The organism is Nonomuraea sp. NPDC050310, from assembly GCF_040655795.1.
Taxonomy (GTDB): Bacteria; Actinomycetota; Actinomycetes; order Streptosporangiales; family Streptosporangiaceae; genus Nonomuraea.
In genome coordinates this window covers 113,250-167,817 of the sequence record NZ_JBFAKP010000015.1, presented here as the reverse complement: position 1 = coordinate 167,817, position 54,568 = coordinate 113,250, and the positions used below count along the sequence as shown (strand labels likewise).

Below are 54,568 nucleotides of genomic sequence, written 5' to 3'. Positions count from 1 at the left end.
CGAACTCGGCCACGTGGACACCGAGGAGGGCCCGGGTGACTAGACGGACGGTGGTCACCGGTGTCGGGGTGCTCGCGCCCGGCGGCGTCGGCAGCAAGGCCTTCTTCGGCCTGCTCGCCGAAGGCCGGACCGCCACCAGGGCCATCACCCTGTTCGACGCCACCGGCTTCCGCTCCAGGATCGCCGCCGAGTGCGACTTCGACCCCGCCTCCAACGGGCTCGACCCGCAGGAGGCGGCGCGCATGGACCGCTACGTCCAGTTCGCGGCGGTCTCGGCCCGCGAGGCGCTGGCGCACGCCGGCCTGGACGGCGACTGGGCCGACCCGTGGCGGGTGGGCGTCTCGCTCGGCACCGCCGTGGGCGGGACGACGCTGCTGGAGAACGACTACATCGTGGCCTCCAACCGGGGCCGGGCCTGGCTGGTCGACCACCGCTACACCTCGCCCTTCCTGCACTCGGCCTTCTCGCCCGGCCCGCTCGCCGGGGAGATCGCCGAGCTGACCGGCGCCCAGGGGATCGTGCAGACCGTCTCCACCGGCTGCACCTCCGGCCTCGACGCGGTCGGCTACGCCCACCAGGCGATCAAGGAGGGCCGGGCGGACGTGATGATCGCCGGGGCGGCCGACTCGCCCATCTCGCCGATCACGGTGGCCTGCTTCGACGCCATCCGCGCCACCTCCGCGCGCAACGACGAGCCGCACCGCGCCTCCCGGCCCTTCGACCTCGACCGCGACGGCTTCGTGCTCGGCGAGGGCGCCGCCGTCCTGGTGCTGGAGGAGCGCGAGCACGCCATGCGCCGGGGAGCGGAGATCCTCTGCGAGGTGGGCGGCTACGCCACGCACGGCAACGCCCACCACATGACCGGCCTGACCCGCGAGGGCGTGGAGATGGCCGAGTCGATCACCTGCGCGCTGGCGGAGGCCCGGCTCGACCCGGAGGAGGTCGACTACGTCAACGCGCACGGCTCGGGCACCAAGCAGAACGACCGGCACGAGACCGCCGCCTTCAAGCGGGCGCTCGGCGAGCACGCCCGGCGGGTGCCGGTGAGCTCGATCAAGTCGATGGTGGGGCACTCGCTCGGCGCGATCGGCTCCATCGAGCTGGCCGCCTGCGTGCTGGCGATGGGGGAGGGCGTGGTGCCGCCCACCGCCAACCTGGAGACGCCCGACCCGGAGTGCGACCTGGACTACGTGCCGATCACCGCCCGCGAGCGGCGGCTCGACGCCGTGCTGTCGGTGGGCAGCGGGTTCGGCGGCTTCCAGTCGGCCGTGGTCCTCGACCGCGGAGGCAGCCGATGACCGGGACCACGACGACGACCGGGACCGCCATGACCGGGACCGCCATGACCGGGACCGCCACGACCGGGATCACGGCGGCCAGGACGGCGGTGATCACCGGTTTGGGCGTGCTGGCCCCGACCGGCCTCGGCGCCGAGGCCTACTGGGCGGCCACCAGCGCCGGACAGTGCGCGATCGGGCCGATCACCCACTACGACGCCGGCGCCTACCCGCTCACCGTGGGCGGGCAGTTGCCGGGCTTCGACGTCGGCGCGCACGTCGAGCGGCGCTGGGTGGTGCAGACCGACCGGTTCACCCACATCGCGCTCGCCGCCGCCCAGCTCGCCCTCGACGACGCCGCCCTCGACCCCGCGCGGCTCCCGCCGTACGGGATGGGGGTGGTCACGGCGAGCTGCGCAGGCGGCGTCGACTTCGGCCAGCGCGAGATCCAGGGCCTGTGGACCGAAGGGCCCGGCGCGGTCGGCCCCTACCAGTCCATCGCCTGGTTCTACGCCGCGAGCACCGGCCAGATCTCCATCCGGCACGGACTCAAGGGCCCGTGCGGCGTGCTGGTCACCGACGAGGCGGGCGGGCTCGACGCGCTCGCCCACGCCGCGCGCGAGATCGGCCGCGGGCGCGCCGCGATGCTCGCCGGCGGCGCCGAGGCGCCGTACGCGCCGTTCTCCCTCGCCTGCCAGTACGGCCACGGCCTGCTCAGCGGGCAGCGGGACCCCAGCCGCGCCTACCTGCCGTTCAGTGCCTCGGCCGGCGGCTTCGTCCCGGCCGAGGGCGGGGCGATGCTGGTGGTGGAGGAGGCGTCGGGGGCGCGCGAGCGAGGCGCCACGCCCCGCGCCGTGATCGCCGGGCACGCCTCGACGTTCACCGGCGCCTTCCGGCCCGGACCCTCGGCCGAGGGCCTGGCCCGCGCCGCGGCGCTCGCGCTGGCCGAGGCGGGCCGGTCCGCGGCCGACGTGGACGTGGTCTTCGCCGACGCGCTCGGCACGCCGGAGGCCGACCGCGCCGAGGCCGAGGCGCTGCGCATCCTGTTCGGGCACCGGGCGGCCGCCGTGCCGGTGGCCGCGCCCAAGGCCGGCACCGGCCGCGCCTATGCCGGATCGGCCGCGCTCGACACCGCCTGCGCCGTGCTCAGCATGGAGCAGGGCCTGATCCCGCCCGTGCCCAACCTGACCGACCCCGCCCACGACCTCGATCTCGTGCGCGGCACCGCGCGGCGGGCCGACCTGGAGACCGTGCTGATCCTGGCCCGCGGCCTGTACGGCGGGAACTCCGCCCTGGTCCTGACCCGCCCGTGAACCCCGTCCCTTGAACCCGCCCCCATGAACCCCGCCCCCATGAACCCCGCCCCCATGAACCCGCCACTGAACCCGCATCGCAGGAGGAGCCCATGACCGAGCTCACGCTGACCTACGAGGAACTCGCCGAGATCATGAGCAAGAGCGCGGGCGTCACGGTGCCGGCCGAGACCCTCGAATCGCCCACGGTGCGCTTCGAGGACCTGGAGGTCGACTCGCTCGGCCTGCTGAGCATCGTGGCCGAGCTCGAACGGCGCTACCGGCTCACCCTCGGCGCCGAGGCAGAGTCGAGCCAGACGCCCGGCGAGCTGCTGGCCGCGGTGAACGACCGCACGGCGAAGGCGGTCTGACCATGCCCGCGCACACCGAGAACGAGATCGTGATCGCCGCGCCGCTCGGCTTCACCTGGGACGTCACCAACGACGTGGCCGGCTGGCCGGACCTGTTCAGCGAGTACGCCGCGGCCGACATCCTCGAACGCGACGGCGACCGGGTGCTCTTCCGGCTCACCAAGCACCCCGACGAGCAGGGCCGGGTGTGGTCGTGGGTGTCGGAGCGCGTCGCCGACCCGGCCACCCGTACGGTCACCGCCCGCCGGGTCGAGCCGGGCAACTTCGCCTACATGAACATCCGCTGGACCTACGAGGAGGTCGCCGGCGGCACCCGCATGGTGTGGATCCAGGACTTCGCGATGAAGCCCGACGCGCCCGTCGACGACGCCTGGATGGAGAGCAGCATCAACGACAACAGCAAGATCCAGATGGCTCTGATCAAGGAACGCGTCGAGGCGCGCCACCGCGAGGCGGCCGGCCGCGGGGTGTGACCGGCACCGAGACAGAAGGGGGCGGACGTTGTCCGACCAGAAACTGAAGGCGGTCGTCCGGCGGACGATCGCGAAGCAGACGTTCTGCACCATCGCCACCTCCTCCGCGGCCAACCGGCCGCACGTCGCGGGCATGCTGTACGCGCACGCGGGCGGCAAGCTGTACATGGCGACGCTGGAGTCCACCGTCAAGGCGCGCAACATCCGGGAGAACGGCCACGTCGCGATCTGCGTGCCGAGCCGGCGCATCCCGTTCGGCCCGCCGTACACCCTGCAGTTCCAGGGCACGGCCGAGCTGCTCCCGGCCAAGGACCCGCACATCCAGGACCTGCTGGCGGCCGGCTCGCTGAAGGCGATCACCTCGCTCGGCGAGGCCGACATGCCGGGCATCTGCTTCATCGTCGTCACGCCCGGCCGCCGCGTGGCCACCTACGGGCTGGGCGTCTCGCTCATGACCTGGATCCGCTCGCCGCTCGAGGCCGCCAGCTCCGTCGAGCTGACCTGAACCGGCGCGGTCGGCCCGCCCCCGCGACCCTCACGGGAAGGGATGCGGGTGCGGGTTGACGCGCGCGGGCGACACCGCCCGGTACAGCCGGGGCAGGCCCGCCGTCCGCCGCCGGTCGTGCCCGAAGGTCATCGGCAGCAGGCCGGGGATCAGGACCTTCACGCAGGCGAAGCCGCCCGCCCGGTGCTCGGCCGAGGTCTGGTCCACCACCAGCACGTCCAGGCCGCTGTCCAGGTAGCGCGCCAGCAGCCCGGCCAGGTCGTCGCGCAGGTCGGCGTGCCGGAAGGCGGCCGGCACGCCGGACAGCTCCCGCGAACGCCGCGTCGCGGTCAGGAAGCGCAGCCGCTCGAAGGCCGCCGGGTGGGCGTACAGCAGCGAGTGGTCGGGCATCCCCGTGACGAGTCCGGGGTCGGCTACCATCGCCGCCGCCCGCCCGCGCTGCTCCGGATAGCGGCGGAGCAGATCGCTGAGCGCCGGGCCCAGCTCCCGCAACGCGTTCTCGGCCGCGCGCTCCAGGCTGAGCTGCGAGCCGGCCGCGCACACCGCCTTGGGCCGCCGGTCGCGCCCGTCCGGGTTGACCGCCAGCGCCCACACCGACGGCACGCCGTGCTCGGCCGTGATGTCGAACGCCGACACCCGGTAGCCGGTCTCCGCCTCCAGCGCCTCGGCCAGCAGCGGCACGCTCCCGTCCGCCGCCGAGGCGAGCCTGATCCGGGGCGGGCGCAGCCTGGCGTACCACGTCATCAGGAAGGCGTCGCGTTCGGCGACCTCCAGGACGCCGTGCAGGATCGCCTCCTCCAGGCAGCCGCCGAGCGCGCAGCCGTTGGAGATCTCGTAGGCGAACGGCGGCCGGTCCGGGTCGGCGTGCCGCAGCCCGTAGTAGGCGAACGCCTCCGGGACGAGCACCGGCCCGCCCCGCGCGAAGGAGTGCGCCCACACCCAGCGGCAGCCCGCCCGCTCGTCGAAGCGCCGGAAGGGGAAGCCCGGCCCGTAGGACTCCTCCGGATGCAGGCCGAACCGGCGCGGATCCACCGCGTGCTCGCGCAGCTCGGCGAAGGAGCCGGTCACCACCGTGCGCTTGCCGCCCGGCTCCGTCCCGCCGTAGCGCTCCAGCGCTTCGAGGACCGCGGTGACGCCGCTGCTGTGGTAGTCGCGGGTGCGGCCGAAGCCCGACTCCACCCGCGCCCCGCGCAGGCCCATCGTCGCCGCCGACACCGCCAGCCCGTGATCGTCGCCGCGGTGCAGCCGCCGTACCACGCCGCACTCCTCGTCGAGGTAGACGCGTTTCAGGTCGGCCAGCCGTACCTGCCTGACCCGGTGGGCGGCGGGCGCCGGCTTGGGCCTGGCGAGCAGGTCGAGGCGGGCCCGCCGGGCGCTGTCGGCCGGCAGCCGCCCGCACTCCTCGCACGAGGGCACCGGCAGGAACGGCCGGCGGACCACCTCCAGCCCGGCCAGGTCGACCACGAGCAGCGCGCCCGCGGTCCTGGGCGAGCGGCCCGACCGGGTCCGGTGCACCTCGTCGGCCACCAGCGCGGCGATCACCCCCGCGGCCAGCGGGGTCAGCCACTCCGACGGCCGCTCGGCCAGGGCGAGGCCGTGGCGCTCCATGACCGCCCGGTGCCCGGCGGCCTCCTCCCTGGCCCGCAGCCGCCGTTCCTCGGCGCAGCTCACGCAGCCGGGCACGCCGGGGCGGGTCAGCGGCCCGACCACGACCCGTCCGAGCTCGGCCCGGACCGGCAGCCAGGGCACCTCCCGGGCCGTGCACGTCTTGTTCACCCGCGCGTACGGCCTGCCGTCCCAGCCGTCGGCACAGACGATCACCAGCGGGACGTCCTCCGGCGCCGACGCCAGGCCGTCCGGCCCCGCCCGCAGCGCTCGCACGGCCCGCGCGACCGCGTCGGCCAGCATCCCCCGGCCGACCAGCACCGGCTCATCCATCGGCGAGCACCACCCGCACGAGGTACGGCATGAGCGAGAAGACCTCCGGATCGTGGTCGAGCGGCACCGCGACCACCCGCCGCCCGCCCCGTTCGAGCGCGGCGCACGCCTGGGCGAGCGTGATCGCCACCGGTTCGGCCGGCCGGGCACACCGGCCAGCGGGCACATCGGGCACGGGCGGCGGGGCGTAATCGGCCTGCCCGTTCTGCCGCGCCTGGTAGTGCAGCAGCGCCTGCTCCAGCGCCGCGGTCACCGCCTCGCCCGACGACAGCGCCGACGCGCACCCCACCGGCTCGCCCTCCAGACGGCACAACACGGCAGGCACGCCCAGCGACCCGGTGACGTCGTAGAGCTCGACGCGCGCCCGGATCGCGGCCAGCATCGCCAGGTACCGCCCTCCGGCCGGGTCGAGCGGCTGCCCCGCGCACGGCACCCTGGGGAAGGGGTCCTCGGCGGCGGCGAGCTCCTCGACGGTGAGCCGGTGACACAGCGCGATCACGCCCGCCGTCACCGCCTCCGCCCAGGAGTAGGCCGCCGCCGCGCCCGGCCGCGGCTCGCCGGGGAAGGCGTCGGCCGCGGGAACCCGGCAGGCCTCGCCGCTGCCCACCCGGACGCCCCACGCCCAGGCCCGCACGTCTCCCCGCCGCAGCGCGCCCAGCACCGCGGTGAGATCGTCGCCCGGCCCGGCGAGCGCCCGGCCGTCCTCGGCGACGAGGCGTCGCGGATCGGCCATGAGCGAGGCGTAGGCCGCCAGCGCTCTGAGCACCGCCCGGTAGCGGGCGAGCGCGAAGCCGAGCCCGGCCCCGGTCACGGTGATCGCTTCGGCCGTGCCCACCGGGTCGAAGACCCGCACCCGCGAGACGTGCAGCGGGACCTGCGCGAAGTCGTGCTCGTCCGGCTCGCTCACCACCCCGGCCGGGTCGCGGGCGCACGAGGCGGCCCGGGTGGAGAACTCCTCCTCGCTCAGCGGCGCTCCCCGCTCCAGCTCGGCGACGGTACGCAGCAGCCCCGCGGCCGTCGGGGGAGCGGCCGGGAGGGTGAACGGGTGCGGCAGGAACGGGCACCGGCGGCCGGCCAGGGTGGTCAGGTCGATCTCCACCATCGTGCTCTCGCCCGCCTCGACGAGCCCGGTCGCGGTGCGGAAGAGGCTCTGCGCCAGCCGTCCCGCCACCACCGCGGCCTCCGCTCCCCGCACGCGCACCGGCAGCCGGTCGGCCGGCCGTACCTCTGGGCGGGCGCTCAGCCGGAGCCAGCCCGACGACCAGGTCCGGCCCCGCTCGGGGACGGCGCCGACCGGCCCCAGCCACGCGCTGCGGCCCACCACCACGACCTGCGTCAGCGGTATCCCGCGCTCCGCGCACAGCCGGTCGACCAGCTCCGCCCGTTCCACGTCGGGCTCGTCGGCCACGTGCACGACCGGCCCGTCCGGCCCGCTGAGCAGGGCGTCGGCGCCGACGAGCTCGATGTCCCGCAGCCCGGTGAGCCGCGTGGCCCGGACGCAGGCGCCGAGCAGGCCGCCCGGCTCCGGCCCGCGCCCCGGTGCCAGGAAGCGGAGCCGGGTGGCCCGGTACCGCTGGAAGGCCTCGGCCGGGTCGGGGCGGAAGTGGCTGAGGAAGGTGACCTGGCCGCCCGCGTCCGGCGGCGCCTCGAGGGGCAGCTCCCGCACCAGGCCTTGCTCGACCAGCAGCGCGATGAGCTTGCGGACGAGCTCACGGCGGCGGGCGGGCAGGTGCTCGGTGAGGTCGGCCAGGGTGTGCGTGCCGTCCAGGTAGGGCGCGAGCAGGTCGAGCAGTCGGGCGACCGTAGGGCCCTTGAGCGACACCGACCCCGAGTGGGTGAGCACGTAGACCCCGTCCGGGCAGGCGGCGTAGTAGGTGTCCCGGCGCAGCGACAGGCCCATCAGCGGCCGGCCCCAGGCAGGCTGCCCAGCACGAGCTCGCCCACGCTGCCCTCCACGGTGGGGTCGAGGCCCGTTGCCGCCGCGAAGGCCGCGCCCTCGCCCGCGCCGAGGACGCAGCTCCCGAGCCCCATGGCGGTCGCGGCCAGGTGCAGGGTCTGCAGCAGCACGCCGGCGTGCTTCAGGATCAGCGAGTACGGGATGTCCTGGTAGCGGGCCATCAACCGGTCGAACCGGGCGGCCAGGACGAGCAGCACCTGAGGCGGGCCCGCCGAGCCGGTGGCGCGGGCGGCCTGATGCAGCAGCCGGACGAACTCAGGCCCCGGACCGCCGACCTGGTCGAGGCGGTGGTCGTGCGGGTCGTAGCGATAGAGGCCGGGCTCCAGCCCGGCGGCGAGCCGGATCACCGGGTAGACCTCCAGCTCGTAGACGGCCCCGCCGGAGGGGTAGGGACGGCTGGTGTGCCGGGCGCCGCCCGGCCCGGTGGCCTGCCGTACCCGGGCGCATCGGTGCAGCAATTCGCCCAGTTGCCCGGCGGTGACCGGGGCGGAGTCGTCATGGGCCCTGATCGAGCGCCTGGCCTCCATCACCTGGGCCAGCGGCGGGTCGTGCCGCCGCAGCCGGTCGAGGTCGGGCCGGGCCAGCCGCACAGCCGCCCGCCGGGGCGGGGCGGCCTCCTGAGGCGTGGGGGTGGTGAGGTCGCGGCGGTAGCCGAGGTCGGGGACCGTCGACCGGGTCCGATGGTGGAACCAGAGCTCGTGCGGCTGCCACAGGCGCGCCCGAGGCTCCGGGTCGCCCGCCGGTACGGCGAGGCCGGTCCGGCGCAGGTCGTGCAGGACACGGCGGCTCACCTCCCCGTGCGGGCCGGCGCTCGCGGCGTGGGAGAGCGCGCCGCAGAAGGAGGCGACTTCAGCGTCGTGCACCTCGACCCGCGCCCAGGCCATGGGCGACTCGATCACCAGGCCCTCGGCCCGCCGCATGAGCGCGAAGCGCGAGAGCACGAGTTCCGCGCCGTCGAAGCCAGGCGGCGCCGGCGGGGGAGCGAGCTCGGGCCGGACGGTGTACAACGCCCGGCCCTCGGACCAGGTGGTGACCGTCAGCCACCCCCGATCGCCGAGCAGCCCGACGAACCCCGCCACGTCGTGCTGCGGAGCCTCCGCCGCCAGATCGGCCGGCTCGGCCGGCCCGGCGGCCAGCCGGCGCAGCACGGCGAGCTTCCACACCGCCCCCTCCGTGAACGACTCGCTGCGCCGCCAGGTGACCAGGTGCAGCACCCCGTCCGCCGAGATCGCGCCGTACGCGCCCGGCCGCAGCCCGACCCGGTCGACGCAGCCGGTGCTCTCCCTTGTCGCACGCATGTGCTCACCTCTCCTGGAGCGGGGCGAAGCTGTCCTCGACGGTCCCGGCGGCCAGATGGCACAGCAGGAACCGCTCCGCGGGCGCGATCCCGAGCCGGGTGAGGTGCAGGTAGGTGGTGTTCAGGGCCAGCCTGCTCAGCGCGAAGCCGGGCGAGGCGCGCCGGGCCGCCCAGTCCGGATCGGCGAACAGGGCCCGGTGGAACGGGCTCGCCCGGCCCAGCCGCTCCTCGGCGGCGGCCTCGCCGTACGGCATGACGAAGGTGCCCGCGGCGAGCAGCGCGCGGGCGCGCGCCCGGTGGCGGCCCAGGGCCGCCACCCAATCCGGGACGTACGGCACGCGGCCCGGCTCGGTGACCACCGCGTGCAGCCGGGCGGCGAGGGCGTCGGCGTGGCGGCGGCGGTGCGCCTCCCAGGCCGCCCGGCGCTCCGGGCCGCGCGGGTCGAGGCTGAGGAAGCCCTCGGCGTGCGAGCGCAGCGAGACGAAGCCGCGGCCGATGCCGTCCTCGGTGAGCGTGTGCGCGGTCGCGACCACCAGGTCGAAGGCGGCGGCCAGCAGGCTACCCGCGCCGGCGCAGCCCTCGGTCAGGTCGAAGGCGAGGTCGGTGGTGTCGGCGTAGAAGCCGGCCAGCAGCCCGGCCATCTCGGGCGTGCCCAGGACGTGCACCCGGTCGTCGTAGGGGGCGACATGGAAGGAGTTGTCCGGGCACCACGGCTCCAGCGGCCCGCGCTCGTCCTCCAGCGCGGCCAGCCGCCGATGCTCGGGCAGGACGGCCGCCGGGTCGAGGCGGCGGGTCGAGGGGCGGGCGCGCAGGTAGCCGCCGATCAGCTCGTCCACGGCGGGCAGGACCACCTCGGCGAAGCGGTCCGGGGTGGTCCGCAGGTTGAGCCGTAGCTGCGGACCCTGCCGCCAGTGCCGCAGATGATGCGCGCCGGTCACCAGGCCGGCCAGCCGGCGGAACAGGGGCCGGACGGCGTCGAGCACCAGGCCCCGGTCGTCGCCGTGGTAGTGCACGTGGACGCTGTGCCAGCCGGCGCCGGTCATATCCGCTCCAGCGAGGTCAGCGCGGTCATGCCTGCTCCAGCCGGGCCAGCGCGCCGGCCGTCAGCCGCCTCAGCCGCGACTCCAGCGGGGGAGCCAGGCCCAGCCGGTTGCACACCAGGTGGGCGCAGAGGTCGAGCACGTCACCGGGCCGGGGCCGCCCGGCCCCGCCGCCGTCGAGCGCGCGGGCCAGGGCGGAGACCGACCGGGCCCAGGCGACCAGCGGCCAGCGCGCGGGCAGGTCGGCCGCACGCCCGGCCAGCAGCCGCATCTGCCCGGCCAGCTCCACCACCCTGGCGGGCACCTCCTCGCCCTCGGGCGCGACCGCCGGGGGACGGCCGCCGCAGAACCGGGTGAGCAGGAGCATGGCCAGCCCCGCTCCCGCCAGCCGGTCCGCCGACAGCCCGCGGGTCAGCAGGGCCAGGGCGAGCCGGCTGGACTCGTCGAAGTGCCGCTCGACCGCCTCGATGTCGGCCCCGTACCCGTACCGGCCGTGCTCGCGGCGGTAGGCCATGAACCGGACCGTGTTCACCGGAAACGGCCGCGGCTCGTAGTCGCGCACGCCCTCGCGAGCGGCTAGAGCCCGCGCCTGCGCCGCGTACTCCTCAGGGGACGGGCCGCCGGCCGCGGGATGGCGCGCGAAGTGGTCCGCGAACCGCTCCTCCACCAGCCGCCGTACGGCAGGCCGGTCGGCCGGGTCGTCCGGCAGGATCCGCAACCGCAGGTGGTTGCCGCCGTCCCAGTACCGCAGGAAGAAGCAGCGCCTCAGCAGGCCCTTGCCGGTCAGCTCGCCGACCAGCGGTGAGACCACCCGTACGAGCAGCTCGTCGAGGTCGGCGGGATGGAACGCGTGGGCGCTCACCCAGGCCGATTCATGCACGTCCGCCCTCCCCGATCTCCAGCAGGAACTCGGTGACGGCGCCTTCTGCCGTCGCCGGATCGGGCAGCGCCTCCTCGAACACCACCACCGCCCCCGCCTCCCGCACCGCCTGGTCGAGCACCAGCACCAGCAGCCAGTTGGTGAAGTCGACGTACAGCGGCTTGCGAGACTTGTCGGAGATCGCCCCGAGCCGCCCCCGCCCGGTCACCGGCGCACGGACGAAACACCGCTCCGGCAACCCGATCTCCCTGACCCAGCCGAGCACCCGCAGGTAGTAGCCCGCATCCTGCTCACCCTTGCGCTGGACGGGCACCAGCCCTGTCGGCACCGCCCACCGCGCCCGCTGCACCACCACCCGCCCCACCTCCACCCGAGGCGAGACCTCGACCCCCGCCCTTGGAGCGGGCGCCGGGAAAAGCGGCAGACTCGGATAAAGGAAGTAGCTCCCCCCGAACCCCAACGTCAGCAACCGCGCCGCCGGAGGGAGCAGAATGTCGGCCATCATCCCCAGATGCATCGGCCGCACCCGCTGATTCAGCCGCCGCGACCACAGTTGGGCGAGCCCCGTGCCCGGCTCAGGCACCACCTCAAGCTCCCCCAGCGGAATCCGCTGCTCCTCAGCCCGCCCACTCGCGGCGAAGGGATAGTCGATCTCGTAACCCGCGCTGGGCACCCGCCGATTCAACGCCGACCCGAACCCACCCCCCACCTCGGCCACCGGCAGCGGCACAGGCCAGCCCGGATCCCTGGAGACCGCCCCACCCGCCCGCTCCACCAGCTGAACCACCCTGCTACGCCCCCTGCCGTACCCGGCATGCGCCGCATTCACCACCAACCGGACGGGCCCGGGCCCGGGAATCGGCTGCACGTAGCACGCCAGCGACCCGGGCCCAGCCACCCACGCAGGCCGGCTCCCCAGCAACTCCCGCAGGGCGTCCGACCGGCTGGCCAGCGTGTCCCGCAGGTCGCTGGGCCGACCGGGCAGCGACACCCGCGGGAGGGCGGGCCCGCCGGCGGGTGACTCCTTCAGCGTGCCGGGCCAGGACTCGGTGACCGCTTGCCGGGCCGCGTCCCTGATCCGGCCGAGCTCCCGCAGGCGCGGCAGTCCGTGGTCGGCGACCAGCTCGCCAGGCGGCGCCGTCAGCACCGCGGACAGCAGCCGCCCGTGCCGGCTCTCCGGACGGGCCAGCGCCTCGTGCACGGCCCGGTGCACCACCAGGAACGGCACCCGATACTCCGGCCCGAACCGCTCCGCGCAGAACGCCCCGAGCACCACCCGCAGCGGCAACGTGGGGTCGAACGCACCCAGCCACCGGCGGACCGTATCGAGATCGTCGAGCGCGTCCGCCCACCGAGGCAACGCGCAACTCGCGGCGGACCTGGTGAAGACCGCACTCTCCCGCCCCACCGGCCCCGCACTGGGCTCCCCCGGCCCCAGGTCGCGCCCTGCACCGCCTCTGGTCAGGCCGAGCTCGTCGGCGGCCTGCTGGAGGGCTCGCTGCCGGGCACGCTCCCCGGCGAGGTCACGGATCGGTCCGGGCCTGTCCAGCGCCTCACACAGCCGCCGCACCGGCTCGGCCACCTCCGGCAGTCCGCCGTACAGAGCTGTCAGCGGCGCGAAGGGGTCGGCGGCGTGCTCGACGATCGGAGCCTGCCGTTCCAGCAAGCCGACGTCGAGGAGACCGTCGAGGAACCGTCCGATCACCTCCGCCTCGTCCGCCCGGCGGGCCAGCCGATCACGCAGACCGTCCCGGGTGAGGGGCTCGCTCGCGCCGGCCACCTGCAGGCAGTGCAGCAGCGCCGGGGTGGCCGGGAGGGACAGGATCGGCTCGTCGGGCTGGGGCCCCAGGAAGCTGATCACCCCATCGTGCAGGGTGACGCTGGGATTGGCCCGGACAGGTAGCCGGGAGCGCAACCGGGGGTCGTCGCGTAGCCGCTGTGCAAGCCGCCGCAGCGGCAGGCCGTCGAGTTCCACCACGCCCGCGACCGGTGCGCTGAGGTCCAGCGACACCGCCGGCCCGTCGGAGGTCCAGTCGGCGGTGCCGGTGATGGTGAAGGTGCTGTACGGGCTGGTCTTGGCCGCCGCCCGGCTGACGTACTTGGCCAGCCGGACCAGTGACGCCCGCCGTAGTCGCCGATCACCGTGGGCGAGCCACTTGTCCAGCTCAGCCGACAACGTGGGGCTGGCCTGGGCCAGGGCCCGCCGTAGATGCGGGTGTGCGGCTGCCTCCCGTAGCGCGGCCAGCTTGCCGGTGCTCTCCTTCTCCAGGACTTCGGGCAGGTCCGCTACTCGTCGCCGCCAGTCGCCCAGCCGCTCCACCCAGCAGGCCACCCGGGCGGCGAGCTCGTCGGGCAGGGCGCTTGCCACCTGCGGGCTCCACTCGCCGTTTCCCGGCAGGCGCCCCTGATGCAGCGCCCGCCGCAGCCCGACCACATACGGCCGAACCGCGTTCGTCAGACCCGAGCCGCCGCCGTTCGCCAGGCGCGCGTTTGCCAGGCTCACGCCCACGACACCCCCACCCACGCCTGCGTTCACCACACTCCCGACCTCCTCCACGCAGGTGGCATCCCCGGCTTCCTGGGGGGAGGCGGGCCCAGCAGGTGCTGTCGCGGCGGCGGAGACCCAGACGGGGCCGGAGGTGGGCGCGTGGGTGGTCCCGGCCACAGGGGTGGGTGCGGGGGTGGGACGCGGGGGAGGGCCGATGATGGGGTGGAGGGCTTCGGCCAGTTCGACCCCTTCGGTCCGGAGTTCGGACTCCAGGTCCACCAACGCCCCGGCCTCGGCGAAGAGCGTGTCGAACCGCAAAGACCCCAGCACGCGAGCAGGCAGCCCCGCCACGCGCACCACCAGCGGCTCGTGCACCTCCGCCCCACAGCCGGGGGCGCGTGTGGGCTCCACCGGTTCCCCCTTCGTTGCCGGGACGGTGCCGCCCGCCGGGGCGGGCGGCACGGTCGGTGCTGGTCAGGCCACGCAGGAGCAGCAGCCGATGCTGCACGGCCCTGAGGCGGCGTTCTCCGGCATGCCGTGGCCGGCGGTGAGGGACTCGACCGTGAGGCCGGTGTCGGCCAGGTCGAAGACATCGAGTGGGAGGGCGGACAGGTCGTAGTCAAGCTTCTTGGAGACGCTCATTGTTGGCTTTCCCTTCGCATTGACGGGCTGGGACCTGCGCGCACCCGGCGTTTTCCCATTTGCGCCGTGCGTGCTTAACCGAAAACGCCACCGTGCGTGAGTAGGTCTAACGTTAGCATCGCCATCAAGCATCTGGAAGTGGGTGTAGCGAGCAAGCTTCCGCACGTAGACGCCTCAATCCCAGGCGGCGCACAGGTGAACACGGAACGAATTCTTCTCGCTACGGACAGCGCCGAAGAATGGTCCGTCGAACGAAGCTTGGCATTCTCGCCGTCCATCATCCCAGGTGGCGGCGTTTTCGCTGGAGAGGCGCTGGAGTCCCGGTGTATGTCACGAATATCAGACGTGCAATTCGCCGCTTCGGAAATTAGTGTTCCCGGATGTGGGCCCGGAAAGCTGGAATTGCACGGGGCCGGGCCCGGCGAGAAATATGAAACTCATTCGGGGAGTGGCAGGTGATACGATTCCGCATTCTCGGTCCGGTGGAGATTTTCGACGACGAGCACCGGCGCCGGGTCGTTCCGCCGGGCCGGAAGCAGCGAGCCCTGCTCGCCACCTTGGTGATCAAAGCCGGCCAGGTGTTGTCCTCCGATCGCCTCATCGCCGAGCTGTGGGGCGCCAACCCGCCGGTCACGGCGGTCAACTCGCTGCAGGCCACCGTCGCGCGGCTGCGCCGCCTGATGGACGGCCTGCGCCCGGGCCCGGGCGACTGGGCGATCCTGACCCAGGAGTCGGGCTACGTGATGCGCCACGGCCCGGTGAAGACGGACGCCGACCGGTTCCTGGAGCTGTCCGACCAAGGCAGGGCGATGGTCGCCGCCGATCCGGGGCGCGCCGCCACGCTGCTGCGGCAGGGGCTCGACCTGTGGCGCGGCCTGCCGCTGGAGGACGCCATCTGCGGCGACGTCTGCGCCACCTTCGCGGTCCAGCTCGAGGAGCGGCGGCTGTCGGCCCTCGAAGCCCTGCACGACGCCAACCTGCGCCTGGGCCGCCACCATGAGATCATCGCCGCGCTGGAGGGCCTGATCGGCGAGCACCCCTTCCGCGAGCGGTTCCACGACCTGCTGATGGTCGCGCTCTACCGGTGCGGACGGCAGGCCGAGGCGTTGTCGATCTACGAGCGGCTGCGGGCCCGGCTGGGCGGCGAGCTGGGCCTGGAGCCGAGCCCGGCGCTGCAACGCCGGGTGGTGGACGTGCTGACCCGGGCGATCGACCTGGACGGCACCTGGCCCCGCCGTACAGAGCCCCGCCATACAGACCAGCGCGGAACAGACCAGCGCGGAACAGAGCACCGGCGAGAAGAGCACCGCCGAGAGGAACACCCCTACAGGGACCACGGGGGCGACGAGAGCGCGATCATCTCCGGTCTCTTCTGCGAGGTCGGCCACTTAAGGCACCGCCTGGAGGCGCTGACCAAGGAGCACAACGCCCTGCTCGACCGGGTCGCCGGCCTGTTCCCGGCCTTCGCCGCCCCCGAGAGGGCGGGCGAATGAGGGGCCTGCGGTACAAGTGGATCGACCGGGAGCTCGACCGCCTCGACCCGGCCACGCAGTACCACGAGATGGTCCGCCTGATCGCCCTCTACCGGCTCAACGAGTTCCTGCTCAACGTCGGCTACGTGGTCAACTTCATGGACGTGACCATGCCCAGGCACGGTGGCGAGGCGCTCATCTTCGGCGGCAAGGTCGTGCACCGCCCGCAGCGCCGCTTCGAGGACAGCGCCTACTTCCTGTGGACGTGGTACCTGCACCCGCCCGGCAGCGAGCCGGTCAAGCGCTCGATGGACCTGCTCAACCGGATCCACGAGGCGGTGGCCAAGGGCGTGCCGGGCGCGTTCGCGCACAACGAGGACTACGTCCAGGGCATGTGCCTGCTGGCCGTCCTGCCCCACCGCCTCCAGCAACTCGTCGGCCTGCCCGGCTACTCCGAGCGGCTGAAGACCGCCTACCACCGCTGGGCCCGAGCGCTCTGCGAGCACGTCACCTCCGAAGGGGGAGTTCCCGTGCAGGGTTTTCCCGCCGGCTTCGACGAGATGGTCGACTTCGCCGACGAGTACGACGCCCGGCACTGGCCGCGCACCGGCAAGGGCCACGAGGCGAGCGAGGCGTTCGTCCGCCAGTTCGCCGAGCGCTGGTTCCCGCGCCCGTTGCGCGGGCTGGGCCGTACCTTCATCCTCACCGTGATCCCGCCGAACATGCGGCGCGTGCAGCAGCTCGAAGACCCGCACCCGCTCGGCGAGCTGCTGGTCAAGCTGGGGCTGCGGGCGGTGTTCACGCTGCAGCGCCTGCTGCCCGATCCGCTCGTGCCGCTGCACCGGCGCCGGCCGGGCCGGCTCGACAGCCCCACCCTGCGCGTGCTGAAGCGGGAGGGCCGGCTGCCCGACCGGCCGCCGAGGCGGTCCGCGCGCCGGGCCGACGCCGTGGCGGTGGGCGATGCGTGAGCGCGCCGCGGGCCGGGCCCTGCGCAAGGTGCTCATCGCCAACCGCGGCGAGATCGCCATACGGGTCGCGCGCGCCTGCCGGGACGCCGGGCTCACCAGCGTCGCCGTCTACGCCGAGTCCGACCGGGACGCGCCGCACCTGCGCCTCGCCGACGAGGCCTTCCGCCTGGACGGGCAGAGCCTCGGTGAGACCTACCTCGACGTGGCCAAGCTGCTGCGGGTCGCGCGCGACTCCGGCGCGGACGCGGTGCACCCCGGCTACGGCTTCCTGTCGGAGAACGCCGACTTCGCCCAGGCCGTCCTGGACGCCGGGCTGGTCTGGATCGGCCCGCCGCCGGAGGCCATCCGGCGGCTCGGCGACAAGGTGTCGGCCCGGCTGATCGCCGAGGCTGCCGGCGCGCCGCTCGCGCCCGGCACCACCGACGCGGTCGGCGGCGCCGCCGAGGTCACCGCCTTCGCCCGCCGGCACGGCCTGCCGGTCGCGATCAAGGCGGTGTACGGCGGAGGCGGCCGCGGCCTGAAGGTCGCCCGCACCCTGGAGGAGATCCCCGACCTGTTCGACAGCGCGGTGCGCGAGGCGGTCGCCGCCTTCGGCCGCGGCGAGTGCTTCGTCGAGCGCTACCTCGACCGGCCGAGGCACGTGGAGACGCAGTGCCTGGCCGACCGCTTCGGCAACGTCGTCGTGGTCTCCACCCGCGACTGCTCGCTCCAGCGCCGCCACCAGAAGCTCGTCGAGGAGGCCCCCGCGCCCTTCCTGACCGCCGAGCAGGACCGGCGGTTGCGCGAGGCCTCCCGGCGGATCCTGCGCGAGGTGGGCTACGTGGGCGCGGGGACCTGCGAGTTCCTGCTGGCCGAGGACGGCACGCCGGCCTTCCTGGAGGTCAACACCAGGCTCCAGGTGGAGCACCCGGTGACCGAGGAGGTCACCGGGATCGACCTGGTCAGGGAGATGTTCCGGATCGCCGAGGGCGAGGAGCTCGGCTACGGCGACCCCGAGCCGCGCGGCCACTCGATCGAGTTCCGGATCAACGCCGAGGACCCTGGCCGCGGCTTCCTGCCGGGACCGGGCGTGGTGACGCGCTGGCGGGTCCCCGGCGGTCCCGGCGTGCGGATCGACTCGGGCGTGGAGGAGGGCTCGGTCGTCTCGCCGGCCTGGGACTCCATGCTCGCCAAGCTGATCGTCACCGGGTCCACCCGGCGGCAGGCGCTGGAGCGGGCCCGCCGGGCGCTGGCCGAGTTCGAGGTCGCGGGGCTGCCCACCACGCTGCCCTTCCACGCGGCGGTGGTCGCCGACCCGGACTTCGCCGGGGAGGCGTTCCGGGTGCACACGCGCTGGATCGAGAGCGAGTTCGGCGGCCGGCTGCCCGCCTACGACGGCGGTTCCGGCGAGCCGTACCCGGCGGAGGAGCGCGCCGTCTACGTCATCGAGGTGGACGGCAGGCGCGTCGAGGTGAGCATGCCCGTCCAGGTCGGGGCGCAGGTCGTCGCGGCTACGGGCGCCGGGCGGCGGGCCGGGCGCCGCTCCGCCACGCGCGGCCCCGGCGCTTCGACCGGCGACGCCCTGGTCTCCCCGATGCAGGGCACCCTGGTCAAGGTGGCGGTCCAGGACGGCCAGACGGTGGCCGCGGGCGACCTGGTGGTGGTGCTGGAGGCCATGAAGATGGAGCAGCCGATCACCGCGCACAAGCCCGGAATGGTCCGGGGCCTGGCCGCCGTCGTGGGGGAGAGCGTCGCCACCGGCACCCGCATCTGCGACATCGCCTGACCGCCGCCAGCCCGACTATCCGGTGGACTACACCGTTACCGGCCCCGTCTCCGGGTTGAACAACACCGTGTTGAGGTGCTCGACCGCGTGGCACACCGCCCCGACCGCCACGCACTCGTCGCCCAGCGTGGAGGCCAGCACCGCCGGGATGCGCAGGCACATCGCCTCCAGCTCGGCCCGCAGCGGCGGGAGCAGCACGTCGGCCGAGCGGGAGAAACCGCCGCCGAGCACGACCAGGTCGGGATCGACGGTGAGCGACATCGCCGCCGCGGCCAGGCCGATCACCTTGGCGTACCGGATGACCGCGGCCTGCGCGGCGGGCTCGCCGCGGCGGGCGGCCTCGAAGACGGCGCCGTCGTCGGCGGCCGAGCCGGGGCCGGGGGAGCGCAGCACCTCGCTGGCTCCGCCGAGGCGGAACAGCGGGTGCACGCCGATCTCGCCCGCCGCGCCCCCGCCGCCGCGCAGCGGGACGCCGTCGAGCACGATGGCCGCGCCGCCGCGCCGGCCGAGGTGCAGGAAGACCATGTTGCGCACGCCGCGGGCCGCGCCGCGCCGGCACTCGGCCAGGGCGGCCAGCCGGCTGTCGTTCTCCACCAGCACCGGGCAGGGCAGCAGGTCGCCCAGGTGGGCGGCGAGCGGCACGCCCGACCAGTCCTCGATCGCCCGCGACAGCACCACGTTGCCGTCGAGGTCGATGTAGCCGGTGCTGCCCGCGACGGCGGCCCAGACCTGCTCGGGCGCGGTGCCCGAGGCGGCCAGGCAGGCGCTGGCGGCCCGGTCGACCGCGGCCAGCCGCTCCTGGCGGCTCATCGCCGGGGTCACCTCCTCGCGGGCCAGGTGCACGACGTTGCCGTCGAGGTCGGCCAGCGCGGCCAGGACCTTGTGCGCCCCTATGTCGAGGCCGAGCACCCGGCCCCGGTCGGCGCGGAAGCGGTAGCGGCGGGCCGGCCGCCCCTTCGCGCCCCCGGCGGGCTCCATCTCGGCCACCCAGCCCTGCTCGGTGAGCTCGCGCACGACCTCCTTGACCGTCGCCCGGGCCAGCTCGGCCCGTTCGGCCACCTGGGTGAGGGGCAGCGGGCCGCCCTCGCGCAGCGCGGCGATCACGGCCAGGGCGTTGAGGCGGCGCAGGTGCTGGAGGTCGCCCCCGGTCACGGCGGGCGTCACATGGTCCCCCTCTTGACGAAGATTAATGATGGGCTCCACTATAAATGGGCGGTACGGGTTCGGCGCAACGGGACAACGGCTGAGGGCGGGAACGTGACGGGCAGCCGCCCGGCGCGAGCCGTACCGGGCCGCCGGGAAGGCGAGGCCCCGCAAGCGCACCGGGCCCGGCCCCGCGCGGACGCGCCGCGGAACGGGCCCCGACCCCGGCCGAGACGTCGGCCTGAGCCCGCGGCACCCGGAGACGGACGATGTTGAAGATCATTATGGCCTTACTCCTGGCCTCCTCCGCCCCCCAGTTGGAGGCCCATTTCTCCTACCCGAGTATCACCGGAACCGTGGACAGCTCGCTGGAGACCCGCACACTCGACCTCATCGACCAGGCCGCGCCCGGCGCCACCCTGCGCATGGCGACCTACCGCCTGGACAGCACGCAGATCAAGGAGGCGCTGATCGAGGCCGCCACCCAGCGGTCCGTCGACGTGCGCGTGGTCGCCGAGAACTCCGGCCACAGCCCGCAGCTCGACCAGCTCTCCGCCGCGCTCGGCCCCGGCCGGGTCGTGTTGTGCGACCTGGGCTGCAACAGTCCCACGAACGCCGACATCATGCACCACAAGTTCATGGTCGTCAGCGAACTGGCCGACGGCCGCACCGACGTGGTCGCCCAGAGCTCCCAGAACCTCGACGGCGACTACGGCAAGCACCAGAACCTGCTGATCAGCTACGGCGACGCCGGGCTGGCCGCGGGCTACCGGGCGGTCTTCGACAAGCTCGCCTCCCAGCAGGACCACACCTGGACCACGCCGTTCACCTCCACCTCGGGCAAGGTCACCGTCTGGATGACCCCGCGCTCGGCCGCCAGCGACCCGATCCTCGACGCGGTCAACGCGGTCGCCTGCCCCGGCAGCATCCGCATCGCCCACTCCCAGTTCAGCACCGAGCGCCTGGACCTCATCAACGCCCTCGGCGCCAAGCGCGGCGCAGGCTGCACGGTGCAGGTGATCGTCCCGGAGGGCAACCAGACGGTCGCCGTCGCCGTGAAGCTGGCCGAGAAGGGCATCGTCACCTTCAGCTACCGGCCGGGCGGCTGCCACTACCCGCTCGCCGGCACCTGCGGCCACGCCAACCTGCACTCCAAGATCATGCTCACCGAGAGCGCGACCGGCGAGCGCCTGGTCTACACCGGCTCGCACAACCTCATCGGCGGCTCGCTGACCTGGTCCGACGACTCCATCGTGCGGGTGAACGACGCGGCGGTCTGGGCCGCCTACGACGCCGACTACCGCGCGATGCACAACGAGCTCATCCAGCTCGTCCCCGCCGCCTACCCCGCCGCCGCGCTGCAGATGGCCGCCAACGGCCCGCAGGACCAGCGCGCACCCCGGGCCGCCGCCGTGCGCGACGGCTACACCGCGGTGACCTGGGAGAGCGGGAACGAGGTCTACGCGCGGATCTACCGCGACGGCGCGCCGGTCACCGGGCCGGTCAAGGTCTCCATGGGCGGCGTCGGCTGCGCGAGCGGCTTCGACCACCGCCAGCCCGCCGTCGGCGTCGACTCCGCCGGCACCGCCTACCTCGCCTGGTCGGAGGACGGCGACTGCCGCGGCGAGCACAACATCGCTGTCCGCACCCTGTCGGCCACCGGCACGCTCGGCGCCACGATCTGGGCCAACGCCCCCGAATGGGGCGGCGACCAGACCCGGCCCAGGATCGCGGTGACCGGCGCCGGCGCCTTCACCGTCGTCTGGGAGGACGGCGCCACCGGCACCGTCCGCGCCGCCCGCTACGCCTCGCCCGCCTCCCGGACCTTCGGCCCGGTCGCGGTCGGCACCGGCACCCGGCCCGACGTCGCCGTCGACCACGCCGGCGCGGCCACCGTCGCCTGGCAGGAGACCCAGCACGTGTACGGCAAGCGGCTGTCGCCCACCGGCGCGACGCTCGCCGGCCGTACCCGGCTCAGCGTCAACGCCGCCGCCCAGCACCTGGCCCCCGCGGTGGCGGTGACCGGAGCCGGCGACAGCGTCGTCGCCTGGAGCGACAACCTCGACGGCGTCTGGCGGGTTCGGGTGCGCGGCTTCACCCCGGCCCTGGCCCAGCGCTTCGCCGAGCGGCCGGTGGCGGTCGGCGTCAACGGCAAGGGAGCGGACGCCGACCCCACCTACGAGTACCCGCCGCTGTGCGACGGGGCGGTCTGCGCGGTGCAGGGCAGCCCGTCCATCGCGGTGGACGACTCGGGCCGGTTCGTCACCGGCTGGACCGAGACCGACATCTGGAACTCCGGCCGCGGCCAGGAGGTCTACGCCCGCGGCTTCAACGCCGACGGCAGCACCGCCGGGCGCTTCCCGGCCATCCGGATGAACCCCAACACGGCCGGCCACCAGTTCGGCACCGCCGTGGCCGCCGGGACGCCGGGGTTCACCTACTTCTACACCGAGGACTTCGACGTCAACGGCTACGCCGACATCGTGGCCCGCACCGGCTTCACCAACACCGCCTACTGAAAGGGCAGGCCCACGTAGTTCTCCGCCAGCGAGGTCATCGCCGCGTCCGACGCGGCGGTGTACCTAAGCTGGGCGAGTTGCAGCCGGTGCTCGAACGGGTCCTGGCCGTGGTCGCGGTGGAACATCGCGGTCATCCAGGCCGAGAAGTGCTCGGCCCGCCACACCCGGCGCAGCGCGGCCTCGGAGTAGCCCGCCAGCAGCCGCTCGTCGCCGCTGATGATCGCCCTGGCCAGCAGGGTGACGTCGGCGACGGCCAGGTTGAGCCCCTTGGCCCCGGTGGGTGGCACGATGTGCGCGGCGTCCCCGGCCAGGAACAGCCGGCCCGAGCGCATCGGCTCGGCCACGAAGCTGCGCATCGGGGTGATCGATCTGTCGGTGATCGGCCCGCGCTCCAGCCGCCAGTCGCCGTCCACCGCGAAGCGGGTGTCGAGCTCGTCCCAGATCCGCTCGTCCGGCCAGTTGCCGAGGTGGTCGTCCGGATCGACCTGGAGGTAGAGGCGGCTGACCGACGGCGAGCGCATGCTGTGCAGCGCGAAGCCGTGCTCGTGGTGGGCGTAGATGAGCTCCTCGCACGAGGGCGGGACGCTGGCCAGGATGCCGAGCCAGGCGAACGGGTAGTCGCGCTGGTAGGTGGTGACCGAGGGCATCGAGGCGCGGCCGATGCCGTGGAAGCCGTCGCAGGCCACGATCAGCTCGCAGGCCAGCTCGTGCTCGGCGCCCCGGTGCCGGTAGCGGATCACCCCTGAGTCCGGGTCGGCCGCCAGCGCCTCCGCCTCGAACAGCAGCGGCCCGGCGCGGAGCGCGACCAGGTCCTTGACCACCTCGGTCTGCGCGTAGACCATGACGGTCCGGCCGCCGGTCAGGCCGGGGAAGTCCACCCGGTGCGAGCGCCGGTCGAAGCGCAGCTCGATGCCCTCGTGCACCAGCCCCTCGCGGTCCATGCGCGCGCCCGCGCCGCACTCGCGCAGCACGTCCACGGTGTTCTGCTCCAGGATCCCGGCCCGCTGGCGGTGCTCGACGTACGCGCGCGTGCGGCTCTCCAGCACCACGTTGGCGATCCCGGCCCGGTCCAGCAGGTGGCCGAGCAGCAGCCCCGCCGGGCCGCCGCCGATGATCCCGACCCGGGTGCGGTTCACTCGTCCTCCAGTACTCGTTGCGCGACGGCGAAGGCGGCGTTGGCCGCCGGGACGCCGCAGTAGATCGCGGTCTGCAGCAGCACCTCGCCGATCTCGTCGGCGCTCAGCCCGTTGCGGCGGGCGGCCCGCACGTGCAGGGCCAGCTCCTCCAGGTGGCCTCGGGCGACGAGCGCGGTGAGCGTGACGCAACTGCGGGTGCGCCGGTCGAGGCCCGGGCGGGTCCAGATCTCGCCCCAGGCGTAGCGGGTGATCAGGTCCTGGAAGTCGCGGGTGAAGGGCGTGGTGCGGGCCAGCGCCCGGTCCACGTGCTCGTCGCCGAGCACCTCGCGCCGCACCGCCGTCCCCGACGCGGCCGGCAGGTGCGCCAGCAGCGCCGCGGTAACCTGCGCGGGCCGGTCCACGGTCGCCTGGTGCCCGGCCCCGGCCAGCTCGACCAGGGTCGCGCCGGGGATGCCGTCGGCCAGCAGCCGGGCCTGCGCGGGCGGCGTCGCCGGGTCGTCGCGCCCGGCGAGCACCAGGGTCGGCACGCCGATCTCGCCGAGCCGGTCACGCACGTCGAAGCCGGCCAGCGCCTCGCAGCAGGCGGCATAGGCCTGCTGGTCGGCCGCGGCCAGATCGGCCAGCAGGGCCTCCCGTACGGCGTCGCCGGGCTGCGGCGGCACCGCGAACCACCGCTGCCTGGCCAGATCCGCCAGCGGCCCGGTGCCCTGGGCGCGGACCAGCCGGGCCCGCTCGTGCCAGCCGTCCGGCTCGCCGAAGCGGGCGGCCGAGCAGACCAGCGCCAGCGAGCGCAGCCGGGACGGGTGGGTGAGGGCCAGGGTCGCGCCGATCGCGCCGCCGATGGAGACGCCCGCGTAGTGGAAGGCGGCGAAGCCGAGCTCGTCGGCGAGCTTCACGACCGCCGCGGCGAGCTCCTCCATCGAGGAGAGCGCGGGCAGCTCGAAGCGCACCACCCGGAAGCGCGTGGCCAGCGCCGCGAGCTGCGGTTCCCACAGCCGGGCGGTGGTGCCCAGCGACGGGCCGAGCACGAGCGGCTCGCCGTGCGGGGGGCCGTCGATCACGAACTCGAGGCTCACTGTCGTTCCTCCAGGGCTCGCGTCACCAGGGCGGCGGCCGAGCCGGTGTCGCCCTCGACGGTCAGGTTGGCGCGCATGCGCCCGGGATGCACCCGCAGGCCGGCGACGAGCTCGGCGGCGTCGCGGGCGGCGCCGGCCACCAGGCGCAGGGCCTCGCGCAGGGGCTGCCACTCGGCGTGCCAGGCCCCGGCGGGGCGTTCGTCCTCGGCGGCCAGCGAGCCGTACAGCACGGAAGCCAGCGCGGGCACCTGCCGCGCGGCGGCGGCGATCAGGGCGGACCTGACCGGGTTGTGCTTGTGCGGCATCGACGACGACCCGCCGCCGACGCCCTCCGACAGCTCGCCGATCTCGGTCCGCGACAGCACCAGCACGTCGAGGGCGAGCTTGCCGAGCGCGCCCGAGGCGAAGGCCAGCGCCCCGGCCAGGTCGGCGATCGGGGTGCGCAGGACGTGCCAGGGCAGCGGCGGCTCGGCGAGGCCGAGCTCGCGGGCGAAGGCGGCGGTCAGGGCCGGATCGAGCGTGCCCGCCGGACCGCCGAGCTGCGCGGGCGGTGCCAGCGCGGCCAGCCGGGCCCGCGCGTCCAGCACCAGCCTGCGCCAGCCGGCGGCCTTGAGCCCGAAGGTGGTCGGCACGGCCTGCTGGGTCAGCGTGCGCGCGGCCATCGGCGTGTCACGATGCTCCCGCGCCAGCGCGGTCAGCGCCCGCGCGACGGCGTCCAGGTCGGCCAGGATCGGCCGCAGGATGTCCCGGGTGACCAGCATCAACGCGGTGTCCAGGATGTCCTGGCTGGTCGCGCCGGGGTGCACCCAGCGGGCGTGCTCGCCCGCCGCCGCGCGCAGCAGCTCGACGAGCGGGATCACCGGGTTGCCGCCCGCGCGGGCCCGGGCGGCCAGCTCGGCCGGGCGTACGGCCAGCTCGCGCGCCGCGGCGGCCACGGCCTCGGCCGCCTCCGCCGGAGCGCCGCTCACCCGGGTCAGGGCGACCTCCGCCGCCAGCATGGCGCGCAGCACGGCCTCGTCGCCGCTCTCGCGCACCGCCCCGCGCGCCGGCGCGAGCAGGCCCACGTCCGCCCAGCTACCGGCGTCATCCGAAGTCAAGGAAGACCGTCTCCTTCGCCCCCTGCAGCCGCAGGTCCCAGCGCCACACCCCGTCCCGCTCCGGTACGGCCAGCAGCGTCTCACCCCGCTCCAGCGCCGCCACGAACGGATCGGGCCGCAGGTAGATCCGCGTGTACAGGTGATGCAGCAGGCCGCGCGCGAACAGGCAGACACTGATGTACCCCGTGGCGGGCACCTCGGTGCGCACCATCCAGTGCCCGTCGGCGTCGGTGGCGACGCGGCCGAAGCCGGTGAAGTCCGCGCCGTGCCGCCCGACGATCGCCCCGGTGACCGGGTCGCGGCGCAGGCTGCCGGGCGCGCCGCGCAGCGATCCGGCCGCGTCGGCCTGCCAGAACTCCAGCAACGCGTCGGGAATGGGCTCCCCGGCGCCGTCGAGGACGAGCCCGTGCACGGTGATCCCGCCGCTGGCGAGGTCGCCGCCGCCCGGGAAGGGCAGCGCGTAGCCGTAGAAGGGGCCGACGGTCTGGGAGGGGGTGGGCGGCAGCATCAGGACTCCGTCCAGGTGGCGGCGGGGCCGTCGAGCACGATGTCCCAGCGGTAGCCGAGCGACCACTCCGGCACCGACAGCTCGTGGTCGTAGGCGGCGACCAGCCGCTGGCGGGCGCGCTCGTCGGTGACCGAGCGCAGGACCGGGTCGAAGGCGAACAGCGGGTCGCCGGGGAAGTACATCTGCGTCACCAGCCGCTGCGCGAAGGCGGTGCCGAAGACGGAGAAGTGGATGTGCGCCGGACGCCAGGCGTTGCGGTGGTTGCGCCAGGGGTAGGCGCCGGGCTTGATCGTGGTGAACTTGTAGGAGCCGTCCTCGCTGGTCAGGCAGCGGCCGACGCCGGAGAAGTTCGGGTCGTGCGGGGCGGGGTGGTCGTCGCGCTGGTGCGGGTAGCGGCCGGAGGCGTTGGCCTGCCACACCTCGACGAGCTGGCCGCGCACCGGGCGGCCCTGCCGGTCGGTGACGCGCCCTTCGACGGTGATGCGCTCGCCGAGCGGTTCGCCGTGGTGCTGGCGGGTCAGGTCGGCGTCGAGCGCGGTGACGTCGGTGACGCCGAAGACCGGGCCGTGCAGTTCGGCCGCGTCGGGGTCCTTGACGGCGACCAGGGGCTGCTTGGGGTGGCGCAGCAGGCTGCTGCGGTAGGGGGCGTAGTCGCGCGGCGGATGGCCGTCGGCGGTGCCGCCGCCCCGCCACTCGGCGATCTCACGATCGATGTCGGCTTGCGTCAGCATGGGGGAGTCACCTTTCGAGCACATCCCGGCGCGAGCGAGGCCCGCGCGGGTCACCTTTCGAGGACGATGGCCAGGCCTTGGCCGACGCCGATGCAGAGGGAGGCCAGGCCGGTGCCGCTGCCGGCGCGGGCCAGGCGGTGGGCGAGCGTGCCGGTGATGCGCGCCCCGGACATGCCCAGCGGATGCCCCAGCGCGATCGCCCCGCCGTCCGGGTTGACCAGGTCCGGGGCGAGCTCGGGCAGCTCGGCCAGGCAGCCGAGCACCTGCGCGGCGAACGCCTCGTTCAGCTCGGCGGTGGTCACGTCGCCGAACCCTCGCCCGGCCCGGGCCAGCGCCCGCCGGCTGGCCTCGACCGGCCCCAGCCCGAACAATGCCGGTTCGAGCGCACTCACCCCGGAAGCGGCGATACGCGCCAGCGGCTCCCGCCCGTTCAACCCCGCCTCGTCGGTCAGCAACAGGGCCGCGGCCCCGTCGTTGAGCGGGGAGGAGTTGCCCGCCGTCACCGTCCCACCGGCACGAAAAGCGGGCTTCAGCCTGGCCAGCGCCGCCATCGAGCTGTCCGGCCGGATGCCCTCGTCCGCCGAGACCTCGCCCACCGGCACGATCTCCCGCGAGAAGTCGGCCTTGGCCGCCTTGGCATGGCTGGCCAGCGCGTAGGCGTCCTGCGCCTCGCGGCTGACCCCGTACCGGTCGGCGATCAGCTCCGCCCCCTCGCCCAGCGGCACCGTGTGCTCGGCGGGCATGCGCGGGTTGACCAGCCGCCAGCCCAGCGTCGTCGAGACCAGCTCCGCCCCGCCCGCCGGGTACCCGCGTTCCGGCTTGGGCAGCACCCACGGCGCCCGGCTCATCGACTCGACCCCGCCGGCGATGACCGCCGAGGCGTCGCCGAGCGCGATGGCGCGGTAGGCCTGGATCACCGCCTCCATGCCGGAGCCGCACAGCCGGTTGACCGTGGCGCCGGGCGTGCTCACCGGCAGCCCGGCCAGCAGCGCGGCCATCCTGGCCACGTTGCGGTTCTCCTCGCCCGCGCCGTTGGCGTTGCCGAACAGCACCTCGTCCACGTGCTCGCGGCCGGTGCGGTCCACCAGCGCCCGCACGACGTGCGCGGCCAGGTCGTCGGGGCGGGCCGTGGCGAGGGCTCCGCCGTACCGTCCGATGGGGGTGCGGACGGCGTCGGCGATGTAGACGGTCTTCATGAGATCTCCGCTCCCGTACGGCTGCGCAGCTCGTCCACCCGCACGCCGGGCGCGGTCTCGACGAGCGCGAAGCCCTGGCCGGTGACGTCCAGGACGCCCAGGTCGGTGATGACGCGGTGCACGCAGGCGCGGCCGGTCAGCGGCAGCGAGCACTCGGCCACCAGCTTCGGACTGCCGTCCTTGGCCGTGTGCTCCATGATCACCAGAACGCGCCGGGCGCCGTGCACCAGGTCCATCGCTCCGCCCATGCCCTTCACCAGCCGTCCCGGAACCATCCAGTTGGCCAGGTCGCCGCGGGCCGAGACCTGCATGGCGCCGAGCACCGCGACGTCGATGTGCCCGCCGCGGATCATGCCGAACGACAGCGCCGAGTCGAAGAAGGCCGCGCCGGGCAGGACGGTGACCGTCTCCTTGCCCGCATTCACCAGGTCCGGGTCCACCTCGGCCTCGGTGGGGTAGGGGCCCACGCCCAGCACGCCGTTCTCCGAGTGCAGCGTCACCGAGACGTCCGGCGGCAGCAGCGACGGGATGCGGGTGGGCAGCCCGATGCCGAGGTTGACGTAGTCGCCGTCGCGCAGCTCGGCCGCCGCGCGGGCGACCATCTCGTCCCTGGACCAGCTCATGGGCGCACCGTCCGCTTCTCGATGCCCTTGGCCGCGGCCTGCTCCGGCGTCAGCGGCAGCACGCGCTGCACGAAGACGCCCGGCACGTGCACCTCGTCCGGGTCGAGCTCGGTCAGCTCCTCGACCTCGGCGATCGTGATCCGCCCGGCCATCGCGGCCAGCGGGTTGAAGTTGCGGGCCGCCTTGCGGAAGGCCAGGTTCCCGTGCCGGTCGCCGCGCGCCGCCCGCACCAGCGCGAAGTCGGTGGTGATCGCGTGCTCCAGCACGTACGGCAGGCCGCCGAACTCGCGCACCTCCTTGGGAGGCGAGGCCAGCGCGACCGACCCGTCCGGGTGGTGGCGCAGCGGCAGCCCGCCCTCGGCGACCGGCGTGCCGACCCCGGCGGGGGTGTAGAAGGCGGGGATGCCGCACCCGCCGGCGCGCAGCCGCTCGGCGAGGCTGCCCTGCGGGGTGAGCTCGACCTCGATCTCCCCGGCGAGGTACTGCCGGGCGAACTCCTTGTTCTCCCCGATGTAGGAGGCCGTCACCCGGGCGATCCGCCCGGCGCTCAGCAGCAGGCCCAGGCCGCCGCCGTCGGTGCCGCAGTTGTTGGAGACCACGCCGATGCCGCGCACGCCGCTGTGGAACAGGGCCTCGATCAGCACGGTCGGGACGCCGCTGAGGCCGAAGCCGCCGACCGCGAAGGAGGCGCCGTCGCTTACGCCGGCGAGCGCCTCCGCGGCGGTGCCGACCACCTTGTCCATAGCCGCTCCAAGCGTTCGCATAGTGAACTAAAGTTCACTATTGTGCTGAGCTGAGTATGGTGACCCGGGCGCCGGGCTGTCAAAGGATCGGAGGCCGGGGAGTGGAGCCGCACGGGGCGTTGGAGCGGGGGCTGTCGGTCCTGCGCGCCCTGGCCGCCGCGCCCGGCTGCCGGCTGCGCGCCACGGATCTGGTGCAGGCGACCGGCCTGGCCCGCGCCACCGTCGACCGCGTGCTCGCCACCCTCGTGCACCTCGGCCACCTGCGCGCCGAGGGCAAGGACGTGCTGCTCGCCCCGCGCCTGCTGGAGCTGGGCGCCGCCTACCTCGCCGCGGGCGGCCTGCCCGCCCTCGACCGCCCGGCCGCCGAGCTGGCCGAGCGCCTGGACGAGTCGGTCTCCCTGGCCGTCCTGGACGGCGACTCGGTGCGCTTCGTCGCCCGGCACACCCGCCGCCGCGCGATGGCGGTCTCCCTGCGCGTCGGCGACCTCCTGCCCGCCGATCGCTGCGCCGCCGGGCTGGTCCTGCTCGACCCGGCGCTGCGCTGGGCCGTGGACGACCAGCTCGTCGAGCCCGGCCTCATCGCCGTCGCCGCGCCCGTCCGCGCTCCCGGCGGGGACGTGGTCTACGCGCTCAGCGTGACCAGCCACACCAGCCGGCACACCGCCGCCGAGCTGCGCGAGCACGCCCTGCCGTACCTCACCGGCACGGTCGCCGCCATGGAAACCGCCCTGGCTAGTCCCGCCCCTGGTGCCGACCGGCCGGTCGCCACCGCCGACCGTTCCCGCGAGCCCAAGGGCGAGCTCGGCGCCTCCTACCTGCAGTCCCTGGCCCGCGGCCTCGGCGTGCTCACCGCGCTGGGGGGTGCGCCGGGCGGCCTCACCCTGGCCGAGGCGGCCGTGGCCACCGGCCTGCCCCGGGCGACGGTACGGCGGGCCGTCCAGACCCTCGCCGCGCTGGGCTACGTGCGCGGCCAGCACCGCTTCGCCCCCGCGCCGCGGGTGCTGGAGCTCGGCTACGCCCACCTGTCCGGCCAGACCCTGGCCCAGCTCGTCCAGCCGCACCTGGCCGCGCTCGCCGCCCGCGTGGGCGAGTCGGCCTCGGTCGCCGTGCTCTCCGGCGACGACGTGCTCTACGTCGCCCGCGTCCCGACCACCAGCATCATGAGCGTGGACATCACCGTGGGCACCCGCTTCCCGGCCCACGCCACCTCCATGGGCCGCGTCCTGCTGGCCGCCGAGCCGCCGGAGCGCCTGGCCGCGCTCACTCTCACCCCGCTGACCCGCCGTACCCTCACCGACCCCGGAGCCTTCGCGGCAGCCGTACGGCAGGCGGAAGCAACCGGCTACGCCGTCGTCGACCAGGAGCTGGAGGAAGGCGTGCGCTCCATCGCGGTCCCGCTGCACTCGGGCGACGGCCGGGTCGTGGCCGCGGTCAACGTCGCCACGCACGCCAGCCGCGCCCCGCTCGCCCACCTGACCGGCACGATCCTGCCCGAACTGCGCGAGGCGGCCCGGCGCATGGAGGCCGACCTCGCCCACCTGCCCCCGGCGCGCTAGCCGGAGCCGGGATGCGAGGGCAGCACGCAGACCGCGTCGATGCCCAGCACCCGGTTGAGCCGGCCGAAGGCCAGCCACGACCCCAGGCACATGGTCAGCTCGACGATCTCCGCCTGGCTGTAGCTCGCCGCCAGCCGGGTCCAGAAGTCCTCGTCCAGGCCGTGGTGGTCGAGGACGTAGCGCTCGGCGTACTCGGCGGCCAGCCGGGTGCGCTCGTCGAAGGCCGGCGTGGTGCGCCACTGCTCGACCGCCCGGTCGAAGCCGTCCTCGACCTTCTCGCCGTCGCGCTCGGTCCGCCAGTCGAGGCAGAACAGGCACCCGTTGAGCTGCGCCACCCGCAGCCGGGCCGCCTCGAACTCGCGCAGCCCGAGCTTGCTGTGCGCGTAGACGGCCAGGGAGAAACCGGACGCGGCGCGGCCGATCTCCGGGACCAGCTCGCCCCAGACGTACGCGATCGGGTCCTTGCCCTCCGGGATGTCCACCCTCATCCGAGCCTCCGCCCCAGCTTGCCGGTGGCCGGTCGCATCGGCACGTCGAGCGCGTCGTACACGCCGGGCGGCGCGGCGGCCAGCCAGTCGATCGCGCCCACCAGCCGGCCCACCGCGGTCGCGTTGCCGCCCGCGGCGTGGTTGCCGTGCTCGTCGGCGGCCTGGACGGTGACCTCGATGCGCGGGCAGCCCTCCACGATCACCCGGTGCGCGCCGTCACCGCCCGGCGGCTGCGGCCAGTCGGGGGCGCAGCTCGCGTGGATGCGGGTCACGTGCTCGACCACGATCCGGGACCCGCCCTCGACGACGCCGCGCAGCTCGAACCGGATGGCGCCCTGGGTGCCGGCCTCGAACTCGCCCATCTGCTTGGTGCTCACCGTGGACTCCAGCGCCCGGCGTTCGACGTGCTCGGTGATCGCCTCCAGCTCCACGCCCAGCGCCCGGGCGATCAGCCTGACCTGGCCGCCCCAGACCATCGTGGGCACGGTCGCGGCCAGCATGGGCGGCTCGTAGTCCATCGGCTGGCCCATGCCGACCAGGTAGCGGACCGAGTCGGGCTGGTCGTAACTCGCGTAGTCGAAGATCTCCTGGCAGCGGATCGCCTCGACCTCCGTGCCGAGGCCGCTGATCAGCGCGGGGAGCACGTCGTTGGCCCAGCCGGGGTCCACGCCCGAGACGAACAGCGCGCCGCCGCCCTCCTCGGCTGCCTGCCGTACGGCGTGCAGCAGGTCAGGCGGGGCGCTCGGCGGGTCGTAGAGGGGGTAGAGCGACGGCGTCACCACGATCGCGCCGGCCCGGAGCGCGCGCAGCACGTCGGCCAGGGCCTCGTCCGGGCGCAGGTCGCCGGAGGCGGCGTACACCACGGCGAGCCGCTCCCCGCTCAGCGCGGCCTCGATGTCGGTGGTGGCCGGGACGCCCAGGCGCAGGCCGAGTCCGGCGAGGTCGCCGGCGTCGCGGCCGGCCTTGGCGGGGTCGTGCACGAGCACTCCGGCCAGCCGCAGCGCGGGGTGGGCGGCCACGGCCCGGATGGCCAGCCGGCCCATGTTGCCGGTGCCCCAGACGAGCGTCGGGATCATGCCTGGAGCCTAACAAGCGCTTGGTCGCTTGCCTAGAAGCTCTCCTCGGTTGCCTGGCCCTTCGGGGAGCCTTCACCGCTCGGGGGTGGCGCCCAGCAGCCGCTCCACCAGAGCCGGTACGGCGGTGCCGATCGGCTCGCGGATGACCTCCGCGGCGGCGTGGTCGTACGGCGTCGGCTCGGCGTTGACGATGACGAGCCGCGCCCCGGCCGCCGCGGCCAGCCCCGCCAGGGAGGCGGCGGGCTGCACCTCCAGCGAGGTGCCGATGGCGACGAAGACCTCGCAACGCTTGGCGCTGCGGATCGCCTCGGCCAGGACGTCCGGGTCGAGCGACTCGCCGAACATGACCGTGGTCGTCTTGAGGATGCCGCCGCAGGCCGTACAGGAGGGGTCGTCCTCGCCGGCGTCGATCCGGTCGAGCACCTCGCGCAGCGTGCCGCGGTACGGGCAGCTCAGGCAGGCCACGCCCCACATGTTCCCGTGCAGTTCCAGCAGCAGCTCCGCGCCGGTGCCCGCGGCCCGGTGGAGGCCGTCGACGTTCTGCGTGATCAGCCGGTCGAGGCGGCCGGCGCGTTCGAGCTCGACCAGGGCGCGGTGGGCCGGGTTGGGGGCGGCGTCCCAGGCCGGGCTGTCGCGCCGGAACTCCCAGGACCGGCGACGGACCGCGGGGTCGGCGACGTAGAAGTCGATGGTGACGAGCTTCTGGTAGTCGGGGTCCGCGCGCCACAGCCCGGCCGGGCCGCGATAGTCGGGAATGCCGGACTCGGTGGAGATGCCGGCCCCGGTCAACACCACGACATCGGTCATGATCACGAGCCTACACCCGGAAGATCAACTCACCGTGGATCGGCGGCCCGGCAGACCCACCCAGCCTTGGGGATCCGGCCACCCAGGGCGATCCGCTCATCCGGGGACTCAGCCGCTCTCTCCCTCGGGAGCGCGCACGCGGGCGTCGTAGGCCGCCACCGCGCGCTTACCCGCCGTCAACCGCCAGGCCTGTTCCAGCAGGGAGCCGAGCTCGGCCCAGTCGGGCTCGGCGGCCATCAGATCGGCTCCCACCCAATGCCGCACATAAGCAGGCCGGAAGTAACGCACCGGATCAGCGGCCAGCAACGTCTCCAGCTCACCCGGCGGCGCCTTCACACACAAGGCCAGCCGCCCATCCCCGTGATGGTCGACCAGCAGCCAGGCCAGCCGCTTGCGCCCCAGCAGGAACGAGACGTGCCCGAAGGACTCCTCCGACCCCACCCCCGGCAACCCCGCCACCAGCTCGGTGACCCGCTCCCGCACCCGCTCGACGTCGTCGCCGCCCCACGTGCCAGCCATGACCCCACCCTAGAAGGAGCCACCGACAAAAGAGGGGGGCGGCATGGGCAAGACCCGTCGGCCTCAGCGCGGGCCGGTCAGCCGGACGTCCTCCTTGGCTGTCCCCCGCCCCGACAGCACGAAGATCTGCCAGTTGTAGTAGGCGTAGAAACTGCGCGGATCCCGCTTGATCTGCTCGGCATGCGCCAGCACGGCGTCCACGTAACGCGTGTCGTGGTTGTAGGCGAACACCGCCCGCCGGTAGTCCTTGGGCGCCCCGCTGGCCTTGAGGTAGTTGGCCGCGGCGGCGATCGCGTCCCGTGCGTCGTGCACGTCCCCGCCCATGCCGTACGCCCGCCAGGTCCCCGGCATGAACTGCATCGGCCCCTGCGCCCCGGTGGAGCTGGAGGAGGTGATCCGGCCGAACCGGGTCTCCACCAGCATGATCGCCGCCAGCACCTCCCACTCCACACCGAAACGGCGCTCGGCCCGCAGCATGTACCCGCGCAGCCGCCCGGCCGGCAGGGGCGTGGCCAGCCGGATCTTCTTCCGCTGCGCCGCGGTGATCGGCCGCGCCATGGCCAGCAGCTTGCCGACCGCGGTGGTGTTCGCCCGGGCCTCGACGGCCATGTCCCGGGGCAGCCGGCGCACCACCGACGCCGTCAGGGCGCTGTCGCGCGCGAGCGTCCGGTAGATGCGCTGGTGGTGCAGCGCCAGCAGCACCACGTGCTGCGGCGGGCGTGCCTTGCCGCTGTCCACCCACCCGTCGATGCCCGCGTAGAGCTCGGTGGTGGTCTTCTTCAGCGCCGCGGCCAGCTTGGCCGGTCCGGTGGGGATCGCGACGTCGGGCGCCGGTGCGTCGACGGCCGCGGGCGGCTCCTCCAGGGTGATGGTCGGCGCCGGCGACACGTTCGGCACGATCTGCCCCGCAGCCGGCTCCGTGCCGCCGGCGCAGCCGGTCAGCGCGGCGATCAGAGGCAGGAGGGGGAGGAGCCGGACCGCGTTCATGACCACCTACCGTAGCGCGCGCAGCCACCGGTGGGGCGATATGCCCACTTTCCCACCACCCCTCGCCCCGTCCCCATGGCCCGGTCCCCCCGCCCCCATCACCCGCCTCCTCCGGGCCGGCGATCACAAACCTTCCGCCACCGCTGCAGGGGCAGGCGACCACCTACCTGCCCCTGCACCCCTTGGAGGCGCGACCGTCAACCATGCCCCCACCCCCTTGGATCGGCCCCATCAACCGAATAAGGTTCGGTTCATGGAGGAGATCGAGTACGGCGTGGCCGACCGGATCGCCACGATCACCCTGAGCCGGGAGAGCAGGCTCAACGCCTTCACCCACCGCATGCGCGACGAGCTGATCGAAGCCTTCGACCGGGCCGACGCCGACGACGAGGTCAGGGCGGTCGTCGTGACCGGCCGCGGCCGGGCGTTCTGCGCCGGCGCCGACCTGGCAGGCGGCGGCGGCACCTTCGCCGGCCCGCCGGGCGAGCCGCCCCGCGACGGCGGCGGCCAGGTCGCCCTGCGCATCGCCGCCTCGCTCAAGCCCGTCATCGGCGCGATCAACGGCCCCGCGGTCGGCGTCGGCGTCACGATGACCCTGCCCATGGACGTACGGCTGGCCGCGCGGAGCGCCCGGTTCGGCTTCGTCTTCGCCCGGCGCGGCATCGTCGCCGAGGCCGCGTCGAGCTGGTTCCTGCCCCGCCTGGTCGGCATCTCCCAGGCCATGGAGTGGGCCGCCACCGGCAGGGTGTTCGACGCGGACGAGGCGCTGCGCGGCCGCCTGGTCTCCCGTGTGCTCCCCGACGACGAACTCCTCCCGGCCGCCTACGCCCTGGCCCGCGAGATCGCCGACCACACCTCCGGCGTCTCCGTCGCGGTGATCAGGCGGCTGATGTGGGCAGGCCTGTCCTGGGAATCCCCTTGGGACGCCCACCGCGCCGACTCCGCGCTCATCCACGCCATGGGCCGTTCCCCTGACGCCGCCGAGGGCGTCACCGCCTTCCTCGACAAGCGCGCCGCCGACTTCCCGATGAGCGTCTCCAAGGACCTGCCCCCCTCCGTGCCGGACTGGCCGGGAACCCACCCCTGAGGAGCGTCCTGGCCATCACCCGCGCCCCCAGCGCGAGGAGTTACGCGCGTTCATCCGCGAGACCCTGATCCCCGCCGCCGAGGGGAACTGTCACGCGAGGCGCAAGCCCGGATCGCCGAAACGCCGGCACGGGTTCGATCGGCCAGGGTGATCAGCCGCCCAGCGCGCGGCCTCCGTCGACCACGATGCGCTGGCCGGTGATGAATCCGGACTCCTCGGAGACCAGGAAGGCGACGGCGTGGGCGACGTCGTCAGGAGCTCCCATCCGTCCGGCGGGCACCGTGGCTAGGTATGCCTGCCGTACCTCCTCGGGCACGTCGGCGTGCCGCTCGACCGGGACGAAGCCGGGGGCGACGGCGTTGACGGTGACCCGGGCGGGGGCCAGTTCGCGGGCCCAGGCCCGCATGAGCCCGATCTGGGCGCTCTTCGCGGCGGCGTAGGCGGACCTGCCGGGCGGCGGCCGGTCGGCCACCTCGGAGTCGATCATGACGATCCTGCCGTGGCGGCGCTCCGCCATGCCCGGCAGGACGGCCCGGCCGAGCAGCACCGGGCTCTTGACGAAGAAGTCGAGCTGCGCCAGGTGGTCCTGCCAGGCCACCTCGGCCACCGGCGCCTCGGGCTGCGGGCCGGTGGCGTTCAGCACGAGGACGTCCACCGGCCCCAGGGACGCGGCGACCGCATCCACCAGGCCGGCGACCTGCCGCGCGTCGGTGACGTCGGCGGCGAAACCGGCCGCGGTCCCGCCGTCGTCGGCGATCGCGTGGGCGACCTCGTCCACCTGCCCGTCGCCGCGCAGCCCGTTGACGGCCACGGCCAGGCCGTCGCGGGCGAGCCTGCGGGCGATGGCGGCGCCAAGTCCCCGCGAGCTGCCCGTCACCAGGGCGACGCGCCGTCTTTCCACGACCATCCTCCGATGTCCCATGACTCGGCCGCCCAGGAACGAACTAGATTCTTGACGAAATTAACGACGGCTGTCTAACGATCATCCCCCGCCGGCCGCCTCCGTCGCGAGCGCGGCGACCAGTTCCACCCTGCCTTCGCCCGGTTGCAGCGCACTCCACCCTGCACGGCCATGCACCGGTATCGCAGCAGTCGGCCAGCAGATTCACGCACGCCCGCACCGGCTGCTTGTACTCGGCGGTCGGCTCCTGGCACGCGGCATCCGCCGTGCGCAGCGACCACTTGCGCTGCTGGCCCTGACGCAACGCCACCCGGCGCAGGCCCGGCACCTGGAAGCGAGGGCTCAGCCCCGAGCCGCTGCGCAGTCTTTGTCGAGAGTGCGGCCAAGGCGCCGGAGGCGGTCCGCTCCCCATCGAACGGGCCCGCCCGGAGTATCGGGCGGCGCAGGAAGCTGCCCGCGCCGAGCGCCCGAACGACACCACCTGGCACCGCCAGATGCGGGCCCTGCTGCGAATCGCCTCCACCTACTGCGTCGACCCGGCCGCGCTCAAGGAGCTCGCCGGACAGATCATGGAAGGCAGCCCTGGCCTGCCCACCGAGCAGGCCGACATCCGGGCCGTGGCTACAGTCATCCGCAGCGCCAGGAACGCGCCCCCCCGCCGGCTAACACCGCCCTCACCTTCGCGGCGGCCGTCATGCGGGCGGGGCTGTCGCGCCGAGGTCAAGCCGCGGACTGGGCGCCGCCACACCGGCCTGAGCCTCCGGACAACTGTTCGTGAACGCCACGGCGCGGTCGTCTACGTACGCCGTGGCTGGCGGCTTGCGGCTGGTGACGAGCAGCCGGCCGCGCTCGGTCCAGAAGGTGATCTGGTCTGTGCGCTCGCAGACTTCGCACTCCCACGGCGGCCTCGGAGGCAGGTCGAGCTCGGGTCCGTCGCCGCACCCGCCGCAGACCTTGCACGAGTCGTCGACGGCCATGAGCCGGCTGAGCGCCTCCAGCGCGCCGGTGGTGGGCGGGTCGTAGATCGTTCCGTCCGCCCACCCTCGGGAGCAGCGGCGGATGGGCGCGTCAAAGTCGACGCTGATGGTCATGCAGCCACGTTGCAGGACGGCGAACCCTTCAAAAGCTCATCGAGCTTCCTGTAGTGCCGTTCGAGGGTGCCCCGAGTCTCCGTTCACAGACAGACCCTGGACACCCTCGCCCCCGATCCTGCGGCTAGATCCACGAATCACTCATCCAGCCGCTTGGGAGACGGCTGCCTAAGGGGCCGCTGGGGTCAGGTCAGGGCCAGCCCATGCCGCCGCTGCCGGGATCGTTCTCGTTGCCCTCCCAGCCGTCGTCGCACCACTCGTAGCCGTACGGGCAGCGGTCGTTGTCCACCGCCGAGGCGGGGGCGGAGGTGATGAGGCTCCCGACACCGACGGCGAGGAACGCCGCCACGGCTGCCAGGGCCTTGCGCGTGTTGCTCATAGGGTCCTTTCTGCTGGTCGGTTGACTTTCTGCCTTGACGTCAGAAGAACAAGCCACGCTTGGAAATCACTTGTGGATCAATGGGACGCATGGGTTTCGGCATCCCCGACAGTCAAGTCGGACTTGACTCCGATTGGTCCCCTTGGCCGCCCGGCTCGGCAGCACCGGGACGGACTGCGCAGGCTCGGCGGCTCCGAACAGAGCGCCCCGCCACCCGAGGGCCGGAGCTACGACGGTCGGCCAGGCCTCACGGGCTCTCTCATGGGAGGTGGGTTTCCCGGCGCCCCTTGGATCGGCCAGCCCCAACCGAATAAGGTTCGGTTCATGGAGGAGACCGAGTTCGGCGTGCCCGGCCGGATCGCCACGATCATCCTGAGCGTCTCCAAGGACCTGCCCCCCTCCGTGCCGGACCGGCCGCGAACCCACCCCTGAGGAGCGTCATGGCCATCGACTTCACCCTCGCCCCCGAGCACGAGGAGCTGCGCTCCCGGGTGCGCGAGTTCATCCGCGAGACCGTGATCCCCGCCACCGAGGGGGAGCTGGGACGCGACGACTACCTGCGCGTCATCTTCGACCTCCGCAAGGAGGCCAGGTCCAGGAACCTGTGGCTGCCGCACATGCCGAAGGAGTGGGGCGGCATGGGCCTGGGCCACGTGGAGCTCGCCATGGTGCAGGCGGAGGCGGCCAAGACGCGCCTCGGCCCGTGGGTGCTGAACTGCATGGCGCCGGACGAGGGCAACATGCACACCCTGCTGCGCTGGGGCACGGACGAGCAGAAGGAGAAGTACCTCCGCCCGCTCACCGAGGGCACGAAGATGTCGTGCTTCGCGATGACCGAGCCCGAGGTGGCCGGCTCCGACCCCACGCTGATCCAGACCCGCGCCGAGCGCGACGGCGACGAGTGGGTCATCAACGGCCACAAGTGGTTCATCTCCAACGCCCGCCGCGCGAACTTCGCCATCCTGATCGCCCGCACCGAGCACGACGTCCCGGAGGGCTCGCGCGGCGCCAACACCGCCTTCCTCGTCGACCTGCCCGCCGACGGCTGGAACGACGTGCGCGAGGTCGAGACCATGCACGGCTCGACCGGGCACAGCGAGATCGTCATCACCGACCTGCGCGTCCCTGACTCCCAGGTGCTCGGCGGGCGCGGCAACGGCCACCGGCTCGGCCAGTACCGGCTCGGCCCGGCCCGGCTGGCGCACTGCATGCGCTGGATCTCCCAGGCCGAGACCGCGCTGGACATGATGGTCGACCGGGCGCTCAACCGGCGCAGCCACGGCTCGGCGCTGGCCGACAAGCAGGGCGTCCAGTGGCTGATCGCCGACTCGGCCATGGAGCTCTACCAGGCCAAGCTCATGGTCCTGCACGCCGCCTCGAAGATCGACAAGGGCGAGGACTTCCGCACCGAGGTCTCCATGGCCAAGCACTTCGTCGCCGGCGCCCTCAACCGCATCGTCGACCGCGCCATCCAGGTCCACGGCGCCCTGGGCTACTCGACGGACACGCCGCTCGCGCACATGTTCCAGCACGCCCGCTGGGCCCGCCTGGCCGACGGCGCCGACGAGATCCACCAGATGCGCATCGCCGAACGCACCATCGACGCCTACCGCTCCACCGGCTCCACCTGGTCTGCGACCGGCAGCCTTCCCCTATGAACCCTGGCGGCGCCAGAAGGTGTCGTGAGCGGCCTGGTCGGCCACGTACTCCCAGCGGGCGACGACCAGGCCGTGCTCGAAGCCGTAGACGTTGAAGTTGTCCATCTCGATGCGTTCGCCGCGGCGCTCCGCCGTCCAGCGGTGCAGGGTGACCGCGTAGGAGTCGTTCGCCTGGACGGAGAGGAGCTCGGTGCGGAAGGTGCCGCCGGTCTCCTCGTGGACGAGCCGGCCGAGCCGGATGATGGCCTCCTTGCCGCGGTGCTCGCCGGTGACGAGGCTGTCGCCGCCGATGTGGAAGACGGCGTGGTCGGCGATCAGGGCGAGGTAGCCGGCGAGGTCGCCGCGGCCGGCCAGGCCGTACAGGCGGCGGGTGAGGACGGCGTGGGGGTGAGTTGCCATGAGGTCACCATGCCGCAGGGAGCGGGCTGCTGCCGGGCGGCGGGTAGCCTTCCCTTGTGAGTGACATGGCGGTGCTGGCCGATCTCGTGGCCGACGGGGGCGTGGTGGTCCTCAGCGGCGCCGGGCTCTCCACCGAGTCCGGCATTCCCGACTACCGGGGGCCGAGCGGGCGGCGGCGGTCGGGCACGCCGATGACCTACCAGGAGTTCACCGGCAGCGAGGCGGCCCGCCGCCGGTACTGGGCGCGCAGCCATCTCGGGTGGCGGCACGTGGCCCAGGCCCCGTGCAACCGCGGTCACCGCGCGGTCGCCGGGCTGCAGCGGGCCGGGCTGGTGTCCGGCATCATCACCCAGAACGTGGACGGCCTGCACCAGGCGGCCGGGGCCCGCGAGGTGGTCGAGCTGCACGGCAGCCTGCACCGGGTGCGGTGCCTGGAGTGTGGTGAGCGCACCGGCCGCGAGGAGCTCGACCGGCGGTTGCGCGAGGCCAACAGCGACTGGGCGGCGGCCGCGGGGCTCCAGCTTCATCCGGACGGTGCCCGGGTGAACCCGGACGGCGACGTCGCGCTCGACGACGCCGAGATCGAGGGCTTCGCCGTGGTCGGCTGCGCCTCCTGCGGCGGGATGCTCAAGCCGGACGTGATCTTCTTCGGGGAGAACGTTCCTCCCGCTCGGGTCAGCGAGTGTTTCGAGCTGACCGACGAGGCGGGGCTGTTGCTCGTGCTGGGGTCTTCGCTGACGGTGCTGTCCGGGTTCCGGTTCGTACGGCATGCCGCTCGGCAGGCCATCCCGGTCGCGATCGTCAACCAGGGGCCGACGCGTGGCGACGAGCACGCGATGCTGCGCCTCGACGCCCCGCTCGGCCAGACCCTCGACGAGCTCTTGGCCGCTCTGTCCGCCGAGCCGGTGCCCGCCACGTCGTGAAGGACCGTCCCGAAGGGCTGAGCGACGCCGCCCTCGCCACGACGCTGCGTGCCTGGGGAATCGCCGAGGTCCCGGTCTATGCTCCGGTCGGGTTCGGGGACTACCACTGGACGGCCGGGCGGTGGTTCGTCACCGCCACCGATCTGGCGCACCGCCCCGACCCCGGCCCGGCCCTGGCCGCCGCTGCCAAGCTCGGGCTGGACTGCGTGGTCGCGCCGGTGCCCACCCCGGGCGGGGACCTGGTGGTGCGGGCCGGTGAGCGGTATGGGGTGAGTGTCTTCCCACTGGTGGAGGGGGAGTCCGGGCACTTCGGTCAACGGCTGCCCGGCGAGCGGCGGCGGGTGGTGCTCGACGCGCTCGCCGAGTTGCACGGCCGGAGGGCGCCGGTGGGGTTGCCGGTGCACAGCCCGGTGCCCGAGTCCCGGCCGCACCTCGACCGGGCCCTCGCCGCCCTCGACCAGCCCTGGACCGCCGGGCCGTACGGCGAGCCGGCCCGAAAGCTGGTGCGCGCCGAAGCGGCGCGCCTGCGAGCGAGGCTGGCCGAGTTCGACCACACCGCGGCCACCCTCGACGGTAGAGCGAACATGGTTGTGACGCACGGTGAGCCTCACCCCGGCAACCTGCTCTGGCACGACGGCCGGGTGAAGCTGATCGACTGGGACACCGTCGCGCTCGCCCACCCCGAACGGGACCTGTGGCTGGCCGCCACCGAGCCGGGCGACCTGGACCACTACGCCCACGTCTCCGGCCGGGAGCCGGACCCGCGCCTGCTCGGCTTCTACCGGCTGCGCTGGCAGCTCGACGACCTGGCCGTCTACCTGGAGCTCTTCCGCGCCCCGCACACCGAGGGCGGCGACGCCGCCGACTCCTGGCGGTACTTCCAGGACACCCTCACCGCGCTCTAACTCCGTTCGAGGTGCTCCAGGATCGCCCGGAGCGAGGCGGCCAGCTCACGGCGGCGCTCCCCGTCGAGCTCCTTGACCACGAAAGCCTCCTGCCGGTTGAACTCCGGGAACAGCTCCCGCATCAGCCGCTCGCCGGTCGGGGTGAGCGCCAGCATCACGCGCCGCCGGTCGGTGGGGTGCTGGGTGCGGCGCAGGTGCCGGTAGGACTCCAGGGTGCGCACCACGCCGGTCAGCGTCGCCTTGGAGATGCCCGCCTCGGCGGCCACGTGCCGGGTCTCGCTCTCGCCCCAGATCCAGACCACCCACATCACCACGAACCCGGTCCAGGTCAGCCCGGTGTCCCGCAGGACGGTCTGCTCCAGGTGGTTGCGGATCGCCGAGGAGGCGCGGTAGATGTTCGACACCGCCCACATCGCCTCGAAGTCGAGGTTGAGGCCGCCCAGGCGCTCGCCGACGGCTTCCTCGGTCTGGCGCAGGGTGTGGTGTCCGGTCATGGTCGCCCATCATATTCGGCCCCGAACAATCACCCGCCGTGGACCACCCGCCCGCCGAAGAGGGTGAGCTCCACCGGCGCCTCGGTCAGCTCGTGCGGGCTGGTCGCCGCGCTGACGCACAGGTCGGCGACCTTGCCCGGGGTGATCGAGCCCTTCCAGGTCTCGGCGTGGTCCTGCCAGGCGGGCGCGATCGTGTAGGTGCGCAGGGCGGCCTCCAGATCGAGGCCCTCGCCCTCGCGCGCCACCAGCGCGGCCACCCCGGCGCGCCAGTCGGGCCGGGTGACCGGCGCGTCCGAGCTGCACGCCGTGACCACGCCCGCCTCGACCGCCGAGCGGGCCGGCCACTCCGTGCGCACCAGGTCCTCGCCGAACAGCGCCCGGGTCGTGCCCGCCTCCATGGCCTGCAGCACCGGCTGCAGGTTGATCCCGCAGCCGAGCGCGGCCAGCCGCGCCAGAGCTTGTTCGGACGCGAACTGTCCGTGGATCACGTAGTGCCGCGCGTCCTTGCGCGGGTGGCGGTCCTGCGCCGCCGCGAGCGCCTCGGCCACCGCGTCCACCCCGCGGCTGCCCACCACGTGCACGCCGAGCTGCCAGCCGGCCTCGTGCACCAGCCGGACGATCTCCGCCAGCTCGGCCACCCGCTCGCCCGTGCTCGCGCCGTGCGTGCACAGCGCCCCGTGCCCGCCCGAGGGGTACGGCTCGCGCATCCACGCGGTCTCCGAGGGCGGGATGCCGTCGGCGAAGACCTTGACCCCGAGCAGCCGCAACAGCCGCGGCGAGATCCCCGCCAGGTCGGGCGGCGCGGCCAGCCAAGCCACGGTGTCGGCGGCCGAGGCCCCCGACATCGCGCTCGGCAACCCCAGCACGCTCACCCGCGCGGTCAGCTCGCCCGAGCGGGCCAGCGCCGCGTACGCCTCCAGCGCGCCGGTGCCCATCCCGCCGGCGAAGGCCTCCTCCCCGCCCGGCCCCAGGCCCGGCTCGGTGAAGCTGGTGATGCCGAGCCGGTTCAGCTCGGCCACCACGTCGCGCGCCACCGCGGTCAGCCCGCCCTCCGGATGCGGCGCCGCCCGCTGCACCAGCGCCTGGTCGGCGTGGTGCAGCACGCCTCCGTCCGACTCCACCCCGGCCAGCTCGAGCGCCAGGCTGTTGACCCAGACCGCGTGGCCGGAGAAGTCCTGGAGCAGCACCGGATGCTCGGGCGCCACCTCGTCCAGATCGGCCGCGACCGGCTGGCGGCCGGGGTCGGCCACGCACTCCGCCAGCCGTCCGGGATGCCAGCCGATGCCGCGGATCCACTGGCCGGGCCGCGCCCGCCGTACCGCCCGGGCCACCTCGGCCCGGACGGCGGCGATCGACTCCAGCGCGACGTCCAGGCAGAACGGCGGCCGGTGCAGGCCGTACCCGACGCCGTGCAGGTGGGAGTCGTTGAGGCCGGGCAGCACCACCCGCCCGCGCAGCTCGACCGTCTCGGCGGCGCGCCACCCGCCGGCGTCCTCACCGACGTGCACGATCTCGCCGCCGCGCACCACCACGGTGCTCGCGTACGGCAGAGCCGCGTCCATGGTCAGCACGCGGCCCCCGGCCAGGATCAGGTCAGCGCCCGTCATCGCGATGGTCTCCCAGGTAGGCGCGCCGCAGCGCGGAGTCGTCGGCCCGCAGGGGCGCGGGGTCCCCGGCGTAGGTGAGGCCGCCGCGCGCCAGCACGTAGGCGGCGTCGGCCAGGGTCAGGGCGGTGTGCGCGAATTGCTCGACCAGCAGCACCGCGCACCCCTCGCCGGCCAGCGCGCGGATGACCGGCAGCAGCCGCCGGACGATCGCCGGGGCCAGGCCCAGGGACATCTCGTCCAGCAGCAACGCGGCCGGGCGGCGCAGGATCGCCCGGGCCAGCACGAGCATCTGCTGCTCGCCCCCGGACAGCAGCCCGGCCCGCACGTCCAGCCGCGGGCCCAGCTCGGGGAAGAGCTCCAGGGCGCGGGCCGGCTCGCCGGTCAGGGCGAGGTTCTCGGCCGTGGTGAGCGTGGCGAAGACGGTCCGGCCCTGCTCGACGTGCGCCAGGCCGAGCGCCGCCCGGCGGGTGCGCGGGCGGCCGGTCAGGTCGTGACCGGACAGGGTGACGCGGCCGGCGCGGGTGGGCAGGACGCCCGAGACCGCCTCCAGCAGCGTCGTCTTGCCCGCGCCGTTCGGGCCCAGCAGCACGGTCACCTCGCCCCGCCGGGCCACCAGGCTGACCTCGCGGACCACGGGCTGGGCGCCCCTGGCCACCGTCACCCGCTCCAGGACCAGCGTCATGCGGTGACCTCCTCGCCCAGGTAGGCGCGCAGGACCTCGGGGGTGGCGAAGACCTCGGCGGGCGGGCCCTCGGCCAGGACCGTGCCGAAGTCGAGGACGGTGACCCGCTCGCAGGTGGCCCGGACCAGGTCCAGGTCGTGCTCGATGAGCAGCACCGCGGCGCCGAAGCGCGCCGGGGCGGTGTTCAGCCAGGCGCCGAGGCGTTCGGTCTCGGCCTGGCCCAGGCCGGCGGCCGGCTCGTCCAGGACGGCCAGGACCGGGCGGGCCAGGAGGGCGCCGGCGACCTCCAGCAGCCGGCGGGTGCCGGTGTCGAGCTCCTCGATGCGGTGGGTGGGCGGGAGGTCCACCAGGTCGTGGAGCGCTTCGGCCAGGTCCTCGTGCGTGAGGTGGCGGCGGGCGGTGAAGCGGAGGTACTCCTCGACGGTCAGGGTGGTGGGGACCCGGTCCTGCTGGAAGGTGCGGCGCAGGCCCGCTCGGGCCCTTCGGTGGGCGGGGGCGGTGGTGAGGTCGGTGCCGGACAGGAACACCGTGCCGGTGCAGGGGACGAAGCCGGTGATCGCGTCGACCAGGGAGGACTTGCCCGCGCCGTTGGGGCCGACCAGGCCGTGGACGGTGCCTCCGGGCACGGTGAGGGTGACCTGGTGGAGGGCGGTCACCTGGCCGAACCGGACCCCGAGCCCGGAGACCTGCAGGGCCGTAGCGGGCTGGGGTGGAGGAAGGGGGGCCTGATCAGGAGAGGATGGGGCTGTCGATGGGGTCTCAGAGGGTCGGGGGAGGGGAAGACGGCGGAGGGGAAGGCGGCGGAGGCGGGCGCGGAGGGCGTCGCTGAGGCCGGAGCCCTGGGTGAAGGCCTGGAGCGCCCCGACGGCGAAGACGACGTTCGCCCACTGCTGCGGGATTTCGAAGCGCCGCAACAGCTCCGAGATCAGCACCCCGAGCGCCCCACCGAGCAGAGCGCCCTCGGCGTGGTGAGCCCCCGCCATGACCGCCACCGCGTAGGCGGTCAGCGACTGCCCGGGGTCGAAGTTCCGCGACACCACCATCGCGAGCTGCCCGGCCAGCAACGCCCCCGACAGCCCCGCCACGAAGGCGCTCACCGCGAAGGCGCTGAGCTTGGCCCCGGGCACCCCGGTCCCGGCCGCGGCGGTGGCCCGCTCGGACTCGCGCAGCACCCGCCACGAGATCCCCAGCCGCGTCCGCCCCACCACCGCCAGCGCCACCGCCACCAGGGCGAACACCCCGCAGCAGAACAGGAAGTACTGCCGCTCCGCCGCCAGCCCGGCGGGCCGCCCGACGGTGAGCCCCTGGGCGACGCCCGGGAAGGACGAGGTGGCCAGCACCACGTCCACGGTCGCCGCGAACCCGAGCGTGACGATCGCCAGGTGCACCCCGCGCAGCCGCAGCGCCGGCAGCCCGACGAGCACCCCGAGCGGCACCGCCGCGAGCCCCGCCAGCGGGAGCCACACCCACAGCCCGCCCGGCACCGCCCACACGTTGAGCTGGGCGGTGGTCCAGGCGCCGATGGCCGCGAAGGCCGCCTGGCACAGCGACACCAGCCCGGCCCGCCCGGCGACCACGCCCAGGCTCTGCAGCAGCACGCCCGACACGACCGCCGAGGTGGCGAGGAAGACCCAGTAGGCGGGCAGGGTCGCGGCCACGCCGTACAGCAGGAGGGCGCCGGCGGCGGCCAGCCCCGCGCGGACGAGGCGGTCAGCGGGCCGCATCCCACACCTCCCGCCGCCGGGTCCACATCAGGATGAGCAGGATCGCCGCGAACGGCACCGCGTCGCGGTACTCGCGCAACGCCGCCGAGCCGGCCAGCACCCCCTCCAGCAGCCCGAGCGCGAGCCCGCCCAGCAGCGCTCCGGACAGCCGGGTCAGCCCGCCGACCAGCGCCGCGGCGCACGCGGGCACGATGAGCATGCTGAGCGACAGGATGTCGCTCGACCGGACCGGCGCGACCAGCAGCAGCACCAGCGCGGCCAGCCCGCCGGTCGCCGCCCACAGGACGACGGCCGGCCGGCGGGTGCCGATGCCGAGCAGTTCGGTGGTCACCGGCCGCTCGGCCATGGCGCGCAGCCGCAGCCCGAGCGGCGTGCGGGTGAGCAGCAGGTGCGTGCCGCCGCCGAGGAGCGCGGCGAGGGCGAGCAACGCGGGCGTCGCCCAGGTGATCACCACGCCGGCCAGCTCGGCGGCGGCCCCGGAGGCCGGGTTGGGCAGCACCCGCGGGGTGTCGCCGAACAGGATGTAGGCGAGCGCGATGATCCCGATGAGCTGGGCGATCGACACCGCGGTGCGCGTCTGGGCGTCGCCGGCGGCGAACCAGCGCACCATCACCGCGCCGCAGCCCGCCGACAGCAGCGCCCCCGCCGCGACGCCCGCCGCCGCGGCCACGCCGTACGGCAGGCCGGACTCGGTCAGCGCGGCCATGACGTACACCCCGGCCACCCCGATCGCGGCGACGGCGAGGTTGACCGTGGCGGTGAGCCGGTACATGGCGGTGAGCAGCAGGCCGAGGGCGGCGAAGGTGCCGCCGGCGGCCAGTCCGGAGAGCAGGCCCTGGAGCATCAGTCGAGCGTCCCCGGATAGCGCACCCACTCCGGGGTGACCACCTCCCACCTGCCGCCCCTGAGCTGGACGATCTTCCCGGCCCGGTTGGAGCGGTGCTTGGCCGCGGGCCCGAACTCGTACGGCGTGCCGACCAGCGGGTGCCGGACGGGCTTGAGCGTCTTGAACGCCCGGGTGACCGCCTCGCGGGTGATCGGCCCCTGGATGCCCCGGAGCGTCTCGACGAGGTAGGTGGCCGCCAGGTAGCCGCCCTGCCCGAACGAGGTCAGCGGCACCTTCCTGGCGGTCATCAGCTCCCGCCAGTCCTTGAGCGCGGCCGACCCGGCGTCGGTGAAGGGCTCGAACTCGGCGTTGGCGTAGGTGCCCTCGCCGTCGGCGCCGAGCGCGCGGGCGACCGCCTCGGTGTAGGGCGCGGTGGTCATGAGCCAGTCGACGCCGGTGACCTTCTGCTGCTTGACCACCTTCATCCAGGCGATGGCCATCGGCTCGGTGCCGTTGTAGAGCACCGCCTGGCACCCGGCGTTGCGCGCCCGCAGCACGAACGGGGTCGGGTCGGAGTCGGGCTTGACGGTGCGGTCGTCGAGGGTGAGCCGCTTGCCGGTGAGCGCGGTCCAGCTCCGCACGGCCCCGCCGTAGGCGTCGCTGGTGTTGCCGAGGATGGCCAGGAACAGGCAGACCTTGTCGTGCTCGAGCACCTCGGAGGCGTAGTACAGGTTGATCGCCATGTTGAGGTAGGGCCCGGTGTTGACCGGCGAGATCGCGGGGGACTCGAAGCAGGTCGGGTCCACGCCGGTGCCCTGGATCGAGACGATGCCGGCCTGCGCGTAGAAGGGCGCGTTGACCGCGCAGTCGAGCAGGCTGGCCGAGCCGGCCAGCGCCACCGCGCCCTGGTTGGTGACCACGTCGCGGGCGGCCTGGGCGGCGGCGGCCGGGTCGCCCTTGTCGTCGGCCACGAGGTACTCGATCCGGCGGCCGCCGATGCCGCCCTGCTCGTTGACGCGGTCGAAGACCGCCTTGGCGGCGGCGGAGGAGTCGGGGAAGGTCACCGGGCCGCTGAGCGAGCTCACGGCGCCCACCTTGATCGTGTCGCCGGGTCCCTGGCTGGCGGCGGGCTCGTCGGCGAGTCCGCAGCCGGTCGCCGCGAGGAGTAGCGCGGCCAGGGACAGGACGACGAGCGCTCTCGAACCGGTCATGACGCGGGCCTCTCGTGCGTGACGGGTGACCGGATCGTACGGTTCCTAACAAAGGCTGGCAAGAGCGATTTTTGGTCTTATCGTGCGGGTATGAACGTTCCTCGCATGCAGCTCGTGCTCTCCGAGAACTGGACCATGACCCCGGCCCGCGACCTGCCCGTCCTGGTGCGCTGGGCGCGCGAGGCGGAGGAGGCCGGCTTCGACTCCGTGATGATCAGCGAGCACGTCGTCCTCGGCCCCGACGCCGGCGCCCGCGGCCGGATGGCCAACCCGCGCGAGTACGCCCTGCCCGGCAACCAGGACCCCTTCACCCCCTGGCCCTCGCCCCTGACGCTGCTGGCCGCCATCTCCTCGGTGACCAGCACGCTGCGCCTGGCCGCCGCGGCGGTCCTCGCGCCGCTGCGCCACCCGCTGCTGCTGGCCCGCGAGCTCGGCACGCTCGACCTGCTGGCCCGGGGCCGGCTCATCGTGCTGCCGACGGTGAGCTGGAGCCGCGACGAGTACGCCGCGCTCGGCGTCGACTTCGGCCGGCGCGGGCGGATGCTGGACGAGCACCTGGAGATCTGGGAGCTGCTCTGGCGGGAGTCCCCGGTGTCCTATCACGGCGAGTTCTACCGGTTCGACGAGGTCTACTTCGAGCCGAAGGCCTACCGGCCCACCGGCCCGGTGCTGTGGTTCGGCGGCGCCGGGCTCAGCGAGCACCTGCTGCGCCGGGTGCGGCGGTGGGGGAGCGGCTTCAACCCGCTCGGCTACCCGCCCGCCGCCGACATCGAGGCGCTGCTGGCCGTACGGCCCGGGCTGGAGCTGGCGGGCGGCACGCGGGCGCTCTTCGCTGACGCCGGCTCGTGCGCGCCGCTCGGGCCGGCGCTGGAGCACATCCCGCAGCGGATGGCCGAGGGGTACACCACCTTCTGCATCAAGCCCTCGCAGTTCCTCGACGACCCCGGCCGGGTGGGAGCCTTCTGCCACGAGGTGATGCGCCGGGTGCGCGCCCTGGTCTGACCCGGCCCGCGGGGCGGTCAGGGCTGCATCGCCCTGGCGACCAGCAACGTGTCGGTGAACTGCTCGAAACCGATCACCGTCCCGTCGTACAGCTTCCAGACGTGGGTGAAACGGGCCTGCATCGCCTTGCCGGTCGCCCGGTAGACGCCGCGGTAGACACCGATCACCACGATCACGTCTCCGGCGTCGACGTACTCCTCCGGCTCGGCGGCGAAACCCTCCCACTCCTCGCCGAGCCGGGCGAACACCCCCTTGAGCACCTCGTCCGGCCCGACGTAGGTGCCCGCGCAGGGGAAGCCGGCCATCTCCGTCCACCGGGCGTCCGGCGCGAGCGCCGCGAGGACGCCCGCCACGTCGCCGCGCGCCGAGGCGGCGTAGGACTCGCGTACGGCCAGCAGGTTCTTGGTGATCATGCCGGTTCCTCTCCTGGGGGGTAGGTGACCGTGCCCAGCGGCTCGATGTGCGCGCCGCCGGGCGAGGCGTGGATCTCACCGGCGCCGGACAGGCCGAAGAAGGTGCCGACCGTGCGCCGGGCCGCCCAGTCGTAGAGCCAGGTGGCCGCGACCGGGATGCGGAACTCGCGGAAGGTGAAGACGTACAGGTCGTCGGCGAGCTTCCAGGTGGCCGCCAGGTCCACGTCACCGTGGCCGCGTTGCGCGCCCACCAGGCACTGCCAGGCGTAGCGGGTGGAGCTCAGGTAGACGTGCTCGTAGAGGTGGTCCGGAGAATAACGGTACAGCGCCCGCCGCCCGATGAGCTCGCGCGTCGGGGCCGGCGGCTCGCCGCGCACCGGCGTGCCCTCGACCGTGCCCGGCGTGAAGGCCTGCGCCACCCGGGGCTCGCCGGGGACCGCTTCTTCGGCGATGGTGGAGGTGATCCGCAGCGCGCGGCCGAGCCCGGTGTGCACGACCGTGACCGTGTGCCTGCGCGGCTCCTCCGGGTGGCCGTGGCCGAGGAAGAGCAGGTCCTCGCGGACCGGCACCGCCTCGTACGGCTGCGCGGGCCCGCCGTCCGCGCTGAGCTCGGCGCCGGTGCGGAAGTCGAGGCGGGTGGCGGAGCCGTCGGCGAAGGCCAGCCGCAACGCGGTCCCGGCCAGGCGGTCCGTCGCGGGCAGGCGGTTGGTGGCGATCCCGGGGGCGAAGTCGTCCATGGTCTTCCAGCCGGAAGACATGGTTTCTTCCTCCATGAAGTCGTCTATGAAATCATATAGTTTTCCGCTCGAAAGGAGTAGGCGATGAGGTTGCAGGGCAAGGTCGCCCTCATCACCGGCGCGGGCACCGGGATCGGCGCCGCCACCGCCCGCCGCTTCGCCGCCGAGGGCGCCCGGGTGGTGCTGGCCGGCCGGCGCAAGGAGCTCTTGGACGAGGTCGCCGCGCAGCTCGACGCCCCCGGAGGTGAGGAGCTGGTGGCGGCGGTGGCGTGCGCGGACATGGCCGAGACCGCCCAGGCCCGTGCGGCGGTGGACAGCGCGCTGGCCCGCTTCGGCCGCCTGGACGTGGTCGTCGCCAACGCCGGGGGCCACGGGTTCGGCGCGCTGGCCGAGACGAGCGACGCCGACTGGCGGCTGAGCATGACGGCCAACCTCGACACCTGCTTCGTCACCTGCCGGGAGGCCATGCCCGCCCTGATCGAGGCGCGGGGCGCGATCGTGGTGGTCTCCTCCATCGCCGGCCTGGCCGCCGGGCCCACCGTCGCGGGGTACGTCACCGCCAAGCACGCCCTCATCGGGCTGACCCGTTCGATCGCCCGCGACTACGGCCGGCACGGCGTGCGCGCCAACTGCCTGTGCCCCGGCTGGGTCCGCACCCCCATGGCCGACGGCGAGATGGACGAGCTGACCGAACGCCACGGCATCTCCCGGGAGCAGGCCTACTCCCTGGTCACCAAGGACGTCCCGCTGGGCCGGCCGGCCACCGCCGAGGAGATCGCGAGCATCTGCCTGTTCCTGGCCTCCGACGACAGCGCGATCATGACCGGCTCCGTGCTCGTCGCCGACGGCGGCGCCACCGCGGTCGACCTCCCCACCCTCGCCTTCGTATAAGACCCCTCCCTCCGCCCCCGAGTCCCCGCCCGGAGTCCCCGCCCCCTCCGAGTCCCCGCCCTCCCTACTTCCCGCCCCCCGAGTCCCGCCGGCTCCTGGTGCGAGAGAGGACATGTCCTGATGTCAGACCTGTTCATCGGCGGTGCCTGGAGCCCAGCGGCGACCGGCCGCTCGTTCCCCACGCTCAACCCCGCCGACGGCACGGTCATCACGACCTGCGCCGAGGCCGGCCCCGCCGACGTGGACCGCGCGGTCGGCGCGGCCCGCGAGGCCGCCGACGCCTGGGCGGCCCACCCCGAACACCTGCGCGCCCGCCTGCTGTGGCGCGTCGCCGACCTGATCGAGGCGAACGCCGAGGAACTGGCCGAGCTGGAGAGCCGCGACAGCGGCCAGCTCCTCGGCGTCGCCCGCGAGGTCTCCGTCCCCGGTACGGCAGAGCACTTCCGCTACTTCGCCGGCTGGTGCACCAAGATCCAGGGCGCGGTGCTCCCGGTCGCCTTCCCCGACACCCTCCACTACACCCGGCGCGAGCCGGTGGGCGTCTGCGCGCTGATCACCCCGTGGAACTTCCCGCTGATGATCGCCGCCTGGAAGCTCGCCCCCGCCCTCGCCTGCGGCAACACGGTGATCATCAAGCCCGCCGAGCAGACCCCGCTGTCCACGGTCCGGCTCGTCGAGCTGATGAGTGAGGCGGGCTTCCCGCCCGGCGTGGTCAACCTGCTCACCGGCGGCCCCGGCACCGGCCGGGCGCTGGCCGCCCACCCCGCCGTGGACAAGATCTCGTTCACCGGCTCGACCGAGGTCGGCCGCTCCCTGGTGAGCGCCGCGGCGGGCGGGCTCAAGCGGCTGACCCTGGAGCTGGGCGGCAAGGCCCCGAGCATCATCGCCGCCGACGCCGACCTGGACGCCGCGGTGGCGGGCAACCTGACCGGCGCGCTCTTCCACAGCGGCCAGGTGTGCGCCGCCTACGCCCGCTTCTACGTCGACCGCAAGCGGGCCGATGAGTTCACCGAGAAGATGGCGGCCGGCGCCGCCGCGTTGCGCATAGGCCCCGGTGACGACCCGGCCAGCTGGCTCGGCCCGCTGGTCAGCGAGGAGCACCTGCGCTCGGTCGACGCGCACGTGCGCGGCGCGGTCTACGAGGGCGCCGACCTGGTCGGCGGCGGGCGGCGGGTGGACCGGCCGGGCTTCTTCTACGAGCCGGCCGTCTTCGCGGGGGTCACCGACGACATGGCGATCGCCCGCGAGGAGGTCTTCGGCCCGGTCATCCCGGTGCTCGCCTACGACGACCCCGACGAGCTCGTCGCCCGCGCCAACGCCCTGGAGTACGGGCTGGCCGCGTCGATCTGGACGCGGGACCTGTCCACCGCGCACCGGCTGGCCGCCCGCATCCGGGCCGGGGCGATCTTCATCAACATGATCCACGTGCCGGACGCGGCCACCACCTGGGGCGGGTACAAGGCCAGCGGCTGGGGCCGCGAGATGGGCCCCTACGCGATCGACGCCTACACCGAGGTCAAGGGCGTGTGGACCCATCTCGGACCCGGGTCTCGTTGATGAGCGTGCGCTGGAAGCAGACCCCGTCCTTCAGCCACTGCCAGGTGCGGCTGCGGTGGTGCCCGTCCTGGCTGAGCACGATGAGCTCGAACAACCGCACGCTCGGGTCGGCCTTGTAGACCCAGTTGAGGTAGATCGTGTGCTCGTCGGCCTCCCAGAACTCGCCGATGATGCGGTCGGTGTCGAAGCGGCACCGGCCGCCGCCGAGGTAGCGGCCGGGGAAGTGGTGCTCCTCGGTCCGGCCGTCCGGCCAGGTGTAGCGGTTGATCTGGTAGTAGTCGTGCGAGCCGTCGCCGGGCAGGGCGCAGGTGAGGTGGGCGGTGTGCCGGTCGGTGACCCGGCCGTCGCGGTCGACGACGGTGTAGGTGCCCTCCCAGTCACCTTCGTGCCGGGCCAGCAGGGGCATGTCGTCTCGGATGCTCAAGGTCGGACACCGCCAGGGGTCGGAGGGACACGTGCAAGCGATCATGGTCCCTCCGCCCCGGGGAGGGCAAGGCCGCCCCCGGCCGGGCGGCTACGAGGTGCCGAAGCGGGGGATGGGGTGGTCCTGGGTGGCCACGTGCACGGTGTGCGGCTCGGTGAACAGGTCGAGGCTGTGCCGCCCGCCCTCCCGCCCCAGGCCGCTGTGCTTGACGCCGCCGAACGGGGTGCGCAGGTCGCGCACGTTGTGGCTGTTGATCCACAGCATGCCCGCGTCGATCGCCTGGGCCAGCCGGTGGGCCCGTTGCAGGTCACGGGTCCACAGGTAGGCGGCCAGGCCGTACCGCGTGGCGTTGGCCAGCTCGACCGCCTGCGCCTCGCCGGAGAAGGGCGTCACGCAGACCACCGGGCCGAAGATCTCCTCCTGGAAGACGCGCATGGCCGGGGTGACGTCGGCGAAGACGGTCGCGTTGAGGTAGTTGCCGCTCGGCAGGTGCGGCGGGCGGTGCCCCCCGGTGACCAGGCGGGCGCCCTCCTCGATGCCGGTCCTGACGTAGCCCAGCACGCGGGCGTAGTGCTCGGGGTGGATGAGCGCGCCCAGCTCGGTCGCCGGGTCCTCCGGCGGCCCGACCTTGACGAAGGCGGCGCGGGCGGCCAGCCGGGCGACGAACTCCTCGTAGATGTCGTCCTGTACCAGCACGCGGGAGCTGGCCGTACAGCGTTCGCCGTTGAGGGAGAAGACGCCGAAGACGGCGGCGTCCAGGGCGGCGTCGAGGTCGGCGTCGGCGAAGACGACCAGCGGCGACTTGCCGCCCAGCTCCATGGACAGGGTCTTCAGGTGCGGCGCGGCCTCGCGCATGATCGTCTGGCCGGTGGTGGTCTCGCCGGTGAAGGACAGCACCGGCACGTCCGGGTGGGTGACCAGGGCGTGCCCGGCGCTCTCGCCGATGCCGTGCACCAGGTTGAACACCCCCGGAGGCAGGCCCGCCGCCTCCATGATGGCCGGCAGCAGCGCCGCGCTGGCCGGCGACCACTCGGCCGGCTTGAGCACGACCGGGCAGCCGGCCGCCAGCGCGGGCGCGAGCTTCCAG

Annotated in this window: 53 protein-coding genes (2 of these 53 only partly in view); 18 read left to right on the top strand and 35 right to left on the bottom strand. The window is 74.1% G+C overall.

The features are described from left to right. The 6 genes from AB0I67_RS29665 to AB0I67_RS29640 form a co-directional block, all read left to right on the top strand. Positions 1 to 43, top strand: partial view of a cupin domain-containing protein gene (locus tag AB0I67_RS29665; protein ID WP_357929874.1) — the 3' end only. 353 nt of this gene lie to the left of the window's left edge; 43 of the gene's 396 nt are visible here — the last part of the coding sequence; the start codon falls outside the window, past its left edge; it ends in the stop codon at positions 41 to 43. Next, on the top strand, positions 36 to 1,298 hold the full coding sequence (locus AB0I67_RS29660; RefSeq protein ID WP_357929871.1) for a beta-ketoacyl-[acyl-carrier-protein] synthase family protein: 1,263 nt from the start codon (positions 36 to 38) through the stop codon (positions 1,296 to 1,298). Before AB0I67_RS29665 ends, AB0I67_RS29660 begins: the two co-directional genes overlap by 8 nt. Beyond that, complete coding sequence (locus AB0I67_RS29655) at positions 1,295 to 2,590, top strand: beta-ketoacyl synthase N-terminal-like domain-containing protein (RefSeq protein WP_357929869.1); 1,296 nt, start codon at positions 1,295 to 1,297, stop codon at positions 2,588 to 2,590. Before AB0I67_RS29660 ends, AB0I67_RS29655 begins: the two co-directional genes overlap by 4 nt. Positions 2,591 to 2,682: 92 nt before the next feature. Next, the gene (locus AB0I67_RS29650; RefSeq protein ID WP_357929866.1) at positions 2,683 to 2,940 is read left to right on the top strand and encodes an acyl carrier protein; all 258 of its coding nucleotides are present in this window, start codon (positions 2,683 to 2,685) and stop codon (positions 2,938 to 2,940) included. A 2-nt stretch (positions 2,941 to 2,942) separates the two neighbouring features. Beyond that, a complete protein-coding gene (locus tag AB0I67_RS29645; protein ID WP_357929863.1) occupies positions 2,943 to 3,413 on the top strand; it encodes an SRPBCC family protein in 471 nt (156 codons plus the stop codon). A gap of 28 nt (positions 3,414 to 3,441) precedes the next feature. Then, a complete protein-coding gene (locus AB0I67_RS29640; protein WP_357929860.1) occupies positions 3,442 to 3,918 on the top strand; it encodes a pyridoxamine 5'-phosphate oxidase family protein in 477 nt (158 codons plus the stop codon). Between the two features lie 30 nt (positions 3,919 to 3,948). Here AB0I67_RS29640 and AB0I67_RS29635 read toward each other — a convergent pair whose 3' ends face one another. The 7 genes from AB0I67_RS29635 to AB0I67_RS29605 all read right to left on the bottom strand — a co-directional run bounded on the left by AB0I67_RS29635 (position 3,949) and on the right by AB0I67_RS29605 (position 14,160). Continuing rightward, positions 3,949 to 5,856: a TOMM precursor leader peptide-binding protein gene (locus AB0I67_RS29635; protein ID WP_357929857.1), complete on the bottom strand. Its 1,908-nt coding sequence runs from the start codon at positions 5,854 to 5,856 to the stop codon at positions 3,949 to 3,951. Further along, positions 5,849 to 7,756, bottom strand: a complete 1,908-nt coding sequence (locus tag AB0I67_RS29630) for a YcaO-like family protein (protein WP_357929854.1) — start codon at positions 7,754 to 7,756, stop codon at positions 5,849 to 5,851. The genes AB0I67_RS29635 and AB0I67_RS29630 overlap by 8 nt, the downstream gene beginning before the upstream one ends. Continuing rightward, complete coding sequence (locus tag AB0I67_RS29625; RefSeq protein WP_357929851.1) at positions 7,756 to 9,111, bottom strand: SagB family peptide dehydrogenase; 1,356 nt, start codon at positions 9,109 to 9,111, stop codon at positions 7,756 to 7,758. The genes AB0I67_RS29630 and AB0I67_RS29625 overlap by 1 nt, the downstream gene beginning before the upstream one ends. A gap of 4 nt (positions 9,112 to 9,115) precedes the next feature. After that, entirely contained in the window at positions 9,116 to 10,153 is a 1,038-nt protein-coding gene (locus tag AB0I67_RS29620) for a thiopeptide maturation pyridine synthase (RefSeq protein ID WP_357929849.1), read from the bottom strand. A gap of 25 nt (positions 10,154 to 10,178) precedes the next feature. After that, complete coding sequence (locus tag AB0I67_RS29615; protein ID WP_357929846.1) at positions 10,179 to 11,030, bottom strand: lantibiotic dehydratase C-terminal domain-containing protein; 852 nt, start codon at positions 11,028 to 11,030, stop codon at positions 10,179 to 10,181. Beyond that, complete coding sequence (locus tag AB0I67_RS29610) at positions 11,023 to 13,929, bottom strand: lantibiotic dehydratase (RefSeq protein WP_357929843.1); 2,907 nt, start codon at positions 13,927 to 13,929, stop codon at positions 11,023 to 11,025. Before AB0I67_RS29610 ends, AB0I67_RS29615 begins: the two co-directional genes overlap by 8 nt. Before the next feature lie 63 nt (positions 13,930 to 13,992). Continuing rightward, positions 13,993 to 14,160, bottom strand: a complete 168-nt coding sequence (locus AB0I67_RS29605; protein WP_357929841.1) for a thiomuracin/GE37468 family thiazolyl RiPP peptide — start codon at positions 14,158 to 14,160, stop codon at positions 13,993 to 13,995. Positions 14,161 to 14,642: 482 nt separating this feature from the next. Between AB0I67_RS29605 and AB0I67_RS29600 the strand changes: the two genes are divergently transcribed. From AB0I67_RS29600 to AB0I67_RS29590, 3 genes are read left to right on the top strand one after another with little or no spacing between them, the layout of a single operon-like run. Further along, positions 14,643 to 15,653 carry an AfsR/SARP family transcriptional regulator gene (locus AB0I67_RS29600; RefSeq protein WP_357929838.1) on the top strand — a complete coding sequence of 337 codons (1,011 nt, stop codon included), beginning with the start codon at positions 14,643 to 14,645 and terminating at the stop codon, positions 15,651 to 15,653. Further along, the gene (locus AB0I67_RS29595; protein ID WP_357929836.1) at positions 15,650 to 16,600 is read left to right on the top strand and encodes a hypothetical protein; all 951 of its coding nucleotides are present in this window, start codon (positions 15,650 to 15,652) and stop codon (positions 16,598 to 16,600) included. The genes AB0I67_RS29600 and AB0I67_RS29595 overlap by 4 nt, the downstream gene beginning before the upstream one ends. A 19-nt stretch (positions 16,601 to 16,619) precedes the next feature. After that, the gene (locus tag AB0I67_RS29590; protein ID WP_357929935.1) at positions 16,620 to 18,365 is read left to right on the top strand and encodes a biotin carboxylase N-terminal domain-containing protein; all 1,746 of its coding nucleotides are present in this window, start codon (positions 16,620 to 16,622) and stop codon (positions 18,363 to 18,365) included. Positions 18,366 to 18,392: 27 nt separating this feature from the next. On the opposite strand, the gene AB0I67_RS29585 is transcribed toward AB0I67_RS29590, so the two are convergent. Next, positions 18,393 to 19,529: an ROK family transcriptional regulator gene (locus tag AB0I67_RS29585; protein ID WP_357929833.1), complete on the bottom strand. Its 1,137-nt coding sequence runs from the start codon at positions 19,527 to 19,529 to the stop codon at positions 18,393 to 18,395. Between the two features lie 335 nt (positions 19,530 to 19,864). Here AB0I67_RS29585 and AB0I67_RS29580 point away from each other — a divergent pair, with 335 nt between their 5' ends. Then, a complete protein-coding gene (locus AB0I67_RS29580) occupies positions 19,865 to 22,027 on the top strand; it encodes a phospholipase D-like domain-containing protein (protein ID WP_357929830.1) in 2,163 nt (720 codons plus the stop codon). Here AB0I67_RS29580 and AB0I67_RS29575 read toward each other — a convergent pair. Genes AB0I67_RS29575 through AB0I67_RS29540 form a run of 8 tightly spaced genes read right to left on the bottom strand, consistent with a single transcriptional unit; the run spans position 22,021 to position 29,137 of the window. Continuing rightward, entirely contained in the window at positions 22,021 to 23,163 is a 1,143-nt protein-coding gene (locus AB0I67_RS29575; protein ID WP_357929828.1) for a 4-hydroxybenzoate 3-monooxygenase, read from the bottom strand. The genes AB0I67_RS29580 and AB0I67_RS29575 overlap by 7 nt on opposite strands. Continuing rightward, positions 23,160 to 24,239 carry a 4-carboxymuconolactone decarboxylase gene (gene pcaC, locus AB0I67_RS29570; protein WP_357929825.1) on the bottom strand — a complete coding sequence of 360 codons (1,080 nt, stop codon included), beginning with the start codon at positions 24,237 to 24,239 and terminating at the stop codon, positions 23,160 to 23,162. Before pcaC ends, AB0I67_RS29575 begins: the two co-directional genes overlap by 4 nt. Beyond that, positions 24,236 to 25,336, bottom strand: coding sequence for a lyase family protein (locus AB0I67_RS29565; protein ID WP_357929822.1), 1,101 nt, complete (start codon positions 25,334 to 25,336; stop codon positions 24,236 to 24,238). Before AB0I67_RS29565 ends, pcaC begins: the two co-directional genes overlap by 4 nt. Next, the gene (locus tag AB0I67_RS29560; protein ID WP_357929819.1) at positions 25,323 to 25,844 is read right to left on the bottom strand and encodes a protocatechuate 3,4-dioxygenase subunit alpha; all 522 of its coding nucleotides are present in this window, start codon (positions 25,842 to 25,844) and stop codon (positions 25,323 to 25,325) included. Before AB0I67_RS29560 ends, AB0I67_RS29565 begins: the two co-directional genes overlap by 14 nt. Beyond that, the gene (pcaH, locus tag AB0I67_RS29555) at positions 25,844 to 26,575 is read right to left on the bottom strand and encodes a protocatechuate 3,4-dioxygenase subunit beta (protein ID WP_357929817.1); all 732 of its coding nucleotides are present in this window, start codon (positions 26,573 to 26,575) and stop codon (positions 25,844 to 25,846) included. The genes AB0I67_RS29560 and pcaH overlap by 1 nt, the downstream gene beginning before the upstream one ends. 50 nt (positions 26,576 to 26,625) lie before the next feature. Beyond that, positions 26,626 to 27,771 carry a thiolase family protein gene (locus AB0I67_RS29550; RefSeq protein WP_357929814.1) on the bottom strand — a complete coding sequence of 382 codons (1,146 nt, stop codon included), beginning with the start codon at positions 27,769 to 27,771 and terminating at the stop codon, positions 26,626 to 26,628. Further along, complete coding sequence (locus AB0I67_RS29545; RefSeq protein WP_357929811.1) at positions 27,768 to 28,394, bottom strand: CoA transferase subunit B; 627 nt, start codon at positions 28,392 to 28,394, stop codon at positions 27,768 to 27,770. The genes AB0I67_RS29550 and AB0I67_RS29545 overlap by 4 nt, the downstream gene beginning before the upstream one ends. Further along, on the bottom strand, positions 28,391 to 29,137 hold the full coding sequence (locus AB0I67_RS29540; RefSeq protein ID WP_357929809.1) for a CoA transferase subunit A: 747 nt from the start codon (positions 29,135 to 29,137) through the stop codon (positions 28,391 to 28,393). The genes AB0I67_RS29545 and AB0I67_RS29540 overlap by 4 nt, the downstream gene beginning before the upstream one ends. Positions 29,138 to 29,238: 101 nt before the next feature. Between AB0I67_RS29540 and AB0I67_RS29535 the strand changes: the two genes are divergently transcribed. After that, a complete protein-coding gene (locus AB0I67_RS29535; RefSeq protein WP_357929808.1) occupies positions 29,239 to 30,693 on the top strand; it encodes an IclR family transcriptional regulator C-terminal domain-containing protein in 1,455 nt (484 codons plus the stop codon). On the opposite strand, the gene AB0I67_RS29530 is transcribed toward AB0I67_RS29535, so the two are convergent. The 5 genes from AB0I67_RS29530 to AB0I67_RS29510 form a co-directional block, all read right to left on the bottom strand. Beyond that, on the bottom strand, positions 30,690 to 31,181 hold the full coding sequence (locus AB0I67_RS29530; RefSeq protein ID WP_357929805.1) for a carboxymuconolactone decarboxylase family protein: 492 nt from the start codon (positions 31,179 to 31,181) through the stop codon (positions 30,690 to 30,692). The genes AB0I67_RS29535 and AB0I67_RS29530 overlap by 4 nt on opposite strands. Next, a complete protein-coding gene (locus AB0I67_RS29525) occupies positions 31,178 to 32,257 on the bottom strand; it encodes a dihydrodipicolinate reductase (RefSeq protein ID WP_357929803.1) in 1,080 nt (359 codons plus the stop codon). The genes AB0I67_RS29530 and AB0I67_RS29525 overlap by 4 nt, the downstream gene beginning before the upstream one ends. Positions 32,258 to 32,329: 72 nt before the next feature. Beyond that, the gene (locus AB0I67_RS29520; protein ID WP_357929800.1) at positions 32,330 to 33,064 is read right to left on the bottom strand and encodes a Sir2 family NAD-dependent protein deacetylase; all 735 of its coding nucleotides are present in this window, start codon (positions 33,062 to 33,064) and stop codon (positions 32,330 to 32,332) included. Positions 33,065 to 33,172: 108 nt separating this feature from the next. Next, positions 33,173 to 33,583, bottom strand: coding sequence for an MmcQ/YjbR family DNA-binding protein (locus AB0I67_RS29515; protein ID WP_357929797.1), 411 nt, complete (start codon positions 33,581 to 33,583; stop codon positions 33,173 to 33,175). 63 nt (positions 33,584 to 33,646) lie between these two features. Beyond that, a complete protein-coding gene (locus tag AB0I67_RS29510) occupies positions 33,647 to 34,570 on the bottom strand; it encodes a lytic transglycosylase domain-containing protein (protein ID WP_357929795.1) in 924 nt (307 codons plus the stop codon). A gap of 253 nt (positions 34,571 to 34,823) precedes the next feature. On the opposite strand from AB0I67_RS29510, the gene AB0I67_RS29505 reads away from it, so the two are divergent. Further along, positions 34,824 to 35,657 carry an enoyl-CoA hydratase-related protein gene (locus AB0I67_RS29505; protein WP_357929792.1) on the top strand — a complete coding sequence of 278 codons (834 nt, stop codon included), beginning with the start codon at positions 34,824 to 34,826 and terminating at the stop codon, positions 35,655 to 35,657. A 151-nt stretch (positions 35,658 to 35,808) separates the two neighbouring features. Here AB0I67_RS29505 and AB0I67_RS29500 read toward each other — a convergent pair whose 3' ends face one another. The 3 genes from AB0I67_RS29500 to AB0I67_RS29490 form a co-directional block, all read right to left on the bottom strand. Further along, complete coding sequence (locus AB0I67_RS29500; RefSeq protein ID WP_357929789.1) at positions 35,809 to 36,558, bottom strand: SDR family oxidoreductase; 750 nt, start codon at positions 36,556 to 36,558, stop codon at positions 35,809 to 35,811. Positions 36,559 to 37,250: 692 nt separating this feature from the next. Next, the gene (locus tag AB0I67_RS29495) at positions 37,251 to 37,649 is read right to left on the bottom strand and encodes a hypothetical protein (RefSeq protein ID WP_357929787.1); all 399 of its coding nucleotides are present in this window, start codon (positions 37,647 to 37,649) and stop codon (positions 37,251 to 37,253) included. 190 nt (positions 37,650 to 37,839) lie between these two features. Further along, the gene (locus AB0I67_RS29490; RefSeq protein ID WP_357929785.1) at positions 37,840 to 38,028 is read right to left on the bottom strand and encodes a hypothetical protein; all 189 of its coding nucleotides are present in this window, start codon (positions 38,026 to 38,028) and stop codon (positions 37,840 to 37,842) included. Positions 38,029 to 38,468: 440 nt separating this feature from the next. Between AB0I67_RS29490 and AB0I67_RS29485 the strand changes: the two genes are divergently transcribed. Continuing rightward, positions 38,469 to 39,686: an acyl-CoA dehydrogenase family protein gene (locus AB0I67_RS29485; protein WP_357929784.1), complete on the top strand. Its 1,218-nt coding sequence runs from the start codon at positions 38,469 to 38,471 to the stop codon at positions 39,684 to 39,686. Here the strand turns inward: AB0I67_RS29485 and AB0I67_RS29480 are convergent. After that, complete coding sequence (locus AB0I67_RS29480) at positions 39,681 to 40,085, bottom strand: nuclear transport factor 2 family protein (RefSeq protein WP_357929781.1); 405 nt, start codon at positions 40,083 to 40,085, stop codon at positions 39,681 to 39,683. The two genes, AB0I67_RS29485 and AB0I67_RS29480, sit on opposite strands and share 6 nt — an antisense overlap. Positions 40,086 to 40,150: 65 nt before the next feature. Here AB0I67_RS29480 and AB0I67_RS29475 point away from each other — a divergent pair, with 65 nt between their 5' ends. Together AB0I67_RS29475 and AB0I67_RS29470 are read left to right on the top strand one after the other, a co-directional pair. Continuing rightward, positions 40,151 to 41,008 carry an NAD-dependent protein deacetylase gene (locus tag AB0I67_RS29475; RefSeq protein ID WP_357929932.1) on the top strand — a complete coding sequence of 286 codons (858 nt, stop codon included), beginning with the start codon at positions 40,151 to 40,153 and terminating at the stop codon, positions 41,006 to 41,008. Beyond that, positions 41,005 to 41,913: an aminoglycoside phosphotransferase family protein gene (locus AB0I67_RS29470; protein WP_357929779.1), complete on the top strand. Its 909-nt coding sequence runs from the start codon at positions 41,005 to 41,007 to the stop codon at positions 41,911 to 41,913. The genes AB0I67_RS29475 and AB0I67_RS29470 overlap by 4 nt, the downstream gene beginning before the upstream one ends. Here AB0I67_RS29470 and AB0I67_RS29465 read toward each other — a convergent pair. The 6 genes from AB0I67_RS29465 to AB0I67_RS29440 are packed head-to-tail and all read right to left on the bottom strand — an operon-like array spanning position 41,910 to position 48,457. Further along, a complete protein-coding gene (locus AB0I67_RS29465; protein ID WP_357929776.1) occupies positions 41,910 to 42,407 on the bottom strand; it encodes a MarR family winged helix-turn-helix transcriptional regulator in 498 nt (165 codons plus the stop codon). The two genes, AB0I67_RS29470 and AB0I67_RS29465, sit on opposite strands and share 4 nt — an antisense overlap. 29 nt (positions 42,408 to 42,436) lie before the next feature. Continuing rightward, positions 42,437 to 44,014, bottom strand: a complete 1,578-nt coding sequence (locus AB0I67_RS29460) for an amidohydrolase family protein (protein WP_357929773.1) — start codon at positions 44,012 to 44,014, stop codon at positions 42,437 to 42,439. After that, positions 44,001 to 44,696 carry an ABC transporter ATP-binding protein gene (locus AB0I67_RS29455; protein WP_357929771.1) on the bottom strand — a complete coding sequence of 232 codons (696 nt, stop codon included), beginning with the start codon at positions 44,694 to 44,696 and terminating at the stop codon, positions 44,001 to 44,003. The genes AB0I67_RS29460 and AB0I67_RS29455 overlap by 14 nt, the downstream gene beginning before the upstream one ends. Beyond that, positions 44,693 to 46,420, bottom strand: coding sequence for an ATP-binding cassette domain-containing protein (locus AB0I67_RS29450; protein ID WP_357929768.1), 1,728 nt, complete (start codon positions 46,418 to 46,420; stop codon positions 44,693 to 44,695). The genes AB0I67_RS29455 and AB0I67_RS29450 overlap by 4 nt, the downstream gene beginning before the upstream one ends. Next, positions 46,407 to 47,264, bottom strand: a complete 858-nt coding sequence (locus tag AB0I67_RS29445) for a branched-chain amino acid ABC transporter permease (RefSeq protein WP_357929765.1) — start codon at positions 47,262 to 47,264, stop codon at positions 46,407 to 46,409. The genes AB0I67_RS29450 and AB0I67_RS29445 overlap by 14 nt, the downstream gene beginning before the upstream one ends. Beyond that, entirely contained in the window at positions 47,264 to 48,457 is a 1,194-nt protein-coding gene (locus AB0I67_RS29440) for an ABC transporter substrate-binding protein (protein WP_357929764.1), read from the bottom strand. Before AB0I67_RS29440 ends, AB0I67_RS29445 begins: the two co-directional genes overlap by 1 nt. 90 nt (positions 48,458 to 48,547) lie before the next feature. On the opposite strand from AB0I67_RS29440, the gene AB0I67_RS29435 reads away from it, so the two are divergent. Further along, positions 48,548 to 49,459, top strand: a complete 912-nt coding sequence (locus AB0I67_RS29435) for a TIGR03619 family F420-dependent LLM class oxidoreductase (protein WP_357929761.1) — start codon at positions 48,548 to 48,550, stop codon at positions 49,457 to 49,459. Positions 49,460 to 49,476: 17 nt separating this feature from the next. Here the strand turns inward: AB0I67_RS29435 and AB0I67_RS29430 are convergent, their stop codons facing one another. After that, a complete protein-coding gene (locus tag AB0I67_RS29430) occupies positions 49,477 to 49,872 on the bottom strand; it encodes a nuclear transport factor 2 family protein (protein ID WP_357929758.1) in 396 nt (131 codons plus the stop codon). Further along, complete coding sequence (locus AB0I67_RS29425; protein ID WP_357929756.1) at positions 49,869 to 50,630, bottom strand: MoaF C-terminal domain-containing protein; 762 nt, start codon at positions 50,628 to 50,630, stop codon at positions 49,869 to 49,871. Before AB0I67_RS29425 ends, AB0I67_RS29430 begins: the two co-directional genes overlap by 4 nt. Positions 50,631 to 50,693: 63 nt before the next feature. Here AB0I67_RS29425 and AB0I67_RS29420 point away from each other — a divergent pair, with 63 nt between their 5' ends. Beyond that, on the top strand, positions 50,694 to 51,500 hold the full coding sequence (locus tag AB0I67_RS29420) for an SDR family NAD(P)-dependent oxidoreductase (protein WP_357929753.1): 807 nt from the start codon (positions 50,694 to 50,696) through the stop codon (positions 51,498 to 51,500). A 120-nt stretch (positions 51,501 to 51,620) separates the two neighbouring features. Next, complete coding sequence (locus AB0I67_RS29415) at positions 51,621 to 53,057, top strand: aldehyde dehydrogenase family protein (RefSeq protein WP_357929751.1); 1,437 nt, start codon at positions 51,621 to 51,623, stop codon at positions 53,055 to 53,057. On the opposite strand, the gene AB0I67_RS29410 is transcribed toward AB0I67_RS29415, so the two are convergent. Both AB0I67_RS29410 and hpaE read right to left on the bottom strand, forming a co-directional pair. Then, the gene (locus tag AB0I67_RS29410) at positions 53,017 to 53,481 is read right to left on the bottom strand and encodes a hypothetical protein (protein WP_357929748.1); all 465 of its coding nucleotides are present in this window, start codon (positions 53,479 to 53,481) and stop codon (positions 53,017 to 53,019) included. The two genes, AB0I67_RS29415 and AB0I67_RS29410, sit on opposite strands and share 41 nt — an antisense overlap. A gap of 90 nt (positions 53,482 to 53,571) precedes the next feature. Then, on the bottom strand, positions 53,572 to 54,568 hold the 3' portion of the coding sequence (gene hpaE / locus AB0I67_RS29405; RefSeq protein WP_357929745.1) for a 5-carboxymethyl-2-hydroxymuconate semialdehyde dehydrogenase. Its footprint extends 467 nt past the window's final position; the window shows 997 of its 1,464 coding nt (coding positions 468-1,464); its start codon lies off the right edge, out of view; its stop codon occupies positions 53,572 to 53,574.

Excerpts from the sequence above, each read along its gene's own strand:
- AB0I67_RS29655 (WP_357929869.1), top strand. The coding sequence starts at position 1,295 with ATGACCGGGACCACGACGACGACCGGGACCGCCATGACCGGGACCGCC.
- AB0I67_RS29650 (WP_357929866.1), top strand. The coding sequence starts at position 2,683 with ATGACCGAGCTCACGCTGACCTACGAGGAACTCGCCGAGATCATGAGC.
- AB0I67_RS29645 (WP_357929863.1), top strand. The coding sequence starts at position 2,943 with ATGCCCGCGCACACCGAGAACGAGATCGTGATCGCCGCGCCGCTCGGC.
- AB0I67_RS29635 (WP_357929857.1), bottom strand. The coding sequence starts at position 5,856 with ATGGATGAGCCGGTGCTGGTCGGCCGGGGGATGCTGGCCGACGCGGTC.
- AB0I67_RS29630 (WP_357929854.1), bottom strand. The coding sequence starts at position 7,756 with ATGGGCCTGTCGCTGCGCCGGGACACCTACTACGCCGCCTGCCCGGAC.
- AB0I67_RS29625 (WP_357929851.1), bottom strand. The coding sequence starts at position 9,111 with ATGCGTGCGACAAGGGAGAGCACCGGCTGCGTCGACCGGGTCGGGCTG.
- AB0I67_RS29620 (WP_357929849.1), bottom strand. The coding sequence starts at position 10,153 with ATGACCGGCGCCGGCTGGCACAGCGTCCACGTGCACTACCACGGCGAC.
- AB0I67_RS29605 (WP_357929841.1), bottom strand. The coding sequence starts at position 14,160 with ATGAGCGTCTCCAAGAAGCTTGACTACGACCTGTCCGCCCTCCCACTC.
- AB0I67_RS29595 (WP_357929836.1), top strand. The coding sequence starts at position 15,650 with ATGAGGGGCCTGCGGTACAAGTGGATCGACCGGGAGCTCGACCGCCTC.
- AB0I67_RS29560 (WP_357929819.1), bottom strand. The coding sequence starts at position 25,844 with ATGCTGCCGCCCACCCCCTCCCAGACCGTCGGCCCCTTCTACGGCTAC.
- pcaH (WP_357929817.1), bottom strand. The coding sequence starts at position 26,575 with ATGCTGACGCAAGCCGACATCGATCGTGAGATCGCCGAGTGGCGGGGC.
- AB0I67_RS29550 (WP_357929814.1), bottom strand. The coding sequence starts at position 27,771 with ATGAAGACCGTCTACATCGCCGACGCCGTCCGCACCCCCATCGGACGG.
- AB0I67_RS29545 (WP_357929811.1), bottom strand. The coding sequence starts at position 28,394 with ATGAGCTGGTCCAGGGACGAGATGGTCGCCCGCGCGGCGGCCGAGCTG.
- AB0I67_RS29540 (WP_357929809.1), bottom strand. The coding sequence starts at position 29,137 with ATGGACAAGGTGGTCGGCACCGCCGCGGAGGCGCTCGCCGGCGTAAGC.
- AB0I67_RS29530 (WP_357929805.1), bottom strand. The coding sequence starts at position 31,181 with ATGAGGGTGGACATCCCGGAGGGCAAGGACCCGATCGCGTACGTCTGG.
- AB0I67_RS29525 (WP_357929803.1), bottom strand. The coding sequence starts at position 32,257 with ATGATCCCGACGCTCGTCTGGGGCACCGGCAACATGGGCCGGCTGGCC.
- AB0I67_RS29520 (WP_357929800.1), bottom strand. The coding sequence starts at position 33,064 with ATGACCGATGTCGTGGTGTTGACCGGGGCCGGCATCTCCACCGAGTCC.
- AB0I67_RS29515 (WP_357929797.1), bottom strand. The coding sequence starts at position 33,583 with ATGGCTGGCACGTGGGGCGGCGACGACGTCGAGCGGGTGCGGGAGCGG.
- AB0I67_RS29510 (WP_357929795.1), bottom strand. The coding sequence starts at position 34,570 with ATGAACGCGGTCCGGCTCCTCCCCCTCCTGCCTCTGATCGCCGCGCTG.
- AB0I67_RS29505 (WP_357929792.1), top strand. The coding sequence starts at position 34,824 with ATGGAGGAGATCGAGTACGGCGTGGCCGACCGGATCGCCACGATCACC.
- AB0I67_RS29495 (WP_357929787.1), bottom strand. The coding sequence starts at position 37,649 with ATGACCATCAGCGTCGACTTTGACGCGCCCATCCGCCGCTGCTCCCGA.
- AB0I67_RS29490 (WP_357929785.1), bottom strand. The coding sequence starts at position 38,028 with ATGAGCAACACGCGCAAGGCCCTGGCAGCCGTGGCGGCGTTCCTCGCC.
- AB0I67_RS29485 (WP_357929784.1), top strand. The coding sequence starts at position 38,469 with ATGGCCATCGACTTCACCCTCGCCCCCGAGCACGAGGAGCTGCGCTCC.
- AB0I67_RS29480 (WP_357929781.1), bottom strand. The coding sequence starts at position 40,085 with ATGGCAACTCACCCCCACGCCGTCCTCACCCGCCGCCTGTACGGCCTG.
- AB0I67_RS29475 (WP_357929932.1), top strand. The coding sequence starts at position 40,151 with ATGGCGGTGCTGGCCGATCTCGTGGCCGACGGGGGCGTGGTGGTCCTC.
- AB0I67_RS29465 (WP_357929776.1), bottom strand. The coding sequence starts at position 42,407 with ATGACCGGACACCACACCCTGCGCCAGACCGAGGAAGCCGTCGGCGAG.
- AB0I67_RS29460 (WP_357929773.1), bottom strand. The coding sequence starts at position 44,014 with ATGACGGGCGCTGACCTGATCCTGGCCGGGGGCCGCGTGCTGACCATG.
- AB0I67_RS29455 (WP_357929771.1), bottom strand. The coding sequence starts at position 44,696 with ATGACGCTGGTCCTGGAGCGGGTGACGGTGGCCAGGGGCGCCCAGCCC.
- AB0I67_RS29450 (WP_357929768.1), bottom strand. The coding sequence starts at position 46,420 with ATGCGGCCCGCTGACCGCCTCGTCCGCGCGGGGCTGGCCGCCGCCGGC.
- AB0I67_RS29445 (WP_357929765.1), bottom strand. The coding sequence starts at position 47,264 with ATGCTCCAGGGCCTGCTCTCCGGACTGGCCGCCGGCGGCACCTTCGCC.
- AB0I67_RS29440 (WP_357929764.1), bottom strand. The coding sequence starts at position 48,457 with ATGACCGGTTCGAGAGCGCTCGTCGTCCTGTCCCTGGCCGCGCTACTC.
- AB0I67_RS29435 (WP_357929761.1), top strand. The coding sequence starts at position 48,548 with ATGAACGTTCCTCGCATGCAGCTCGTGCTCTCCGAGAACTGGACCATG.
- AB0I67_RS29430 (WP_357929758.1), bottom strand. The coding sequence starts at position 49,872 with ATGATCACCAAGAACCTGCTGGCCGTACGCGAGTCCTACGCCGCCTCG.
- AB0I67_RS29425 (WP_357929756.1), bottom strand. The coding sequence starts at position 50,630 with ATGTCTTCCGGCTGGAAGACCATGGACGACTTCGCCCCCGGGATCGCC.
- AB0I67_RS29420 (WP_357929753.1), top strand. The coding sequence starts at position 50,694 with ATGAGGTTGCAGGGCAAGGTCGCCCTCATCACCGGCGCGGGCACCGGG.
- AB0I67_RS29415 (WP_357929751.1), top strand. The coding sequence starts at position 51,621 with ATGTCAGACCTGTTCATCGGCGGTGCCTGGAGCCCAGCGGCGACCGGC.